The organism is Halalkalibacter hemicellulosilyticusJCM 9152, assembly GCF_000513115.1.
GTDB lineage: Bacteria > Bacillota > Bacilli > Bacillales > Bacillaceae_D > Halalkalibacter > Halalkalibacter hemicellulosilyticus.
This window is the reverse complement of sequence record NZ_BAUU01000003.1, coordinates 1-57,671: the sequence shown is the minus strand read 5'-3', so window position 1 is coordinate 57,671 and position 57,671 is coordinate 1. Positions and strand designations below refer to the sequence as shown.

The window sequence follows — 57,671 nt, the reverse complement described above, 5'->3', positions numbered from 1 at the left end:
TCAATAGGTATATTCTCAGCAACGACTTCTAATTCTTCAGGCTCAGGAATCGTTAATGTAATATGATCATTTGTTGATACTTTATAGTTTCTTTTTACTGGCTTCCCATTTACCTTAATATGTTCATGGTTAATCCATTGCTGAACTTGAGTTCGAGACCATTCTGTTTCATATACTGTTAACACCTTGTCAATTCGTTCTCCATGTTCTTCAGCTGTCACATTCCATTCATGCTGCTCCATTACGTTCTCTCCTTTTTCTGTTTCCATTCATCCGCAATCATTTTGACAAAGAGAATTCCAACACCTACACAGAGGGCAGAATCAGCAACATTAAAAATCGCAAAGTTATAACCAAATATGTATGTATCAATAAAGTCAACAACTTCTCCTCGAAATACACGATCGATAAAATTTCCAAGTGCCCCCCCAAGAATGAACCCGAGTGAAATGCCTATCATAACGCTTTTAGAACCTTCTTTTTTCATATAATAAACAATTCCAATGACAACCACAATTGTCACGATATAAAAGAACCACATTTGACCTTCTAAAATGCCAAATGCCGCCCCCTGGTTACGATGGGATGTGAAATAAAGGACATTTTCAATTAATCTGATCCGTTCACCGACTACCATTTCTTTCACAACGATCCATTTCGTTATCTGATCCAATAAAATGATCGCGAGTGTTAAAGCATAATATTTTAATACGTTCAAACCTACCCCTCCACTACAATAAAATGGTTAACTTTAGTTAATTATATCATACCGCCAAGCGACAAGCAGGAAGGGCACTGAAAAAGTTTGGTTTTTACCTTTTTGTGCCCTTTGTTGCCTGCTTTCTATCTAATTTTGTCCATTTAAATAATGGTCATAATGAACATTTCGTTGAAACTGGACATTTTCCGCTCCTGAATACCCCTCGATACCAGTCGAAAGAAACCCTTCAATTTCTTCAACATAGCCAATTAATTCATCTTGATCCATGAATGAAGAGTCTTCAAAGATCATCGAATTCTCATTAAATGATGCAACAGCTTGATAGGAATCTTCTGCATCAAATTCCGTTTCCTTCGACAAGTGGTCAAAATTAAAGGTATTGAATCCTTGAAGCACATCCTCTTCAGCTGGATGAGAAGAATCCATCATTCCCTTCTCTCCCTTTTCTATAACCGTTCTCGCAGTCGGTTGTGCTTCAAGACGTTCATAAGGGATTTCCTTTCCTGTCTCCTCACAAATCCCATACGTTCCTTTATCGAATTTAGCTAGGGCATGCTCAATTTCCTCATGCTCATGCTCGAGCTGCTCCATTAATGCTGCATCCTTTTCTCTTTCATACAAATCGGTAGCAGTGTCAGCAGGATGATTATCATATTGTGATAACTCACCAGTCGAATAAGAAAGAGACTCTTTCTCTTCATCAGAGAAGCTTTCTTTCATTCGTGCCTCAACCTTTTGCTTTCGCTGCAGCAATTGTTGCTTTAAAGAAGTATAGTCCATGATCGATTCCCCCAGTTGTTACATTGACATCAAACGTAATGACGTCATTGTATAGTTTCACCAATGACCGTAACGATAGCCAAGTAAGATTTAACATGTTATATTTACACACCAAAAAAACGACTAGCATGATGCTAGCCGTTCCTAAAATATTTATTCTTTTGTGTAGTACGTTTTCACCGTTTCAGCACAAGAAGAGCATAAGGTTGGATGCTCAGCAGAAGCACCTACTGTCGTCGATACAACCCAACAACGTTCACACGTTTCACCTTCAGCTTGCTCAACCGAAATCGCTAATTGCTCAAAAGTCGTCGCCGTGCTTGGTGCTTCATTTAGTTCTCCAGCAATCGTCACATTCGAAACAATAAAGAGCTTATCGAGGTTCTCAATTGAACGTAACAATTCACTGACAGAACCACTTACATATAACGTAATAGCAGCTGTTAATGATTTCCCTATTTTCTTTTCATTTCGAGCTTGCTCTAACGCTTTTAGAACTTCATCACGTATTGCCATAAATTGATTCCATTTTTTTTCGAGTTCCTCTACTTCATGAAATGCTTGTACTTGAGGCATATCTGTTAATTGAACACTTTCTTCTTCGACACTAGGTATGTGTTCCCATACTTCATCAGCTGTATGTGACAAAATTGGTGAAACAAGCTTTGTTAATGTGATCAGCACTTCATACATTACTGTTTGAATCGCTCTTCGTGATGGATGATTAGCATGTTCAATATATAACGTATCCTTTGCCATATCCATGTAAAATGAACTTAATTCAATGGTACAGAAATTATGAATAGTGTGGTAAACCGTCGAGAACTGATAATGTTCGTATGACTCTGTTACCTTTTTAATCACATTGTTCAGTTTAACGAGCATAAATAGATCAACTTCTTTAAGTTTCTCGGTTTCAACACGATGCTCATTTGGATTAAAATCATGTAAATTCCCTAGTAAAAACCGGAAAGTATTTCGAATTTTTCGATAGGACTCAGATACTTGCTTTAATATTTTATCTGAAACACGTACATCAGCTTGATAATCAACAGACGCTACCCATAAGCGTAAAATATCAGCCCCAAGCTGCTTCATGACATCATTCGGAATGACCACATTTCCAATTGATTTACTCATTTTACGACCTTCTCCATCAAGTGTAAAACCGTGACTTAAAACGCCTTTATAAGGTGCTTTCCCTGTCACTGCTACAGCCGTTGAAAGCGATGAGTTGAACCAGCCTCGGTATTGGTCAGAGCCTTCCAAGTACAAATCGGCAGGTCGATCAAGCTCTTTACGTTCCTCAAGCACAGCCTGATGAGAAGAACCAGAATCAAACCAAACATCCATAATATCCATTTCACGAGTGAATGTTCCATTTGGACTATGAGAAGACGTGAATCCATCCGGTAAAAGTTGTTCCGTATCCCATTCAAACCAAACATTTGAACCATGCTCTCTAAATAAATTGACGATATGATCAATTGTCTCATCCGTAATAATTGGCTCTCCATCTTCCCCGTAAAAAACAGGAATTGGTACACCCCAAGCACGTTGACGAGATATACACCAGTCACCACGATCACGTACCATATTAAATAAACGAGTTTCGCCCCACTTCGGGATCCACTCCACGTCTTCGATGGCTTTTAACAGTTGATCACGGAATTGTTCAATTGAAGCAAACCATTGAGCCGTTGCACGATAAATAACCGGCTTCTTCGTTCTCCAATCATGTGCATATGAATGTGTAATAAACGTTAATTTCATTAAAGCCCCAAGCTCATCTAATTTTTGCGTAATCGGTTTATTCGCTTCATCATAGAATAAGCCTTCAAAACCAGGAGCTTCGTCAGTCATATAACCTTTGTCATCTACTGGGCAAAGGATATCTAACCCATACTTTTGTCCCACAATGTAATCCTCTTCCCCGTGTCCTGGAGCTGTATGAACACAACCAGTACCAGCATCCAATGTGACATGCTCTCCACAGATGACGAGTGAGTCACGTTTATAAATCGGATGTTCGGCAACGACGTTTTCTAGCTGGGAGCCTTTCATTGTTTTGATTACCTCATATTGCTCCCATTCAAATTCATTTGCTAGCGTTTCAAGCAATCCTTCGGCAACAACATATTTTTGCTGATTTACTAATACAACGACATAAGTTAAATCAGGATGTACAGCGATCCCTAAGTTAGCAGGAATCGTCCAAGGTGTCGTTGTCCAAATAATGATTTTTTCATCACCAGCTAAGACGTCCTTTCCTTCTTTTACAGAAAAGGCAACATAAATTGAAGGTGAACGTTTATCGTGGTATTCAATTTCTGCTTCAGCTAGAGCTGATTCTGAAGAAGGTGACCAGTAAACAGGCTTCTTCCCTTTATAAATGTACCCTTTCTTCGCCATATCACCGAACACTTTTATTTGTTGAGCTTCATACCCTTTATCAAGCGTAATATAAGGGTTCCACCAATCTCCACGAACACCTAAACGCATAAATTGTTCACGCTGACGAGCAATTTGCTTAAGTGCGTACTCTTCACAAAGTTTTCTAAATTGAGCTACACTCATCTCCTTACGCTTCACTTTTCCATTTTTCGTTAGCGCCGTCTCAATTGGAAGTCCATGTGTATCCCAACCTGGTACGTACGGGGCATGAAAGCCACTCATTGATTTATAACGTACGATGAAATCTTTCAAGATTTTATTTAGTGCATGGCCCATATGAATATCACCATTTGCATATGGAGGACCATCATGTAAGACAAATAAAGGTCGATCTTTCGTACGCTCCTGCACCTTCTCATAAATGTTTTGTTCATTCCAAATACTTTGACGTTCTGGTTCACGATTCGGTAAATTCCCCCTCATTGGGAATGCCGTTTTTGGCATGAGCAATGTTTCTTTGTATTCCATTTTTTCAACTCCTTAATTTTGAAAATCAAAAAACTTCTCACCCCTAGAAAAGGGACGAGAAGTTAACCCGTGGTACCACCCTCATGAAAAGGTAAACCCTTTCCACTCAAGCATTCTTAACGTGAATGAGGCGTTGCAGCTTACTAAAACGTTCAGCGCAATACTAAAGGGTGATTTTCCAATATGCTATGTAATCAGGCTTTCACCATCCCTGAATCGCTACGTACATGAGACATACTGTACTCTTCCTTATCGTTGTGTTTACCTTTATTTTGTTTAAACGAATGAAATAATTATAAGACAGACATGACTGAAGATCAAGTTATTATTCAGTATAACTAGTCTCTTCTTCTTCATCATCAACGGTCGCAGTCATTTCTTTCCAATCCTCAGTTTGCAGCATTTCAAGCTGCGCTTCAATTAGCATTTTAAAACGCATCTTATATACAGACGCTTGCTTTTTTAGCTCTTCCATATCCATCATCACTTTGCGGGATTTAGACAATGCATCATTTATAATCCGATCAGCATTTTTTTCTGCTTCTTTCACAATTAATTGTGCTTCTTTTTGGGCATTTCTTCTTACTTCCTCAGCCGTTTCTTGAGCAATTAAGATCGATTTATTAAGTGTTTCTTCCATATCTTGAAAATGACCAAGCTTCTCTTCAAGAGTTGTCACTTGCTCAAATAAATCCTTCTTCTCCCGCAATACAGCCTCATAATCCTTAATAACTTGATCCAAAAATTCATTTACTTCATCTTCATCATATCCACGAAATCCTCTAGTGAATTCCTTATTATGAATATCTAAAGGCGTTAAAGGCATTACGCCACCTCCTAGTTAGTTGCTTACTTCGTCTATTTAACTTTATTCGACATTTATTTCGAAAATCCTTTTACCTCATTATATTATGAAAGTCGACCAAAACGAAGCCTATACTTATCCTTCTTCGTTCTTCCTTCAACTTTTATAAGCTTGGATCGACCAAATCCTCTTACTGACAATTGGTCACCTGCCTCTAACAGAAAAGACTGCTGATCAATTGTTTTAAAATTCACTTTAACAAGTCCTTTTTCAATAATTGGAAGTACTTTAGAACGAGATAGTTTATATAATTGAGCCAAAACGGCATCTAGTCGAAGGGAAGAAATCGTCGTTGTTTGTTCGTCCCAAACTTCCTCTTGTTTCTCATGTTCAGATATAGGTCTTCGTTCGAGTGAAACCGACGCCTTTCCAATCGTTTTGACATTGGCAATGACAAAATCTTCTATTTCCTTGGCAATAATCACTTGTACATAGCCGTCACCAACCACGATATCCCCGAACTTCTCACGCTTAAGACCGACATTCATTAATGCCCCTAATACATCACGATGCTCAAGAGAAACAAATTTAGACGGGTATCGAATGCTACATAATGAAAGCTTAAAATCCCCTTCACTAGTCTGGATATAAGAAGGTGCAACAATTGCACGTTTTCTCTCAGAATAAGGAGAACCTCCCAGAAAAGAGAGGTTTACCTCGTCGTCCTGACCGATGACACTTTGTAAAATCTCTTGTTGTCTCGGATCAAGAAAATCAGTTAGCCTTTCTCGATAACGTAATTTCACATCTTGTTGCCATTCTAATACTTGATCAACAAATGTCCATTCACTTTCTCTAAAATGTTGATAAATATTCATGAAGTCACCACTTCCATCAGCTCATTTAAAAAATAGCTGCAATCCCCATTCTCGCAAAGTGTAACGCAAGAATTGCGACAATCGGAGAAATATCAATCATTCCTAATGGCGGAATAATTTTACGAAAAGGCTCCAAGAAAGGTTCAACTAACTGACCTATCATTTGTCCTATTGATGACTCACGTGCATTTGGAAACCAAGACATTAAAATATATGCAATGACCATATAAGAATAAATCGTTAATAACAATATTAATAAACTGCCAATGCCACTCATCTAAAACTCACCACCTTTTCATCATTCAAATTGCTCTTGAATCATCTCCGTTATCGACCCAGTTACATCAACGTTATCTGGTGTACATAAGAAGATATGCGTTCCAACTTTTTGAATGTCTCCCCCAATCGCATAAACAGTTCCACTTAAAAAATCCACAATTCGTTTTGCTTGATCGTGAGAGATTCGTTGCAAATTAATAATGACAGCTTTACGATTCTTCAGATGATCAGCAATTTCTTGTGCCTCATCATACGTCCTCGGTTCTAATAAAATCATTTTTGCACCCTTTTGAACACTTTGTAAACTAACAACATTTTGTTGATTTTGTTGTGACTTCATCTGATTAGAACGCGACCTACGCTGTGGAGTTTCTATTTCCTCTTGCAGAGGCTCGGTCATTTCTTCTACTTCTTCATAATGATCATCAAGTTCAAAAAAGCGTTTGAATTTCGATTTCATTCCCACAGTAACCTCTCCTTTTTCATTCTTTTCCAACTAATGCAGTACCAATCCGAATAAATGTCGCTCCTTCCTCTAGAGCTACTTTATAATCATTCGACATTCCCATTGATAATTCATGGCATGGAGCATGAGACCACTTTCTTTGTCGTATTTGGTCACGAAGTTCTCTCAATTTTCGAAAAATAGGTCGAGTTTGTTCTGGGTCATCATAGAAAGGGGCCATCGTCATTAAGCCTATGACTTCTATCCCCTTATATTCAACTAACGTTTCAATAAACGCTTCCACTTCAGAAGGGTGTATACCTGATTTTGATTCTTCACCAGACACATTCACTTGTACGAAACATTTCATCTTCCTTCCACTTGGCATACGCTTGTCCAACTCTTTCGCAAGCGACACTCTTTCAAGAGAATGCAGATATTCGTATTTCCCGACAATATCTTTAGCCTTTCGAGATTGCAATGTTCCAATGAAATGCCATATCCCTTGAGGCTGAAGAGCTTCCCATTTAGTAAGTGCTCCGTCTACACGATTTTCACCTATATGTTGAAGTCCTGTGTGAAGAGCCGCTTGTGCTGTTTCAATTGAAACATACTTCGTAACAGCTATAATATGTATATCGGACACATCCCGTCCAACCTTTTGACAAATTTCCTTCACTTCAATATTTATGCTTTTAACATTTTCTTCAACTGTCATTCCATGTTCACCTTCCAAACTACCTCATTCCGATGAAACTCATTAACCTGCCAGTCTTCCCATCCTCAGCGCGATGTGAAAATAACCGCTCATCGGATACTGTACATAAAGATGATACCGTTATTTGTGAAGGCTGAATTCCTTCGTTAATAAAAAGATATTTGTTTACTGTTTGTAGATCTAAAAGATAATGATCATCTGAAATTTGTTCATATAGCAAAGATTTATCAAAAGACCGTTCAAAACAACCATCTATTGCTTTTATAACTATATCACTTACTTCATAATGTCTTCTACTAATCGAAGGTCCTATGACAATTAAAATATCTTCTTTTGGAATGGATTCATGTTCTGCCCATCGTCTAATCATCTTAGGACCAATCTGATCTACTGTTCCACGCCATCCGGCATGAGCTAAACCGATGCATGTAGCTTTTGGTGCATAAAAATAAATCGGAACACAATCGGCATATAAACTAGTTAATAACACATTTCGCTCTTTCGTATAGATTCCATCTGTTTCACGAATAGCTGATCGTAAATCTTGCGAACCCATTCCTTTATGCTCATGAGAGACTCGAATAATTTTTGAGCGATGAACTTGTTCAGTTCCAACCCACTGAGCAAGAGGAAAGGAAAGATCATTAGCAAGCAATTGACGATTTTTAGTAACGATCTCTGGATCATCCTGAACATGAAACCCCATATTTAAGCTACTAAATGGAGAGGCACTCATTCCACCGTTTCTTGTCGTAAAACCTGCAACTAAGGAAGGATATTGTTTTTCCCAATGTGATAACTTTAAATATCGTTCCGTTCCTTGTTCAAAAGGCTCCATATGACCCTCTCCTTACCTTTAACGAATAAGACGATTATTTATATTCTATCATAGGTAAGAAAAAACGCGAAACATCTTTCTCATGTTTTCCTACTTTACTTGTTGTTGCATATTAAATTTTGATTGCAATTCAACTAAAATCACATCTGAACCAATACGAATAATGTTTTTCCATGGAATAATGATTTCTTCAACTTCCTTTCCGAACATACTCATTACTCTACCTGTGCCACTAATGACGAGTGCTTTAATTTGACCTGATTGTAGATCAATTTCTATATCTGTCAATTGTCCTAACCGTTTCCCATTTTCCATGTTCACGATGTCCTTCGCTTGTAGTTCAGATATTTTCATGTTTTCACTGCTCCTCACTATGAAATTAATCTCCTAACACTATATATGCAATCAGGTTAATGAAATATGTTAGTTCTCGAACAAACCCTTATTTAAAATCATAAAAAACTATACATCAGTCTTTTCTTTATTGTAGCGTAATCGTTACAAAAGATTTAGTCGATCTGAATGTGGTTTCCCCTCAGTTCCAACGTATTAACGAACGAAGCCGATGTCCTTTTATGAATCGGCTTATAAATTTTGATTTTACAATAAAACCTCAAAAGGACTACTTTCAGTCCTTTTGAGGTTTCACAAACTCATACATATTCATTTTAAGTACTATACTTGAGCATGCTTATTCATATGTTGAATAGCTGCCTTTTCTAAACGCGAAACTTGCGCTTGAGAAATCCCAATTTCATCTGCAACTTCCATTTGGGTCTTTCCTTGAAAGAACCTCATGTTTAAAATCATCTTTTCACGTTCATTCAAACGTACCATTGCTTCCTTTAAAGCAATTTCCTCCACCCAATTAACATCTCGATTCCTCTCATCACTAATTTGATCCATTACAAAGATTGGGTCACCACCGTCATTATAAATTGGTTCAAACAAAGAGACCGGATCTTGTATCGCATCAAGTGCAAAGACGACATCTTCTTTTGGTACATCTAGAACTTTTGCAATCTCTTGTACAGTTGGTTCCTTTTCCCTTTTCTTCTCCGCCATTAATTGATCACGTACTTGCAAAGCTTTATACGCTATGTCTCGTAATGAACGAGAGACGCGTATTGGATTATTGTCGCGTAAATAGCGTCTAATTTCACCAATAATCATTGGCACTGCATATGTAGAGAATTTAACATTTTGACTTAAATCGAAATTATCAATCGACTTCATTAAACCAATACAACCGACTTGAAAGAGATCATCCACATACTCTCCGCGATTATTAAAGCGTTGGATCACACTCAATACAAGCCTTAAGTTGCCATTCACTAACGTTTCCCTAGCACTTGTTTCTCCATTTTGCAAACGCTGAAACAATTCACGCATTTCTGCATTTTTCAGAACAGGTAACTTTGACGTATCTACACCACATATTTCAACTTTATTTCGTGTCAATTCTTTCCCTCCTATCGCGGGAGATGATGTCTAAGAAAAGTATCTCCTGCGTAGGAAAAAATATGCACGAGCCTTTTGTGGATAACCTCACAAAAATCAGACTCGTGCACGTCATAACACGACTTATTCAAAAGAAAAAAATTTTTAAGAAACGTTTGAAAAAGGCGGAGGTCCTATTAAAAGAATTTTAGTCGGTCGTTATCCCCGAACGCAAACGCACAAATTCCAGATTCTCTAAAAAATCCTTTACGGCTCTTTTAAACCATTTTATTGAACTCTTTTTGTAATCGTTTAATGATTCTTTTTTCAAGTCGGGATATATATGATTGAGATATTCCGAGCATATCAGCTACATCTTTTTGTGTTTTTTCTTCATCTCCAGCTAGTCCAAATCGTAACTCCATAATTTGTTTTTCTCTTTCATTTAAAGTGTGTAGTGCCTTCACTAACAATTTACGATCAACTTTTTCTTCAATTCCTCTTGTAATAATATCTTCTTCCGTTCCTAATACATCTGAAAGTAATAATTCATTGCCATCCCAGTCAATATTCAATGGTTCATCAAATGATACTTCCGAACGTGTTTTATTATTACGCCTTAAATACATTAATATTTCATTCTCGATACAACGAGAAGCATATGTCGCCAATTTGATCTTTTTTTCCGGATTAAACGTATTAACCGCTTTAATAAGCCCAATCGTTCCAATACTAATTAAATCCTCGATATTAATACCCGTATTCTCAAATTTCCTTGCAATATAAACAACTAATCTTAAGTTTCTTTCTATTAACATCGAGCGAACCGCTTTATCACCTGTTGGTAACTTTTTTAGAAGGACTGCCTCTTCTTCCTTCGTTAATGGCGGAGGTAATGCTTCACTACCACCTATGTAGTAAATTTCGTCTGGCTTCATACCCATTCGATACATTAATTTGTACCAAAGTAATTTCATTTTCAGTTTCAGCATATTATGCCCCCTACCTTAAATTACATGGATTATACAAATAAATCATTCGCTAAGGATGTTCACTCATGACGACATTGCTTCTGTGCTCATTCCCTTTTGTAACAGTGCTGGGTGAATAATACTTGTAAACGAATGATCTGATGAAAGTTCCTTATCTTGAATAGCAATCAATACCTTAGAAGTTTGAATCACTCCTCCTTCCTCATAGAGCTTTATGTAATCTGGTCGAATTCCCGTTAAGAAGGGGGATGATTGACCTACAACGCGATATGGAATGATCGTAAGGCGATCATCTAATAGCTTGATTGTTCATTAGATTTCATCGATAATTCATGAAATTGTAAAAGTTGATCAATGTATTCCTTTGAAAAAGACTCATAGAATAAACTTGCTTCCATTATAATAACTGGACGTTTAGAGAGGGGTTCCACCAATTGGTTTCCCGTATCAATTAACCCTTTTGAAGTAATACTCTTATTACCTATTACAACTTGAACATCTATTAATTGATTGGCTTGAATTTGCCTAAATTCGATCTCCTGGAAACGTTGTTTTGAAAAGTACCATATAAGTGGGAAGCCAATACAAACAAATAGCCAACTTATCCCACTCCCATATCCTTTGTTCACATTTAATAGGCCATCAACTAAATCTGACTCCGTTTGCCAGAAGAAATGCAATGCAAATAAACCACCTCCTGTCATGAACGTTACAAAGTAAAACATGCAAAGCACTTGGATAAAATAACGTAATCGTTTATAACCAAATGCTATTACCACAATCAATATAGAATAGATAGCCTTGAACCATGGTTCATATACAATATGTCCATATGGTGTAAATAAAAACAAGACAATGAGTGATGCAAAAAGAGCAGCACCAATCATTCGAACATGATGAAACGGTCGTTTCAACAGTAAATACGTTAAGGCAATAAGGAGGTAGTCGATACATAGGTTTAAAATCCAAATTAAGTCTAGATAGATGGTCATAAAAACCCTCACATCCAATAATTTAAGCCTAGTATACATCTAGTCTATTACGAAGTCTGTCAATTCATGACAGACTTCACGTACTATTTTTAAGAGATTTTCAATCAATTTGTCAGTTGTCACTTAGAGAAAATGATGTGGGAAATACAATCAACTAATCATTAAGAAAAACAAAAAAGCACATAACCAAACTGGCATGTGCTTCATATCTTTTAACTTATCGATTTCGATTTCGACGATTTCGTAAAAATGTAGGTATATCTAACGTATCAGTTGCTTCTGTTGGCTCACTTTTAGCTTGCTGAGTTCCTCTTGGTTCAGATACTCCCTCTTCCTTCGTCTGTTTAACCGTATTGTTTTTTAAAGGTTTTTGTGACAGTGTTCTTGTTGAAGCAGGTTGGTCATTTTCTTCAAATCCAGTAGCAATAACCGTTACAACAATCTCATCCTTTAAGTTCTCGTTTATAACAGACCCAAAGATCATATTTACTTCTGGATCAGATGCAGCTGATACGATCTCTGCCGCTTCATGCACTTCATACAGTGACAAATTAGAGCCCCCTGTAATATTCATCAACACCCCTTGAGCTCCATCAACAGACGTTTCAAGCAATGGACTTGATATAGCCTTTTTAGCAGCTTCACTAGCTCTACTTTCACCCGTTGCAATTCCAATCCCCATCAATGCCGATCCTTTATCACTCATAATGGTTTTCACATCAGCGAAATCTAAATTGATTAAACCTGGAACAGCAATTAAATCTGAAATACCTTGAACACCTTGACGAAGTACATTATCAGCTTCTCTAAATGCTTCCAACATAGGCGTATTTTTATCAACAATTTCAAGCAGTCGGTCGTTCGGTATGACAATTAATGTATCAACCTTTTCCTTCAATGCTTGAATCCCTGAAGCTGCATGCGTTGAACGCTTACGGCCTTCAAATGTAAAAGGACGAGTCACAACACCAACTGTTAAAGCTCCTAATTCCTTCGCAACTTCGGCAATAACTGGAGCGGCTCCCGTTCCTGTTCCACCGCCCATTCCAGCAGTAATGAAGACCATATCAGCCCCTGCTAATACTTCTTCTAACTGCTCTTTACTTTCCTCTGCGGCCTTTTTACCAATCTCAGGGTTTGCCCCTGCACCAAGCCCTCTAGTTAGCTTACCACCTAACTGAAGTTTTGTTTCTGCTTGCGATAAGTGTAATGCCTGCGCATCAGTATTTACAGCAATAAATTCTACACCTTTTAAACCATTTTCAATCATACGATTGACCGCATTACTTCCGCCACCGCCAACTCCAATGACTTTTATTTGTGCTAATTGATCCATATCCATCTCAAACTCTAACATGTAAGATCCTCCTATTTGTACAATATGCCCGCTCTTCTCTTATTCAAAGAACACTTTAAAAAGGTTTTTCACTTTCCCTTTTGATTTCGGCTTATTATTCTCCTCACGCTTTACTTCGTGTTTGACTTGTTTCTTTACAGGTTGCTCATAATTCGTATGTGTATTGCTTGAAACAGCTGATGCTATTTCTTTACCTTGTAGTTTAACATTTTTGTAGGCAAATTGAATGAGACCCACACCTGTCGTATATTGAGGCTCTCTCACCCCAAGATAATCAGGCATTGCCATTCTAACACTACCAGGTAAAAGCTCACTTGCTAGTTCCAACACACCAGGTATCATAACGGTTCCACCTGTTAAGACGAAGCCACCTGGAAAATCACGGTATCCCATTCGATGAATTTCTCGATAAGCTAGTTCGAACATTTCTTCGACTCTTGGTTCGATAATATGCGCTAAATCTTCTTGGGTATACTCCACACTGTCTGCTTGTCCTATCGTTGAGACAGTAAAACGCTCTTCTACTTCTGCATCATCAATATACGAGTGGCCATATTTAACTTTAATACGTTCCGCTTCTTCTGTCGATGTTCGTAGTCCAACTGCAATGTCATTTGTAATATGGTCTCCACCAATAGGAACGACAGCCGTATCTTGCAATATCCCTTGGTCAAAAATCGATACCGTAATCGATCCGCCTCCCATATCTATTAAGCACACACCTAAATTCTTTTCATCTTTTGATATAGCAACTGAACCGGAAGCAAGAGATTGTAAGCAGAAGCCAGCCACCTGTAATCCTGCTCGTTCTACACAACGATATAAATTATGTAAAGCCGTTTTAGAACCAGTAATGATCGTTCCTTCCATTTCAAGGCGAACACCTATCATTCCGCGTGGATCATTTATTTCGTCTAAACCATCAACAATAAATTGCTTTGGAATAACGTCTATGACTTCACGTTCTGGTGGGATCGATACAACTTGTGCAGCATCAATAACCCTTGTAATATCTTCATCACTAATTTCTCGGTCTGGACTTGAAACAGCCACAACACCATGACACGGTTGTAATTGAATGTGATTCCCATTCACTCCGACTATGACATGATTGATTGTTAATCCAACCATGTGCTCAGCTTGTTCAATGGCTCTTCTTATTGATTTCACCGTTTCATCAATATCAACGATGGAGCTTTTCTTTATTCCTTCAGAAGCAACTTTCCCCATACCAATTATATTCATTGCACCATTTGACATTTCCCCAATTATCACTCTGACATTGGATGTACCGATGTCTAAACTAACGTAGATTTCACTGTTGTCCAATCTATGGCACCTCCTTATATAATCTATTGAACTTTTCAATGCATTTTCTACTTTTAAACTAGTTACTAAACATATTCAACAAGAATTTATATTCTCCTTTTTGAACTGTTAGATATTTATGAATAATTTAACTACCTTCATTTTAGGCATCTGTTTCCTGCTTTGTTTTCCATTTCGTTAATATCATTCGACGAATAACGGCAATATTATTAAACAATCGAACACCAAATGCAAATATAGCAGCTAAGTATAAGTCTACACCAAGATGAACACCTAGAAAAGCTAAACCTGCTGCTAATAAAATATTAAAGAAGAAACCTGATACAAATACGTTCGTATCAAAGGTATTTTGAAGATACGCTCGAATCCCACCAAATAAAGTATCTAATGCAGCTAACACAGCAATCGACAAATAGTTTGAGTATTCGTCAGGCACGCGAAAATCTGTCATAAGTCCTATAACAATCCCTATAATTAAAGCAACAATCGGTAACCACATTTCCAACTACTCCTCCTTCACTTCTTCCATAAAACGCACCCGAGGTGTTTGGTCAAACGCAGGAATTTGTATTTCTTCGACCATTTCTAATGATAATTCATAGCCTTCAATTTCAAAAAAATCTACTGAAGCCGAAACGAGCATATGATTATGTAAACGTTCGGGGTCGTTTGAAAGCACCTTCACTTCTATAGGAAGAGGAGGCAATCGCCGATTGTTCAAATAGGTCATTTGATTGACATCTCGAAATGCAGAAGTAGTTATAATCCGTTCATTTCCAACAGCAATTTCATCAGCACCATAAATATTTAATTCATTTATCAAAAAACGGAATACATCAGGAGAAGGAATGAAGCGATCTTGTCCAAAATATTGGTCATTATATAAAGAAGTAATCGTGATAACAACACCAGAGCCTTCTTGTTCGGTTAAACCTGCTCCCGCTCTCATTTCCTCAATTTGATTTTCTATTACCGTCGTAACTTCTCCACCTAAATTATCGACAGACTGTTCATATTGCTCAATTAACGATTGAATTTGCTCCATTTCCTGTACTAATTCTTGCCTTTTCTCTTGTTCTAATAATACTTCTGCCCTTAATTCTCTAATATCCTTGTGTCCCTAATAACCGGCTCTTTAGTCGTTTGAAATTGAATGGCAATCATAAATCCAATGACGAGAGTAATAAATGCAAATACCCATTTTTCTTTCAATTGATCACCCACTCTCCGTAAAATGAGGATCAAGTTCAATTTTATTTTTCTTTTGAATCCGAACGGTTATCTCGTCACTTACTAATTGGCTATGCACACCACCAGGTAATGTCAGAGCTGATTCCAAAATATCAGAGTCACCTATCGCTGTCACAACAAAAGGAGCAGAAGATACATGACCATCAACTCGAATAACAGGCCCTGTACATTGAATGTAAGATTGTCTTGTTAAGCGATACCCATTAATAGCAATTGCCTCAGCTCCAGCGACAAATAACTCATGAACAACACGCTGAATATGAAATTCGTGGACAATATAATTATTTGGATCCTCACCATCAGGGACATAATCTGAATCTTCCAATGAAACTTCGATACCAGGACCTTCCACTTTTACATCCCCTACTATTTTTCGAAGCCGATCTAAATCCTCCAATAAATTTTTTGCACGAACTTCTTCTTCTTCATCAAGTGTCATGACGTGTTCTTCTAGTTCACGTAGCTGAGCTTGATAAAAACGCATATCCTCTTGTAGCTTTTGATTAGACGATTGCTCAAGAATTAATTGATTTCGCAGTTCATCTTCACGCTCCCACTGACGATCATATCCCGGACTCAAGCTGACACTTTCATTCGTCATCTCATAATTCAACGCTAAAATAAAGCCTGTAACAATTAACACAAAGGATAGGATGAGATGCTTACGTTTCACTTTCATCTTCTTCATCCTCCTCTGACACCCACTCTTCAAAATACGGGCTCATTTGTAAGTGCAAAATTCCTTTTTTACTCGTATCTAAATCATTAATTATCGCTAAATATGGAATCACCTTTTCATGAAAATCATTGATCGTTGTATGTACCTCAATCCCATCTGTCATATACATAATGAGAGCTTGTGCATCCTGTTCCGTTGGCGAATAAATGATTTCTGAGATGCGCTCCAATAAAGCGTTCGGTACTTGTCTAAGCTCAGCAGACAATTCCGATAAATCAGCCCCTTCAGTAAACCCTACTAATATGGGGGCATCAGCTGGTATTTGTGACCGATCCAACTCAGGTAAATTCATCCCATTGTCTAATATCGGATAATATCGATCATCGTGAACTAAATAACCAACTCGTTCATGCTCTGAGATTGTCACTTCGATTGTAGTGGGCCAACGACGTTCAACATAAGCAGAAGATATCTCAATATGTTCATTCAACCTATCAACTATTTCATCTTCATCTACGTTCCAAATGCTTGTCCCAATTTGAATCGTACTTTGATTCAATACTTCCTCATGAGTAAGGTGGATGTTACCTTCTACAGTCACCTCTCTAACATGGCTTGCTGGTGATTGAAAGTAAACAATTAGTAAAAGCAACATAAAAAAGAATGATAAAAAAAACAGCAAGCGCCGATTCGCACGCTGTTTTCGTTGTTCTCTCAATGTCGGAATTTTTTCGTTTATTGTCACTACTTTCTCATCACTCATTATCAACACTCCTACTAATCCCTGAACGAAATCGTCCATTCCGTATCTTTTTTATTATAGCATAAAAATATAGCTAACATCGTTAGGCTATTAGTATTAAGAATGTTTTCCAATCATTTCTACTTCCGTCTTTAGTTCTATTTGCTTCGTTTCTTGAATCACTTTCTTCGCATGATTAATTAAATCAATAACATCCTTTGCTGTTGCTTGATTGACATTCTCAATAAAATTAGCGTGCATAAGCGAAATTTGAGCTCCACCAATTTGATAACCCTTTAATCCAGCTTCTTCAATCAACTGACCAGCATAGAACGGAAGCGGATTTCGAAAAACACTTCCACACGTCGGATGATTCCATGGTTGAGAATCTCGACGATAATCTTTATTGGCTTGCATTTCCTTCACAATGATCGAGCGATCTCCTTTTTTTAATTGCAGTACTGCTTCAACGCAAATTCCTTTTTCCTTTTGGAGTCTAGACGTTCGATAAGCGAAATCCATTTCGTCTTTCGTCCATACTTCAAGTGATCCATCCGCCTTCAAAATCGTTGCTTCTAACAAGATATCAGCTATCTCCTTTCCATGAGCACCGGCATTCATAAAGACAGCTCCACCTACTGAACCAGGAATACCACCAGCAAACTCTAAACCAGACAACCCCTGTCGACTAAGAAGCGTTGCTAACTTAATGGTTGAGTATCCACCACCAACCGTTACCGTTTCACCTTCGACTTTCATATTGTCCATTCCACGATCCAACTTAATGACGACCCCTTCAATACCACCATCGCCAACAAGTAAATTCGAGCCTCTACCGATGACTAGCCACGGAATTTCATTTTGAGTAATAATAGACATCGCTTTTTCTAAATTCTTCATACTATCTGGAATAACAAGCACGTCAGCGGGACCACCTATTTTCCACGTAGTATGATTAGCAAGTGGTTCTTGAACCTTTACCTTTCCAATATTCGCTCGTTTAAGATCCTCAATCCAATCCATACTATCTTCCACCTTTACGATCCATTTTTCGTTAATTCGTCTAACACATCATATAAATGTTTAGCTGCATTAGGTAGCCCTAGCTCCTTTGATGACGTGGACATTTGCATCCACTTCTCTTCACTTGTTAGAACTTGATCGATCTCTTCTAACAAACGGTCGCCTGACATTTCTGTCTCCTTCAACACGATTGCAGCATTATTCTTTGCTAGTGATTGTGCATTTTTCTCCTGATGATTATTGGTCACATATGGACTTGGAATTAGAATACTAGGAAGTCCAAGGGCGGTAATTTCAGCCAATGTTGTAGCTCCAGCACGAGCGACAATTAAATCCACTGCCCCTAATACTTCTGGCATATTATGAATAAATGGCTTGATTGTTACATTTCGAGGATGATCATGCTTATTCATTTGCTCCATAATTCGGTCATAATGTACAGCCCCTGTCACGTATACGATTTGATATGATTTATGTTTCAATTTCCCAATGATCGTCAAAAATGCTTCATTAATTGGTCTAGCTCCTCGACTTCCGCCAACGATGAGTACCGTTTTTTGATTCTCATTCAAGGATAATGAGCGCCTACCTGCAGAAGCATCCACATTCATCACTTCAGATGCTCTCGGATTACCGGTCAAAACAACCTTTTGACTTGGAAAGAAATGCTTCGCTTCCTCAAAGCAGATTGCAACTTTATCAACATACTTACTCAAAAATTTATTCGTCAAGCCCGGTACACTATTTTGTTCATGAACAACTGTTGGAATTTTTAATTTTGCGGCAGCATAGACAACCGGTCCACAAACGTATCCTCCTGTCCCAATCACAACATCTGGTTTAAATTCTCGAAGTAAAGATTTCATCTTCCGAGTTCCAGAAAGAAACCTGTACACGGTCTTTAAATTTTCTAAAGAAATCGAGCGCTTAAATCCGGTAATCGGAATCGATTTAAATGGGATCTGTTCGCGTGTGACAATCTCAGATTCAAGTCCTTTTTCAGTCCCAACATACAAAATCTCCACATCGTTATTTATTCGTTTCATTTCTTTAATGAGCGCTAACGCCGGATAAATATGTCCGCCCGTTCCACCACCACTAACAACTACTTTCATGACCTTCCTCCAAATTATCCATTTATCTTCATTTTATCATGAACTGAACAACGAATATACATAATAAAATCCAACATCTTCATTAAATACATATTAACGATCATTACAATTTCATTTCAATCATAATACGTTATCAAATGAACCCACTTGCTAAAAATTTCTTCTCCTAAATGACATTTACCGTGAATGACGACTAATATTCAGCAGTACACCGATCGATAATAGCATTAATGTAAGAGAGGAACCGCCATAGCTCAATAATGGAAGAGTAATCCCAGTAACCGGCATTAGTCCAGTAACAACGCCAATATTAATCATGACTTGAATCGCAACCATTGAAATAATTCCAATTGCTAAAAAGCTACCAAATAAATCAGGTGCTGCTAACGCAACCTTAATGCCTCTCCACAAAAGGATTCCAAATAAACAAATAACAATTGTTCCACCAATAAAGCCAAGCTCTTCGGCCAAAATAGCGAAAATAAAATCTGTTTGTGGCTCAGGTAAATAAAAGTATTTCTGTCTACTTTCCCCTAACCCTTGCCCCATTAATCCACCAGGACCAACCGCATAAAGTGATTGTATGATCTGAAAACCACTTCCTAATGGATCTGACCAAGGATCGAGAAATGATGTTATACGCTTAATACGATATGGTGCTGATGCAATTAGAGCGATAAAACCTGCAATTCCTACCATCCCAAGCCACATAAAATGACTAATTCTCGCTCCAGCAATGAATATCATCACAACACACGTTCCAACCATAACAGCCCCTGTCCCTAAATCCGGTTGAAGCATAATCATTCCGAACGCTAACATTACAAGAGAAAGTGAAGGTAGCAGACCTTTTTTAAAAGAGGTAATTTTTTTTTGATTTCTTGATAAATAGCTAGCTAAAAAAGCAATCATGGCCATTTTCATAAATTCTGATGGTTGAATTGAAAATGCACCAATCCCTAACCAACTACGTGCACCACCACGAACTAAACCTACCCCTGGTATTAATACGATGACGAGTAGAATAAAACAAATGACGAGTAAAACTTTAGACCATGTTCGCCACGTCCAATAGTCAATTCTCATCATAAATAACATCGCAACAATCCCTAATCCAGCAAAAAACATTTGACGCTTCAAAAAGAAAAGCGAATCATCAAACCGATAGCTTGCCCACGCTTCACTCGCACTATAAACCATTAAAAGCCCTATCGCTAATAAAGAAAATGTCGTGAGCATTAATAAATAATCCGGTGCCCGTCTCCCCTTATCCATATAAACACCTCAACATTTCATTAAAGTACATCGTAACCCTGTACTATAACCTATGCACAGATGATAAAAACATGTCCAAATGACATGTGAATTCATGCACTTATAATTGTTGATTTTAAAAAACATGAAGAGACTTTCTTAAGGGAGCTTTCGTCAACACCTCTTCGAATCGTGGTATCAAAAAAAGATATCTAAAAGGAACACCTCTCAGATATCTCATACTTGTCTTTAGTCTACAGACAATGCCTTCACCGCCTGAATAAAACGATTTCCTCGCTCTTCAAACGTACGATACTGATCCCAGCTTGCACAAGCAGGTGACAATAAGATGACGTCCCCTTTAGTTGAATGCTTAAAAGCAACTGAAACAGCATCTTCCATCCATTGTGCCTCGACGATTGTTTTAATGCCAGCTCTTTTGGCAACATCTCTAATTTTGTCCTTTGTTTCACCAAAAACAATGACCGTATGAACTCGTTCAAAAGCTGGAATTAGCTCATCAAATGAATTACCTCGATCAAGCCCACCAGCTAACAAAACTACAGGATTTTGAAACGCTCCTAATGCTTTTTTCGTCGCCAAATTATTTGTAGCCTTAGAATCATTATAAAATCGTCTTCCATCTACTTCACCTACAAATTGAAGGCGATGAGCAACTCCACTGAATGTTCTTAATACATCTTGAATCTGATACTGAGTAGCACCCATTGTTAATGACGCAGCAACAGCCGCCAATATATTTTCTAGATTATGAATTCCAGGCAAAACGATATTGTTTAGTTCCATTATTGGCTCTTGTTTAAAATAAACCTGTCCATCTTTTATATAAGCTCCCTCTTTCAGCTCCTCTTTGGTAGAGAAAGGGATTTTTTTAGCGTTTGAATAGTGGACTGCTTCAACAAGATTTTGATCATCATAGTTATAAATGAGCCAATCTTGATCATTTTGATTTTCAAATATCTTTGACTTTGCTCGTATATATTCCTGTTTCGTTCCATGATAATCTAAGTGGGCATCAAAAATATTTAAAACAACACTTATGTTCGGTTTGAATTGAATTGTACCGAGTAATTGAAAGCTAGATGTCTCTAGAACGATACAATGGTCAGCCGTTACTTGCTGCACAACTTCACATGATACGGTCCCTATATTCCCTGCAATAGTAGGAATTTTCGAACTCCCTTGTAACATTTCGTAAATCAATGTTGTCGTTGTCGTTTTACCGTTAGAGCCTGTAATTGCAATAATATCTGCCTCGCTCATTCTCGACGTTAATTCAATCTCTGTAATAACAGGTATCCCTAGTTCTTCTGCTTTTTGTACCATCACGTTTGAATAAGGAATTCCAGGATTCTTGACAACGAGTTGAAATAAATCACTTAACAATTCGACTGGGTGATGGCCACAGATCACCTTCATTCCAAGAGCTTCTAATTGTTGGGCTTGAGAATTATCAGCATATGGCTTTGAATCATTTATCGTTACAATCGCTCCAAGTTTATGTAACAACTTAGCCGCAGCTTCCCCACTTTTGGCCAATCCTAATACTAAAACATGCATACCTCTAAACTGTTCCGTCGCTCTCATTACAACCACACCTCTAAATAGATTCCAAGCACGGCAAAGATCATTCCAACAAACCAAAAGGTCACAACGACTCGCCATTCACTCCAACCAGAAAGCTCATAATGATGATGAAGTGGACTCATTTTGAAAATTCTTTTCCCTCTTGTTTTAAAAGAAATAACTTGAATAATGACAGATAACGTTTCAATGACGAACACTCCACCAATAATGATTAATAAAATTTCCATTTTTGTTAAAATAGCAATCGCAGCAATCGCACCACCAAGAGCTAATGAGCCTGTGTCACCCATAAATACTTTTGCAGGATGAGCATTATAGACGAGAAAACCGAGTACAGCTCCAACAATTGCTGCACTAAAAATTGAAATATCAATCAAGTCAGCATACCATGCAAGAACAGCAAAAGCTCCAAATGCGACCGCACCCGTACCAGCTAATAAACCATCTAAACCATCCGTTAAATTAACGGCATTAGAAGCACCTACTAACATGATAATAACAAACGGTAAATAGAACCATCCTAAGTCAATTGAAAATGATGTGGCTGGAATGATGATCTCAGTAGATAAGTTCATTTGACGTAATCCGATATAAAATAAGATTGCAATGAACAGTTGACCTGCGAGTTTTTGTTTTGATGTTAACCCTAAATTTCTCTTCAATACTACTTTAATAAAATCGTCTAAAAAACCTACTAGTCCGAATCCAACGGTTACAAGTAGTAACAACAGTATTTCTTGACTTAAAGACAAATACGTAACGGAAATAAACAATGACGTTATGATAATCGATATAACGATGACGATTCCACCCATTGTCGGTGTACCGCTCTTTTTTTTATGTGATTCAGGCCCTTCCTCGCGTATGCTTTGGCCAAATTTTAACCTACGAAGAAATGGGATAAAAATGGGTGATAATAGGACTGCGATTAAGAATGATAAGACTAATGTTAACAATAATATTCGTTCTAACATCATTCATCACGCCCCCTTTCTTTTCTCTATTCTTATGTTGCTTGTATGATGATTCATTCGTTTTTATATGAGTATACTACTACTTTTTAGAATCATTTTTTTACAATCCATGCATTTTCTTTTTTTTGTAAAGCAGCTCTTGCTTCTTCACGATCATCAAAATGAATCGTTTGATCACCGATAATTTGGTATGTTTCATGTCCTTTTCCTGCGATCAGAACGACATCACCCGCTTGAGCACAATCAATAGCATACTCGATCGCTTCTCTACGGTCAATAATAACTTCATAGTCACCATCTTTCACTCCAGACACCATATCAGCAATGATAGATGCTGGATCCTCTGAACGCGGGTTATCAGAAGTGAAAATAGCTTTATCGGCCAACTTAGTAGCAATTTGAGCCATTGCAGGACGTTTCGTCTTATCTCGATCTCCACCACAACCAACAACAGCAATAATACGTTTCACTTGAAGACCCTTTATTGTACTTAGCACATTTTCCAAACTATCAGCCGTATGAGCATAATCGACAATGACAGAGAAATCTTCGCCAGATTCAATCGTTTCAAATCGACCGTCTACACCGGAAACAGACTCTAAACTACTCTTCATTTCTTGCAATGACAAATTAGAAGTGAGTCCGACCGCTACCGCAGCTAATACATTATAGACACTAAATTGCCCAATTAACTTTAAGTGAAATCGTTCTTCATGACCAAAAGCTCGTATCGTCAAATGTGTACCGTTCGGATACAACTCGATATTGGTTGCTCGCACATCAGCGTCTAACTTAATTCCATACGTTATAATGTCTTGCGCTGTCAGCCTTTTTAATTCCTCACTACAAGGATCATCTTGATTAATGATCGCGACCTTCGACGAAACGGTATTGCCTAATTGGGCGAATAACAACCCCTTAGCATATAAATACTTTTCCATCGTTCCGTGATAATCTAAATGGTCAGGTGTCAAATTCGTAAATACAGCAACATCAAAATCACAGCCATGCACACGACCTTGATGAAGAGCATGTGATGAGACTTCCATAATAGCTGTATCCACATGGCTTTCTACCATCTCATGAAATAGCTTTTGTAAAGGTAACGATTCAGGTGTCGTGTTCTTTGTTTCATAAAAAGAGTCTCCCACTTTCGTATACATCGTCCCTATTAGCCCTGTTTTCTTTCGATGGTCAATCATTATTCGTTCAATCAGATGGGTTACCGTTGTCTTTCCATTCGTTCCAGTTACTCCAATTAACTTCAGTTGTTCAGTCGGATAACGATAAAAGTGACAAGCTACTTTCGCCATCGATCTTCGTGGATCCTTCACAACAATAACAGGTACAGAAAGCGAGAGTGGACGTTCAGCTACAACTGCCACAGCTCCATTTTCAACTGCTTGTTTAGCGAAATCATGTCCGTCAACGGTATAACCTTTAATACAAAAAAATACGGAACCCGGCTGTACTTCTCGAGAATCCATCGTAATGGAAGTTACTTTCGGATTTTCTTTCATTTCTATATGTTGAAATCGAATAGGTTCTAATAATTCTTTTAAGTCCATGAATAAAAGGTCTCCTTTTTCAGCTGACATTTCTTCCTCATTTTAAAAGGAATCTTATCAATTGTCACCCATATAAAGTCTGATTGTTGAACCAGTTGATACTTTAATCCCAGGTGAAGGTGATTGAGCTAAGACATACTTCCCCTCACCTTCTCTTTCTATTTGTAAATCATAATACGATTCGTTCAATTCACGTTGCGTTCTTCCAACTAAATCTGGAACTTCAACAAGCGGTACATCTGACCATGTTAATTCTTTTTCAACTTGCTCCGAACGCTGCTCTACTCCCATTGCTAGTAAAGAATCTTCAATAATATTCCCAACAATCGGTGCCGCTACCACTCCTCCAAACTGGATCGTATCCTTCGGGTTATCGATGGCCACATAAACAACAATTTGTGGATCATCTGCTGGAGCAAAACCAATAAATGAGACAATATGATTATTTTCTAAGTAACGACCATCCATAGCTTTTTGCGCAGTTCCTGTTTTTCCACCTACTCGATATCCGTCAATATATGCACCTTTTCCTGAACCAAGTGCTACGACATGCTCTAATGCATAACGAACCTCTTTAGATGTCTCCTCTGAAATCACTTGCCTCTTCATCGTTGGTGTTTGTTGTTCAATAATTTCTCCTGTTAGAGAATCAACAAATTCTTTCGCAATGAACGGTTGATATAAATAACCACCATTAACGGCAGCAGACACAGCCGTTACTTGCTGCAGAGGGGTCACTGCTACTCCTTGCCCAAAAGATGTTGTTGCTAACTCAAGCGGGCCGACACGGTCGCGATCAAATAATATACCGGTTCCTTCACCTTGCAAATCAATTCCCGTTTTCTCACCAAAACCAAAATTTTCTATATAGTCAAACAGCCTATCTTTCCCTAACCGTTGACCTAATTCAACAAATCCTGGGTTACACGAGTTTTGAACAACCTCCAAAAAGGTTTGCTGTCCATGCCCACCCTTTTTCCAGCAACGAATATTTCGACCTGCCACCTCAATGTATCCAGGGTCATAAAAAGAATCGTCTTTAAGGTCAACTTCACCTTCTTCAATCGCAGCTGCTAAAGTAATAATCTTAAAGGTTGAACCAGGTTCATACTGCATCCATACTGGTTTATTTTGGTTATATACATCGGCAGGTACTTCTCGAAAATGTTCAGGATTGTAATCTGGTCGACTACTCATCCCCAAAATTTCACCTGTATTTGGATTCATCGCAATCGCAATTGCCCCATCTGGTCGATATGTAGCTTCAGCGATATCTAGCTCACGTTCCATGATCGTTTGAATTTGACTATCCACCGTCAAGCGCAAATCAAAACCATTTAATGGGGCAGTATACTCATCTGCTAGGTTAGGCATTTTACTCCCCTTCGCAGTTGCAAAAAAGGATACATGACCTTTATCACCTTTTAATGCATCGTCATAATAAAGCTCTAATCCAGTTAATCCTTGGTTATCAATCCCAGCGAAGCCGAGCACATGTGATAAATAAGAACCGAAAGGATAATGCCTTTTACTATCTTCGGCAATATATACACCAGGTAAACGTAAATCTCTTACTTCACTAGCTTTTTCCTTTGCAACCTTCCGCCCAACATGTACCATTGAAGCATTTTTGGTTATATCACTATATACATCTTTATGGTCAAGGTCTAATACATTAGCTAGTTTCTCAGCAGCTTCTACTGGATCCTTCACTTGTCTCGGCACAACAATGATCGAAGGAGCACTTACATTTGTTGCAAGGACAACATCATTTCGGTCAAGTATTTCACCACGTTTTGCTTCAAATGGTACATCTCGACTCCATGAATCTTCCGCTCTCTCAGTTAACCATTCACCCATAGCAAATTGAACGTAGCCGAGTCTTAAAATGATAATTAAGAACACTATTAATCCTAGGAACAAGATTAGAATAAGTCGTTTGCGTACGGTAACGTTTGATACTCTCACCGAATCACTCCTACATACATACTAGTTACATATTGTTACTAGCGTATGCTTGTACGAGGTCTGTTAGAACATGGCTATTTATTCAGTATCTACCGACGCTTCATCTTGTGATTCACCTTCCGTAGAAGCATCTTCATCAACGTCTTCAAATTCCTCTTTAGACATTGGGGCTAGATCGACCACCATATACTCGCCTCTCTGTAATTCTGTCCCTGCTTGAACGCTTTGTTCAACAACATAGCCATGCCCAAATACCGCCAAGTCCATTTCTAGTACATCTGCTAATTTTCGAACATCTCGACTGGACCAGCCCACTATATTCGGCATAGTAACCTTCTCTTCATCTGTCAATAGAATTAATTTCTCACCAGGTAATGCACTTTTTCCAGCAAACGGTTGCTGAGAGATAACTCGAGAGCCATTACCTAATTTGACTACCTTTAATTCCGTTTGGTCTATTGACTTCTCTAAGTCACTACCTTCTAATTCTGTATAATCAGTCACCATATATTCATCGTTTATTTGTTCGGATAATTCTGTTTCTGATGGCGTAATATTTAAATATTGTAAACTATGCTTCATAATTGTATTGAAAATAAGGGCGGTAGGCTCTGAACCTGATTGGAACAAATCAATCTTTGGGCGTTCCACCGCAACATAAACGAGCACCTTCGGATCATCCTTTGGAGCCATTCCAATAAATGAAAAGATATTTTCACCATGGCCACTTATGTAACCACCAGAAGGGGACGGAATTTGAGCTGTTCCCGTTTTGCCGATCACATCAAATCCTTCTAAATAATAAGGATTCCCTGTACCTACAGGAGAGTTTACTACTTGTTCAAGTAAATCCTTTACATGTTCAGCAGTATCCGCAGACACAGGCTCCCCTACAACCTCAGGTTTATTTTCAAACGTGACATCCCCACTTTGTGAATCAACAATCTGTTGAATGATGTAAGGTTTCATCATTTTTCCTTCATTAGCAATAGCAGTAGCTGCCTGCACTTGTTGGATGGGTGTTACAGCAGTGCCTTGGCCGAAGGAAGTAGAGGCTGCTTCCACAGCACCGTTCCGATCAATTGCACTACTTACTTCGTTTGGCAAATCAATTCCCGTAAGCTGGTCAAAGCCAAACTTATCCAAATAATCGTAGATTGTTTCTTGTCCAAGTTTCTCCAAAGTTAGTCGAGCCATTGCAACATTGGATGAACGAAGAAAGCCTTCATCAAAGCTAATCATCCCCCAGCCACTTCGATTATTATGATCACCGATCGTACTAGACCCTATTTGATATTGACCAGATTGATAGAGTTCAGCACCATTATAGACTCCTTCCTCAATCGCAGCAGCAAGTGTAAAGATCTTCATCGTTGATCCCGGTTCATAGCGATCAGCAACAGCATAGTTTAAGTAATTCGTAATATTTTCGTATTCATTTGGATTGAAGCTTGGGCGATTACTCATTGCTAAGATTTCACCTGTTTTTGGATTAGCGACGATCGCAATCATTCTTTCAGGTTCATAATTTTCATCTACTTGAGTCATAACTTGTTCCAACGCTGTTTGAATATTTGAATCTAACGTCGTATAAATATCCTGACCATTTTTTGGAGGGGTTACTCGTTCATTCGAATTAGGCAACCTGATCCAACTACCATCCGTTTGGAATTGGATCTTCCCATCCTCAGCTCGCAAATATTCATCTAAATTTCTCTCCAAGCCCATTCGTGCCTCTTCCATATCACGATCTGTATATCCAATCACATGTGATGCATATGTTTGTTTCGGATAATAGCGCCGTGGTTCTTCACGGAAATAAATACCTTCAAGCTCCAACTCTTCTATTTCCTTCATTCGCTCATATGTAAGATTTCTTGCTCCAGACCCTAGCTCAACTTGAAATCGATCACTCGTTAACAACCGAAGTAAATCGTCTTCACTCATGTTAATATAAGGAGATAGGGTTACAGCAGTCTCTTCTGGCTTTCGAACATAGAATCGTTGCCCCTCATCAAGGACAGCATATACTGTATATGATGGAACTTCTTGAGCTATAGCACTCCCTTCCCGATCAAAGATCGTTCCTCTCTTCCCTTCTATTACTTGTTCTTGTGTCCAACGCTGCTCCCCCATCTTCACTAAATCATTTCCATTAACCGTCTGCGCTGTCTGAATATAAACCATTCTACCGACTAGCGTAATAAAAACGATTATTGTCACCAGTAATAAAAAAACAGCTCTTTTATTTGTAACTGCTCTTTTGATTTCCATTACGCTTCACCTCTATCTTTACCCCTTCTACTTAACACCGTTCATTCATCATTTTCTTCCTACACACCTTTTTTATCCTACATAAAATGGTGAGAAAAAACTAGCTCCTAATAGAACTAGTTTTGTACAACTTTTACTTTATTATCATCTAAAACCATTCCTAATTCTTTCGCAATCGATAATATTCGATCCGGCTCACTTAATTCAAGCACTTGTAAATGAAGACCATCATTAACCTCTTGCTGCTGGGCAATAACTGTTTCTAATTGTTGAACTTCCTTATTGACTGAATAAAGGGTAGCAAAATTATGTACAATGACACTAAGAATAACAAACACCGTTATCGCCACTATACTCATGATTAATTTCTCCCCTAATGTTACCGATGAACGCATTCTTTTGATTCTTTTTGTTGTTTGAACTTGACTTTGATGTTGCTCTTGAATTTTGCGTGCAACCATGCTCATTTAACATTCCCCCTTATCGTTGTTTTTCGGCAATACGTAGCTTGGCAGAGCGCGCTCGATTATTGATTTCCAATTCCTCATTAGTAGGAATGACTGGTTTTCTCGTTACCATCAACAATTCAGGCTTATACTCATCTGGAATAATTGGGAGCCCAGGTGGTAAATCAGGACCTTTACTTTTTTCTTTCATTATTTCCTTACATAATCGATCTTCAAGGGAGTGAAACGTAATCACTGAAATACGTCCACCTACCGACAGAATCGCAATAGCATCTTCAAGAGCTTCCTCGAATGCACCGAGTTCATCGTTCACCGCTATGCGAATCGCTTGAAAAGTCCGCTTAGCTGGATGCCCTCCCTTACGCCTTGCAGGAGCAGGAATAGCTTCTTTAATAATGTCCACTAATTCTGTTGTTCTTTCAATTGGCTTATCTTCTCGTCTCGCTTCTATTTTTCGTGCAATTTGCTTAGCAAATTTCTCTTCACCATATCGTGAAATGATCGATACTAGCTTGGCAAACGACCAATGGTTCACTACTTCGTAAGCAGAAAGCTCTTGTGCTTGATCCATTCTCATATCGAGCAATGCATCCTGATGATAGCTAAATCCTCTTTCAGCCTCATCTAACTGTGGACTGGAAACACCCAGGTCAAACAGAACACCGTCAACCTTATCCACACCTCGCTTGTGTAGCTCCTCCTTCATATAACGGAAGTTGCTTTTAATTAACGTAACTTTATCCGTAAACTGCACCAATGTTTCTTTTGCATGTGCTAATGCCGCATCATCTTGATCAAAGGCATATAAATGTCCTTGGTCATTTAACCTAGCTGCAATCATAGCAGAATGTCCCGCTCCACCTAATGTACAATCCACATAAATTCCATCTGCTTTAATATGTAACCCCTCAATTGCTTCCTCTTTCAAAACAGTTATGTGATGAAACAAGCTTCCACCTCCGTTAACCTACAAATCAAAATCAAAGTCAACAATATTTTCTGCAATTTCACTAAATGATTCTTCAGATTCTGCAAAGTATTCTTCCCAAATTGCTTTACTCCATACTTCCACACGGTTTGAAACACCTATAACAACACATTCTTTTTCCAATTGTGCAAACTCACGTAAAGGTGATGCAATGTTGACGCGCCCCTGCTTATCTAATTCACATTCAGTAGCACCCGAAAAGAAAAAACGTGTAAATGCTCTTGCATCTTTCTTCGTAAAAGGAAGGGACTTTAACTTTTCTTCTAGTTTTAACCATTCTGCTTGGGGGTAAACGAACAAACAACGATCAAGACCTCTAGTTACTACAAAAGTAGATCCTAAAGCGTCTCGAAACTTAGCAGGAACAATCATCCTACCCTTATCATCAACATTATGATGATACTCCCCCATAAACATCGTTAGCCCATCTCCCTCCACTTACTAACATTAAAGTACCACATTCCCCCACTTTACACCACCTAAAATGAACATTTTCTCCACAAAAAAAAATCCTGCCCTTGTGGACAGGATTTCAAAACTTATTCCGACAGCAATTATTTACAAATACTCACAAATACAGAAGCTTATGTTTTCGACTAAATGACAACTCCATTGACAGCCATTTTTTAAATTCACGCTCACCAATGACATTCATCAACACAAACGGATGAATAATACGCTCTTGCGGTTTATTGATTGGGGATAACCAATGCTCTGTCTCAGCAAATTTCGCAAGTGCTCCATCATGCGTTTGTCGAACGAATTTTTTCATCTTCTTTTCCATAAATGCTAGCTGCTGTTCAATCATATTTATATTTTTTTCACTTAAATGATAAAGTGTTTGATCCATTTCTGCTGCTAAATTACGAATAGTCTCATGTTCTGAACGTACTTGTTCTCTCACATTTCCAACAACCTCTGTAATTGGATAAGGATTAACATTCTCTAACCATTGATCACGAAGCGTTTTCATCTCTCCTTTTAAAAAAGGTGTAACCTTATAATTGTGTTCATTCAGCCATTTGCTTACTTGAGTAGGAATAAAGGTTACTTGATAGCGTAACAGAACAGGAGGGATTTTCAACGCAAACAACTTAAATACAGGCTTTAATGTAGCCCAATATGCAATCTCTCCTGGCCCTCCAACAAATGCTAATACTGGCAATAACCACTCTTGCATTAAAGGTCGGGTCACAACATTATTACTAAATCGTTCAGGATGTTGATCGAGTAAATAAAGCAAACCTGCTTTCGTATATGTAACATCTGTACCTTGTACCGAAAAGAGCCCATCTTCAAAATCAAGACGTTTTCTCTCACCATGAACTTCAAGAAACAAATGAGCATTTGTCGGTTCGGTGACAATGGGGTCTCCATAACCTGATTGATTAAATTCACGATCTCCTTTTTGCTGAGCAACTTGCAGACAATCAACTTGATCAATTAATTGTTTGAAATAACCCGTTTCCATTTGGCGAATGAACGGATCATGTGCATCTAATAAAAGAAGCCCTTGTTCAGCAAAAAACCAATGCATGATATTCCGAAAGAAATCTAACATCGTATTCGACTGTTTTACATAATGAGATACTTTTTGAAATAAGTCACAAGTAAACGCGGTTTCTGGCAATGTTGCGAAAACATCTTCTACCCATTTCTCCATCTGTGCATGATCCACTATCACATTAGAAGCCGACGTATTCGAAGAACCCGTATCATAGAAGTGCTTCTTCCACTGCAAACCTTGTTGCTTATATACAAAACGGATTTCATCTAAATCATGATCTTCTCCAGCAATCCAAAAAATAGGGATAACACTTATACCCAATTCACGTTCTTGTTGTTTTGCAAGAGCAACAATCGTCATCGCTTTATAAATGGTATATAACGGACCTGTTAACAAGCCAGCTTGCTGTCCTCCTACAACAACTACTGATTTAGAATCTTTAAATTTCTCAATTTGCTTCATCGCTTCATCATGATTCTTGAGTACCTTATAGTTCTTTTGAAAATATGTAAAAAGCTCTTCTCGTTTAAATTCACGAGTATGAATATGATCAAGTCTCTTTTTAAAAACGTCCTTATCTTGTATCTGATAATCAAAAAAAGTAGTTGCTTGTTCTTTATATGCTAAATAATCATCGGTAAAACGATTAATGGTTAAATCAAGTTCCTCTACGTTCATTCTATTAGCGTCCCTTCATTTAGCGTTTCTTCATCACTATAACAAAGAACGATCCCCCAAGAAAGTAATATGAACTAACTATTTAACCGAATAATACTAACAAGTAATCCGACAAAAAATAATGAAACGTGTAGAAGAAAGAATACGATAAAATTGAAACGCCAAATCCCTCTAATTAACTTACGTATGTGAATGTCTTCCGATATATACCAATGTAACCATGTAAAGCCAATCGCAATAAGAACAACAACTCCTAATACAATGAATAGGAACGAGCGACCGAATATTTCTAATAAAATAAAGTGCACCGATGCAATAAATAAAACCGTTGACCAATCTGAAGCAAAACGAATCGCTTTTTTTTTATTTTTTTTCCGTTTTACATATATCCAATAACATACATACCAACTTAATAGCGGAAGTGTCACTAAAGTCGCTATTAACCACACGAAAATGTCCATTATCTAACCCCCTTCTGCCATTCCATTGCTTTAATAGCATCAAACATCATATTAAGATACGGTGTATTTATCCCTTTCTCTTTTCCCATTCTTTGCACACTACCAACAATCGCTTCAATTTCTGACTTTCTCCCTTGCTGTAAATCAACATACATAGAAGATTGATTGTACTTAGTTCGCTCACAAATATTCGTTACATAGCTCCACACCTTAAAATGATCTATCAATTCAAAGACTTCTACGACTTCATCAAATAAGTGCTTCATGATTGTAGTAAGATGCTCATTGGCTAACAATTCACCATTCTCTACTTGAAACAGTGCCGTTAGCGGATTAATACACACATTTACGACTGTTTTCCTCATCAAAGCCTCATACCAATTTGATACCTCTTCGAAATGAAGAGAAGCTATCTCTTCTAAGATCGTTCTCATGATCTTTTGTTCGCCATATTTAACGTACCCCCACTTAATTGCACTCGCACCTGTATGAACAACGGTAAAATCATTTAGTCGCTTCGCACCATGCTCTACGACTCCAACAGCTACTTCTGAACATGTATATTGAGACAAATAAGAAATGTGTTCCATTCCATTTTGTAAAAATAGTATAGACTTAATCGTTGACATTCGTTTCTGTAAGCTCTTATCAACGGTTGGCCAGTCATATGCTTTAACGGCAATAACGGCTAAATCAATTAAGGCGTTTGAACTCATAAAATGATCAAATGTCATTGTTTTCACTTTAACATTATGATGTGTTTGATCATAACGAGTTATTTGAAGTCCTTCATTTTGTAATTGCTTTAATTGTTCATCTCTTCTTACGACTAAAGTTATAGTTTGCCCTTTCTCAACAAAATAATAACTTAGTAGCATCCCTATTGCACCAGATCCAATGATTGTTACATTCATCGTCTAGCGTCTCCCTTCTTCTATCTATACTCCCACTACTATTCATTTACTCTCTTATCAATCACATTTTCTCATTCTTTCCAACTAGAACATATAGAACTTTAGACCTAATTAAATCGCTATATTTTGTTTCATGAACTTAAACTTTACGTTTACTCATAAAAAAACACCCTGGATTCTAAATAAGATCCAAAGTGTTAGCTAATGATTATGTTTCAGTGGTCGTCTCAAAGGTCGTTAGCTTTCTTGCTCGTTCCATAATAGAAAGTAATGTGCGATAGTCATCTTCCATTACTTTCTTTTCCTGTTCAATTTGTTCAAGCGTATTTTTTAATCTTTTATTTTCTTCTTGTAATTCCTTAAATTCTGCTAAAGAAACACGATCCTCACTTTTTTGAGCAAAATCATTCAAAAAAGAAACGACCTTTTTCATTGTAAGTAATTCTTCTTCTTCACTTTCGCCCTGAGCTTTCTCCTCCGATAATTGTGGTTGCAGTTCAATGGTTGGCTCCATGTCATATTCCGTTGTTTGAAATAGCCTCTTTCCTTTTGAGCGTTGTTTCTTCGCTAATAAGATAGCTGATTCATATTTTTTTCTAATCGTTGAATTCCACCGAAATCCACAAGCTGCACTCGTCCTCGAAAGTCGGTCACCAACTTCTTCAAATGCCGCTAATTGCGTACTCCCTTCACGTATATGACGTAATACAACTTCAGCTAATATTAAATCCTCATCTGTTGACCAAGCATCTTGCCTCACTGTACTCACATGTATTCCCTCCTTATTTTTCATAATTATTCTATACGTATGCATCTACTAGATTAGAAAGACGCACGATCATAAAAAAATAACGAATTCTATTAATAAATTATGACCTTCAATTCAAAGTTGTATTCATTCCCACAAATATTAACGATAGATATTAAGCTATAAAGCATTTCTAAGAGCAAAGTTCTTCTACAGAACAGTATGAAACGTGCGGAGCCGACACCACTTACGAAGGACTTTCACCTATCTTAATTAAACTTCTAAAAAAAAAAACGAAAAGGTATAAAACCTTTCCGTTTTTTTCTTTAAGCTTATTTACTGACAACATCTCGGCCATTATATGAGCCACACGCTTTACAAATACGGTGAGCTAGCTTTAATTCTCCACATTCAGAACATTTAACCATTCCTGGTACTGCTAACTTAATGTGAGTACGACGCTTATTTTTGCGAGTTTTAGATGTTCTTCTAAAAGGTACTGCCATCATTCCCACCTCCTTACAGAATTAAATAGTCATTGTAAAAATGAAGGTTCCATCTTTGCCGGGACTTCCATTTCCTACTCTTTGTCAAAAAATTTAGCTAAATCTGCTAGTCGAGGATCTATTCGATCTTCTTTCTTTTCATCTGTTACTAACTCCCAATGTTTCCCCTCTGGAGGAGCCAACGGATCTGATTTCTCATCAGCAAACAGTTGCATCGGTATTTCTAATAAGACAGCTTCTTCGATTGCAGGCTTCAGATCGACCATTTCACCTTCAAAGAACTGAATATCATCATGATCAACATCTGCCGTTACATAATCATTCTTTGGATGATATTGCCTAACGATTTCAATATCAATCGGAAACGTAACATCTGCCAATGTTCTTGAACAAGGCAAAATCAACGAACCAGAAATTTGCAACGTAAAGGTTAATAAAGAACCTCTATACAATAGTTCACCTTTCACGTTAAAAGGGGAAACGTTACGTATTTCTTTGTTAATATTCATAACACTTGACAAGTCGATTGTTTCTTCGAATGTAAATGGTTTATGTTTCGCAACGTTTAGCTGCTGAAGGGACCATTTCAACATGTTGATCACCTCTAAGACAACAAGATTAAGTATATATCTACCTTTTTTGAATGTCAATCTTTTTTCTTTACAGACAAATACTTGTTTTATACATGACGTTTATTGTAGCATGACAAAAAGGGATAGTAAAGAGACTCACGAATCTATACCTAATACTTATTTTACCCTTTTTTATCCATCATCTTTCATTCATAATAATTAGGAGGAGATTCGATGCAAGCAGTCGGAATCGTTGTTGAGTATAACCCCTTCCATAATGGTCACCTTTATCAATTAACACAAGCTAAGAAAGAGACAGAAGCTGATATCGTCATTGTCGTGATGAGCGGTACTTTTTTACAAAGAGGTGAACCTGCTCTTATTTCAAAATGGTCACGAACAGAAATGGCGTTAGCGAATGGGGCTGATTTAGTCATCGAGCTACCTTATCCATTTTCAACACAAAAGGCTGAGTACTTTGCAAATGGTGCTGTTCAACTTTTAACTGAGCTTGGAGTCGAATTCGTTCACTTTGGAAGTGAAGCTGGCAATATACTTCCTTTCTATGAATTGGTTGATGCGATTCAAAAAGACTTATCAACAATCAATTCATATGTGCAAGAACATATGAAACAAGGATTAAGCTACCCGCGAGCATTCTCTGATGCCCTCACACGCTTAAATAGCCGACAGCCATCTCTTTAACAGAGCCAAACAACATTTTAGGTTATCATTATGTTAAAGCTATTACAGACCAAAGAAGCCCAATTAAAGCTATAACTACAAAAAGAATTCAAGCACATTTCCATGAACAGTCCATTAGTTCCAATCATATTGCAAGTGCTACAAGTATACGAAAAGCGATTAATGAAGGAACACCTTTAGCAGATATTGCACATACTATGCCAACGGCTACTGTAAACCTTTTGACAAACTATCAAAAAGAAAATAAGCTGCTCCATACGTGGGACCTTTATTATCCATTCGTACAATATAAAATTCTATCCTCCTCTTGTGAGCAATTACGAGACATATATGAATGTGAAGAAGGACTCGAGTATCGTCTTAAGGAAACGATTAAATTTGCTCCTACTTACACCGATTGGATCGACCTCTTAAAAACGAAGCGATATACGAGAACTCGATTACAACGTCTAGCGACACATGTCTTAACCAATACAACTAAAGAAGAAATGCAATCAGCACATTCTGAAGGTCTACGTCATATACAACTACTCGGATTTACGACAAAAGGTCAACAATTTTTAAAACAAACAAGAAAACAGCGCAATCTCCCTATCCTTACGAAAAGAGCAAAAGCGACAGGGCGGATAGCCGAACTAGAAGAAAGAGCAGCTATCATTTATGCACAGCCCCTCTTAACTCACGCTAGAAATTCAGCCATCAAAGCCGAATTCACCCCTCCGATACAGTTAAACAAATATTAAATTAACTAGCGTCTGGTGTTTCATAACGCATATTGAAACACCTCTAAATCATTTATTTCGGCGGTATAGAGGCGAGAAACTCTAAAGCTTCCTCAAATGTATCAATCGGAATAATTTCCATTTCTGCTCCGATATCCTCTGCAGCAGCTAATGCTTCTTCATAGTTAGATTGCGAAGCACCAGCATCATTAGGAACTAAAAAGTAATCCGCCCCTGCACGATCAGCTGCTACAACCTTCTGTGGTGCTCCTCCAATTCGACCAACAACACCTTCTTCAGAGATCGTACCTGTACCAGCTATATGATAACCCTTAGTCACGTTTTCTTCAGTTAATTGATTATACATTTCTAAAGCAAACATAAGTCCAGCTGAAGGCCCTCCAATTTGACTTGTGTCTATCATTACTTCAGGATCTACGACAATATCTCGTTCAGTAATTGGAGAGGAAATACCAATACCTACTTGTCCTTTTTGCGCACCTAACTTTTCTGGAAAAGGAGCAAAGCCAACTTCAACAACGATCCTTTCATCTTCACGTTTTATAAGTAATTCCACTGTATCCTTTACACTTTTATCACTTAATGTATGTATTAATTGTTCGGCTGTTTCAATTTCTCTACCGTTCACTTCAAGAATTCGATCACCAATTTCAAGAACTTCTTCTGCAGGCATACCTTCGATTAGCTGTGTCACAATTACTCCATGATATTCATATTCAATTGTTTTTCCAGCAGCTTCATACGCTACAATCATGGCTGACTCTTGTGAGCTACTCATCGCCATTAATTGTCTATGATGATATTCCTCATCAGATTCACCTTCATGACGTATTTGATCTTCATGATACAATAAACGATATGAACTTAAATACGACCATCCATAGAACAACAAATTTGCTTTTCCCATTTGCACGGTTGTTAGCATAAATGTCCCATCTTCCTCATGGCCACCTTCAACATTGATTACTTCACTTAATATTTTCGCATCACCAGGCTGTGAATAATAATATGGAAGTGGGAAGAAATGGATAAACAATAAAAACAAAATTAGTATGATCCATCTCTTACTCAAAAAAGGCTTAGTTTGTTCGGACTTCATGTTTGATTCTCCTCCCAAGTTGCAATCGCCTCTTTAATCAAGGCGATATGGTTTCTAGTAGCTTCTTCACCACTACTTATTAAAGCATCAACCTCACTAAAAGCCAAAGGATTAGCATTTTTTACGATCGGTCGAATCATTACTGTACTTTCAATTTCTTGAGCACGAATTAATTCTCGTGTCATAATATCCATGCTTTGAACCATAATATCATAAATCGTCTTTACTTCTGCCTCTTGTTTGAAATAAGAAACATCCACAGCAATTGTAATATCAGCACCCATTTGTTTAACTGCCGTTACAGGGACACGATCGATCACACCTCCATCAACCAACGTTTTGCCATCAATCACCTCAGGTACAAATATCCCCGGAATGGCAATACTAGCTCGAACGACAGAAGCGACGTCTCCTTTATCAAATAATACTCGCTCTCCTTTATTAATGTCAGTTGTTACGACCATCATACGAGGGTTTAAATCCTCGATTCGTTTTCCTTTCGCAAGCAAACGAATTAAATTTTTCACTTTCTTTCCTGCAACAAATCCCTTCCTAGGTACGATAAAATCAACAAAATATTTCTTTTGAAACAATGAAGCAAAGCGATGCAATTGATCAGGCGAATGACCGACACCATACAGACAACCAACAAGAGCACCCATGCTACTACCCGTAATCATATCTATTGGAATATTTTCCTCTTCCAGCACCTTTAATACACCGATATGTGCATATCCCCTTGATCCTCCAGAACCTAGCGCCAATCCAATTTTGGGTCGACCTTTTCCCATATAAAACCTCTCCCAGCATTTGTTTTTTACAGAAATGATATGGTCTATTATTCATCTGTATACGTATAGTTAATGATAGGACAACTCTTAAAGAACGATACAAGAGATTAAAGTTTAGATAAAAATGGAGTTGTTTCGTCAACCGAGTAACGAAATAGACTCGACGCTCTTCTCTAAGCGCACTAATAACGCTTTTCAATCCTATAAAATTTTTTATTCGTACAAAGGGGGCTACTATGTGCCATTATCAAAAACAAAAACATTTGTACTTGCTTTAGTTAGCTTACTCCTTGCTGCTTCACTAATGATCTTTCCAAAAGAAGCATTAGAAGCTTCTATTAGAGGTATGCAAATGTGGTGGAATGTCGTCTTCCCATCCTTGTTACCTTTTTTTATTGTGTCAGAGCTATTAATTGGATTTGGCGTCGTAACGTTTATTGGTGCATTACTCGAGCCTTAATGAGACCGTTATTTCGCGTTCCTGGAGTCGGGGGCTTTGTGTGGGCTATGGGGTTAGCATCAGGCTATCCTGCTGGAGCAAAACTAACAGCTAGACTCAGGCAAGAACAAAAGCTCACACGAATTGAAGCTGAAAGACTTGTGTCATTTACCAATTCCTCTAACCCACTTTTTATATTTGGGGCCATTGCAGTCGGTTTTTTTCATGATGCAACATTAGGTCTTCTTTTAGCATTATCGCATTATTTAGGAAATATAATCGTTGGTTTATGTATGAGATTTCATGGCGTTAACGATGAGGAACGCCAGTCCCTAGACAGCTCCACTCGATCATGGAAAAGTGCATTAACCCTTTTACATGAAGAGCGTCTCCGTGATGGGAGGCCGATCGGAAAGCTATTAGGAGATGCCGTTCAATCCTCTATTCGAACATTATTAATGATTGGCGGGTTTATTATTTTATTTTCCGTGTTAAATTCAATTTTGAGCCTTATTGGCATAACAGCTATGATAGCTGCTATTTTCTCAATCATTTTGTCTATCTTTCAAATACCAAACACGTTAAGCTACCCGCTCATTTCAGGCTTATTCGAAATTACACTCGGTGCGAAATTGGCTAGCGAGACCGATGCTACACTTTTTCAACAAGTTATTGTCACTAGTTTCTTCCTTGCATTTAGCGGTTTCTCTGTACAAGCGCAAGTTGCTAGTATTTTAGCCGAAACGGATATTCGCTTTAAGCCTTTTTTCATCGCTCGTTTCTTTCATGGTGTATTTGCTGCTCTTTTTGCGTGCCTATTATGGACGCCTATTTACAGAAATCAGACCTCTTCAAACGAACAGTCAAGTGTACTCGCTGTCTTTATGAGTGAGCATTCAGCACCTTGGTTTTCTATTATGTGGAATTGGCTCGTTCAGTATGGTTTTATCATGACTTTTTTCATGTTAGTTCTATATTTAATTTTGTTATTAAAAAGAGTGGATCAGCACATATAAGTGCTGAATACCCACTCTTTTTATACATGATTAAATTTTCTGCGCAAAGCATTTTCGACAATATCTGGAACTAGTCCAGATACATCGCCATCATATTTGGCTACCTCTTTCACTATACTAGAACTTAAATAAGAATATTGATGATTGGTCATCATAAAGAATGTTTCGATTTCAGGACCTAACTTCTTATTGATTGAAGCAACTTGCATCTCATATTCAAAATCAGAAACCGCTCGAAGCCCACGAATGATCGTACGCGCTTTCTTTTCTTTCATATAATCGATTAACAGACCGTCAAACGTGTCCACTTTCACTTGCGGAATATGAGCCGTTACTTCCTTTATTAATTTCATTCGTTCTTCTATAGTGAAAGTAGGCTTCTTATTACGATTATGTAAAACAGCTATGATTACCTCATCAAATACGTGCGAACCACGAGTAATAATATCGATATGACCATAAGTAATCGGGTCAAAACTACCTGGACAAACGGCTATATTTGTCATAAAGTTACTCCTTTTTCATTACAAGTATCAATTGCGGTAAATGGTAATTAGCGTATCACCGTAAGCTTCTTGCCTAACACGTTCTAATGTTGATAGATGCTCAGGCATTGTCGTACCTAGACCGCTTTCACAAACGATCATACCATTTTCACGAATCAAATGAAAATCAACGATAATACTTAATTCATTTGCCAGCTGTTGTTGTGCATATGGCGGATCTAGAAAGATCAGATCAAACGATCGTTCACGCTTGATTAACGCTTTTAAAGCTCGGTTCGCATCATTTCGATATACTTCAGCATTCTCACTAAATGAACAATGCTGTAAATTATCTTTAATAATACTTATCGCTTTTTTATTCTGATCAACAAATATAACATTGTCCATTCCTCTACTTAACGCTTCAATTCCAAGTCCACCTGTACCAGCATATAGGTCAAGTCCGCTCCCACCATCAAAGTAAGGACCGACAATATTGAAGATCGCTTCCTTCACTTTATCTGTTGTTGGTCTTGTTGAAGAACCAGGAACAGCCTTTAACGATAAACCTTTCTTAAGACCAGAAATGACTCTCATCCTACTCACCTAAATTCTGTTTCGATATTTTATCATTTTATCCTATCATAAATTGAATGAAAAGCGAGAACTATAAGAAGCCGAAAAGATAAAAGAATTCCTTTAGAAAATCGACCGCTCCCGTGATAAAGGGATGAGACCACTGAAAAAGTTTAGTTTTAACTTTTTCAGTGGCTTTGAAGAGATGCTCCTACAGGCGGGCGTTGCTAAGCATTTCCTTCGTTTTACGAAGTAACTGAAATATGCTTGATTTGAATTCAGCTTTCCGAACTAAACATGTGTAAACGAAGTAAATGGTAGAAACATCCAACATCATAATATAAGAAAAATACATGTATGAAATGGTACAAAATCGGTCATACTTCAACTAGTAGCATTCACTTAGTGTTGCTACAACCGCGGAGAAGGCTTACGTTTCCCCATAAGTTCTTCCTCCGGTTTCTCCTCTCCCATAGCCTTAAGTACATACCAATGTATGTGTAAGGCACCTCGCAAGAATTTCTTGCGAGGATTTTTTTCTTTCGATAGTATAGAAACAAATAGATGCTTGAAAGAAAGAGGGTATCCTTTATGATTCAACGTTTCATTAAATTAGGGGAAGGTTATAATGATCTCTATGAGTTATTAGAGCTTGCTCGTACTAATACTGAGCGAATTCATATGCTACTCCAGCTTGACACGACGATTGCTGAACGTCCTATGTCATCAGTTGTCCTTATTTTACAGCCTGCAAGTCCTGGGAAAATGATGCCGCTTTACATTTGTTTAGAAGGAATATTAAATCCAAGTTATAAAGAAACAGAACGGTATCACCTTATAAAAAAGCTGTGTGAGGAACTCGAAATTAACATACATCGATTAGAAGTTAAGCCTTCTCATACCTTTTCCGAAGAAGTTTTATATTTTCAATATTTAATCGGAGTACTGCGGATGAACAAATACATCCCACCGTTACAATAAGACATTACTAACTACAAAAGGCCGATCATATACAAAGAAAGAGTCAGGAAATTGTCCCTGACTCTTTCATCTTATATTCCCATCTTATAATCATATTCTTTCGCTTTATCAGGTTTTGCATTTTGAAAATCAGTATCAACAAATGGACGCATGGAAGGTTGAACATCACGTACAAAATGAGTATTACTTAATTTTCGGACAACATCCTCTAATTTTCCTTGGTCACAATATATAATCGCATATTTCATTTTTTTTGAAACGTAATGAACGTGACCAAATCGTCGAAGTTGACGGACAAACTTCAATGACGTTAACCAAATCGCTACACCTTGTCGCTTGCTTTCTAGCATAAATCGGCTCTCCTTTAATGTAACGGGATTGTTATAGTTTAACATGCATAAAATCTTACGACAACACGCCGTATTTATAGATTCATGAACTACAACCACAACTCCCTGAGGCACATCCCCCACTACAAGACATTGAATCGAAAAAAGGATTTCCTGTCGGTACTTTAATCGTCTTTGAAACGGAATGAGCAATGATTCCACTAATTTCGTTTAGTAAACTTTCCAATTCTCGTTCAGCCTTCTTAAATTCAACGACTGTATCGGTTAAATCGACTGCTCTTTTGGCTTTCCTAATATTTGCGGAAATCTCATCATAATCGGGATGATATTTCCCAAAGCGCTGAACGTCCTCATATTGATCTTTCATATGATTAAATGCAGATATTCGCTTTTGCGCCTCAACATCTTTCTCTAATTTTTGTTTTGCTTCTATATATTCATGATATACGTCCGATTCAATTACGGCTTTTGCCAATTCGTCAGCACCATCCAATAATTCAATCGTTGACATCGTTGCTAGCATGTACAACACCTCCTACAATCATTAGTATATCATGAACAAACGGGATCACAATAGATGACAACTGTTCCGCTTATCTTATTGACATCAACGTTAGCTCCAGAATATAATCTTTTAGTCAAAGTATCTAAATAGAAAGGTGCCACACCATCATGAATATTGTTACGTTTAACCCTTTTCGAACAATTGGTATCCCTGGTATTAAATATGTAAAGCCTGAGCATATGTTTGACGAGCGAAACAAAATTGCCGCAGCAGACATCTGTCTTTTTCCAGAAAATTGGCAAGTTAATGCTCTTGTTTATGGTATGAAGAAAAAAATTTTTCCTAGTATTCAATCCATTCAATTAGGCTTTAACAAAATTGAAGTTACTCGTGGTCTGTGGAGCGTCGTACCAGATCATGTTCCTAAAACGCTTATTTTAGGAAATAACCATGACAATATTAATCGAGTATTAGCCGAATTCTCATTCCCATTTGTCGCTAAAGAAATTCGAAGTTCGATGGGGAAAGGCGTTTTCTTAATTGAATCACACAAACAATTTAATGAATACGCTGAAAATAACGATTATTTATACATCCAAGAATATCTACCGATCGATCGCGATCTACGTATTTGTGTAGTTGGTAATGAAGTTGTGACCGCTTATTGGCGAATTAATGAGCGAAATTCCTTTCGAAGTAATGTTGCTCAAGGTGCAAAAATCTCATTTGATCATATTCCCGAGAATGCGATCGAACTCGTACGCCATACAGCAAATATGCTAGGCGTTGATCATGCTGGCTTTGATTTAGTCAAAGTTGACGACCATTATTATTTTTTAGAATTTAATACATTGTTCGGTAACCAAGGCTTCCAACAACGTGGTATTTCAGTTGAAAGCTATATTTATCGATATATATCAGACATCCTTACTCACGAATCGAAATAGCGATAACTTCACCTACACCTTTATACGGCGTATGGTCATTTTGAACGACTTGCACGAGCACTTCATGCTCTCCAATAGGTAAGTTTTTCAAATAAAAGGCACGTTCAAATAACGTTGCAATATGTTCATCATTTAAATAAATCCGCAAATGCCCTTCATTTTCTTGATGAAGGGACCCTACTTCATTTTGTCCAAACGAAAATCCACTAAGCTGACATTCCACATATAATTGATTATCTTTTAAGTCATAGTTGACAACTAGATTCAATGGATTCCCTTTATTAATAGAAATATCTCCAACACGTAACACAGGTTCCACAAGCACATCTTCGTTTGCTGCAAGTACAGTTGGACTCATCATAATCAAAATAACGAATAGGCTAATAGTAACTCGTTGCAATGACAAACACCTCACTTAAACATACGTGTAGATTATGTTCATTTAACGGTTATTATGCATACAAATATGGCTTGCTAGAAGATTTAATTCCCTTAGCAAGCCATACTACAATTATTACGTTTGTGCCACTGTCGTTTGCCCAACCTTCAACATTTCCATCATCATCATGATCAATCCCAATGATTGCTGCATTTTTTCCACTCTTTGCGGAAACGTTCTACCATAAAATTGATTAGCTTCTTTCTCTAAGAGTGTCATTTGTGAAGGGTCACGACTAAGCTTTCGATACCAATTCGGGTGCTGTCGAATAAATGCTCGTAGCTCAGGTTGTTCATTAAGATACTGTTGAACCTCTAATCGCATATCTTTCACACCTCCTGCTAATCTCTTCTAAATGAAAAAGGATGATCTTTTGATCGTTGATTTTGCTGTTGGTTCGGTTGTTGAAATGATTGGATCACATTTTGAACATTGCCAAGCACAGAGCTGAATTGACTTAAATGCTGTTGGAGATCGTTTACGTTTAACCGACTAATCAATCCCATAATTTGTCCTAGAGAACTTGCTGTTTCTCCATTACCTGAATTCTCCTCTTGATCCTGACCTGGCTCTTGTTGCTCGATATTTTCAGCATATGTGTTCCAATGGTCATGATCCTCTCCAAAAACATTCCATTCCTCAAATACCTCTTGTAACGATTTATTGTTTTCTTTTACTTCTCTTATAAGATGAGGATTTCTTCCCATAAAATCTTTGAACTGTCGAACGGTTGGATGAAGTCCATGTTTACTCATCTTATCACCACCCTTATAAGCCTTTTCATACTAGTATACGCAGGAGCCTAGTCCTAGGTGCTCAATAAAGGTTAAAATGACCATGGTGTCATAAAATTTTGCGTGTAATAATCTTGGAAGACACCAACTCCTAAATGAGTAAACTCCTCATGCAACAAGTTGACTCGATGCCCTTCACTATTTAACCAGCCTTCCACAGCTGCTATACCGTCTGTATACATTGCAGCAATATTTTCACCAGCTAATCTAAAGCGAATATCATTTCTTTCAAATCGTTGATCTAACTCTCCATACTCAGGGGAAGTATGTGAAAAAAATTCTTTTTCCTTCATTTCACGACTATGTCCATACGCAACAACGGCAACGTCCTCTTCCCATTCATATGCCTCTAAACCATGCCTGGCACGTATGACATTTGTATAATCAAAAATTTGCCTTGCTTCAGCATGTTCAATTTCTTGCCAATCTTCGTATGAGACAGTTGGTCTTTCTGGGGGATCACCTATGTACGAAACAGAATAAGGTCGCATTTCTACCAGTGTATCAGCCGTTAGCATACGTAAACTCGAAAGTTCATTCGTATGAGTATCGAAATATAGCTGAACCCACTCCCCATCAACTTCAACAAGAGGACGTGCTTGCAAATCTGCTGCACTTAACTCAAATTGATACTGACCATTAGTAGCTTTTACATCAACTTGGTTAGAAAAAGTGAACAAGTCATCTAAATCCTCATACATTCCTCCAATAGAAAAGAACGTTTCACTAACATGTCCTGATACAAAAGCTGTTACAACTTCTCCATCATGCATACCTACTTGTAAATATGTCGTTGAATCATCTTCAAATAAATAAATCCACCAGTCATATGAATAAGCTGTCGGGTCTATGCGATCAGGTTCACCAAATCTTTCTTTTATTTCATCGCCAGTCAATCCAATAAAAACCTCTTCTTCTGTTAGTAGATTTTCTTCATAATCCGGTTCTTCTATCTCTAAATCTTCTGTTAATTCCTCCCCATATAACCATTCTATTACCTGAAACTCTTCTGTATCACCTGTCTCATTTTCCTCAGCATTTTGAAAATAATCTGATTCAATAATGAGAAAAAAAAGAAGAAGACAGGCACAACCCAAAATTATAATAATCTTCTTCATAAAAACACCTCTATTCTTTCAATCTTATATAGATGATTTATTCAATGTTCAGTCGTCTTATTCCTCTCTCTAACGTTGTAACCTTCTGTCCATTTCCAGTATAATCTTGTCGAATGGGAATCTACACAAAACATTCATGATTATACATTGCAACATAGCTCAATTCATACTATCATTAAAAAGAGTACATATAAGATCAATTGGAGGCGGATTGACAGTGAGATTTGATCACATTGAATTAGCAGATAAAGAATTACGTTTTGAGACACTTCGATATGCGTGTGAATCAATCGGACTTGTCCATGCAGGTCAATGGGACTATGAACGTGCCATGTTTGATTACAAAATTGTGAACCAAGGAAATATTTATTATTTACGCATTCCTGCATATGCAATTAAAGGCGAGATTCCAAAAGAAGATACAATCGTGAAATTGATGACTCCTTTACTCGGTAAGCATTATTATCCACATGGCGTTGAGTACGAAGGAGAAGAATTCCCGCAACAAATTATTGATAAGTGTAACAAGAAGCTTGAACTTTTAAAAGGGAATTTAGAAGCAGAAGAATAAGAAAAAGACGGCTAATGCCGTCTTTTTCTTATTCTTCGCGTTCACGAATCGTGACAATTCGTAACGAACCATTGTTAAGCCTATTAATTTCAAACCTTATATAACGCTCTATTTCTTCGAATTCATTAGAGTAATGGATCACAACTGATTCAAATGCATCAACATAATAATCACCTACATCATCTTCATAAACATGATTAACTTGAAATTCCTTCAGCTCTTTACTAGCTCCATCACTATGTAAATCATTTACGTACCTGCGTAATGAATGATAAAAACTAACGTTTGCCATTAAAAAAGGTTCAACATCATTAAAATGACCGCCATTCACCGACTCGATCATCGTTTTTTTGTAAGTTGTTACAAACTCCACTAGCTCTGTATCATCTTCTACTTCTATTAACTCAGAATTGTCAGGTGATTGACAAGCAACAAGTAACATGCAACAAAATAAAACAATCCAACTAGACTTTCTCACTACATACATACTCCTTTCAAAAAGTTCAAGCTATCTTCATTGATTAAACGCTTGAATGAGTATACCATAAGTATAGAAATATACCTATATAAACTGTTCATTCTATAATGTTCTATACTATAATATAAGTTAAGAAATGTGTAAGCTTTTTCAGATAGATACATTTCACATTCAAGAGAGGAGTCCTACATTGGCAGCACTCATATCTAAACGCACCTTCATTATTATCATTAGCATCATTGCCATCGCTATCGTAGCTTATTTCATTATACCTATTTCGATCCCATTACTGTTGGCTTTTTTCACTGCCTTATTGTTATCACCAGCAGTAGAATCTTTACATAAACGACTTAAATTAAAGCGAAATCTTGCCGTCATGATTGTCTTTACCTTGTTTATTTGTTTTATCGGTTTAACTGGCTATTATAGTGTCACAAAAGTCATTACACAAGGCTCACAAATTGTTGAAAATTTACCACAGCACATTAATGACATCAATCGTTCTTGGCTAAATTTCCAACGAAATCTTGAACACGAATATGATAATTTACCACCAGAATTAGTAGAAGAAATTAACATTCTTGTGACAAGAACATTGAATGATATTCGAAACACAATAAGCGAACGCAACATTATTAACGATGTGACCTCTTTTGTGTCGAGCATACCTGGATACTTAGTATCCATTATCGTCTATTTAATTGCTCTATTTTTATTTTTGTTAGAGCTACCCGTCTTAAAACGAAAATCCTTTTCATACTTATCTGATAAGACAAAAGAGAAAGTCAATTTTATGACTTCACGATTAAAGTACGTTCTTTGGGGATTTTTAAAAGCTCAATTTTTAGTTAGTATTATTATCTTTATCGTTTCATTAATTGGACTGTTGTTTATCGCTCCTGAAGTTGCCTTATTAATGGCCTTTATTATTTGGCTCATTGATTTTATACCATTGATTGGATCAATTGCAATATTAGCACCATGGGCCATTTTTCAATTATTCGCCGGAAATGTTAGCATGGGTACACAATTGCTTGTATTAGCCGCAATTCTACTCGTTATTCGAAGAACGGTCGAACCTAAAGTAATGGGGCAACAAATTGGATTATCCCCATTGGCTACTCTCATCGCTATGTATATTGGGCTTATGCTATTTGGTGTTCTTGGGTTTATTATCGGCCCACTCATTGTCATCGCATTTACTTCAGCAAAAGAAGCTGGCATTATTAAATTAAACTTTAAGATTTGATCAGAAAAACTGTAGTAGCGGTCTTTTCGTACAGAATCCACTGTAAACTCGTATTCAAACCACGTACATTTTTAACGAGCACCTCCTGGTACGATAGATGTATCCGATTAAGGAGGTGCTTATTTATACCTAGAATCCCATTAACGATTGTCCTTGTTGAAAGAGTTTATTTTTGATTTCGAGCTTATCATGGATGATTAAGAATTTCATAAATTTTAATCTTAAAAAAGTCCGTTTACTACATCATTCGTAGCAAACGGACTTTACTTGTCTTCACTCGGTTGTAGCCTTTGTTGCTTTTTCTCCACTCTATTAAACGCCAAAGTTGCACTCCACATGATAAATAAGGAAATAAGACTACCAAAGAAAAATAATGTTAATCCAGGTAAAAAGTTAAATAGTCGATACGCAATATATATTCCCGCTCCCATAAAGATCACAATGTGCGGATTTATAACCGAAAATAGAAACGCATGTTTGAAATATTGACTAAATGATAATTCAAAATGAACAAGAACAGGTATAATCATCAAACATACAGCACCATAAGCAATAGATAATACAATAAAAACGACAGATAGGATCGAATGGAGATAACCATCAGTCGTTCCTAAATAAAGAAAGTCGACATAAAGAATATACCCTATAACGACTAACATAAGTCCTATCGCATTCGCTCGTACAAATTCTTGCTTGATAACGGTTAAAAACGTTTTAAAAATGGGAACGCTACCTTCTTTTAAGAGCATCTGTCTTAAAATCGTAAACATTGCTACTGTCGCTGGAAAAAAACCTAAAATAATAACCCCTAAAAATGTAAAAAGAAACCATAATAGATTAATATATGCTAATTTCATTACCCAATCTGCTATCGTATAAAGTGGTGTATCTGTCCAATTTTTCTGCATTCTGTTCACCCTTTAAATTCAACCATTTCGTATAACGTAACAGTTACTCATACCATTGTTGCAACACATCTAATCCTATATCATTCACTTGACGATCTCTCATCATAACAGCAATAAGACTGTCTGAATATTCAATACCCAATTCCATGAAAAGCGGAGAGTCGTGGTCTAAACCAACGGCATACACATGTTCTTCTTCTGTTATTTCATTCTTTCCATAAAATCGTTCATCCACTTCCTCTATTTCAGCAATTTCATCAAGTGGATGTAAAATAACCGGATCAAAAATAATATTATACATCCAATCTTCCACAACATAAATATCACCTTCACCAGCAACCATCTCCACCGTTAATTTCTCAGGGGAAGGTAAAAACATATGTGTCGTTGTTGATATGTCGGAAGCTTCATATAAACTTTCTGTATACTCAGTAAATGCTTCTGACAAATCAATAGGTAACTCAGTAAAAAACATCACATCTAATGTAACGGCTTCTTCTTGATTAGAACAGCCAACCAAATGTAAGGAAGAAATAATGCATAATACGAACAACAAACCTTTCTTCAAGCGTAACACCCTCTAATATTTATATGATATAAGGACCTCAAAAAAAAGACTAGGACAAAAGTGTTTTCATAAATAGAAACTGAACAAATCTAGAATGGAATACATTCACTGCTCCTGAAAAATACTTCGCTACATTCTCTAAATGTTCTGATTCTCAGCTAAACACTTTTGTTATGTCCCAGCCTCCTTATTGACAATACTTAACGCAAAAGCTAATAGTCCATAATATACATATTAAGCTAGTTGGAACCAGCTTAATTGCACATCACCTTTTAATATAACATAAATATCATCTTTTTCCGTTAATTTATTATTATTGCTTATGGTCGTTCTTAGTTCTTGCCAATCCGTATTTTCTTCTACTTCTATCGTAGCCAATAGCTCACCATCAAAACAACCTACTCTTAATTGTAATTCAGCATGTGCTTGCGCATGAGCCTTTACTGTCCATTTTGATAGAGATCTGCTCAATTCGCAATGCTTAAATGAAACCCAGCCAAACTCATTATTCGTACGTACGCAATATTCACGGTTTTCACCTTCATCTAAATAAACACTTGCGTAATCATCGTAATTAAATGCCTTTACTCTATTTGTACACGTACGGTTATCTAATACATCACCTTGAACGTGAATCGCTGCTTGTAAAGGTAAGACCGCAGATGATGAACCTACCATAATTGTATATTCACCTGTTTCAACTTTATACGACTCACTCACAACATCCCAAATAGCTAATTCCTTAATAGGTAATTTGAAAGTGACAGTCCTCTTCTCACCTTGTTTCACATTCAATCTTTCGAATTCCTTTAACGTCTTAATTGGTCGTGTTATTCGCGATTGATTAGCTCTTACATATAGCTGCACAACTTCTTCACCATCAAGCTCACCCGTATTCTCCACTAAACACGTTACTTCTAACGTGCTATCTCTATTTATTTCTTTATTGGAAAGGTGTAAATCACTATAATTAAATGATGTATAGCTTAAACCATGTCCGAATGGATATAATACATCTCCATCAAAATATTGATACGTTCTCTTGCCTTTTATAATGTCATAATCCATTATGTTTGGAAGCTGCTCTGCTGATCGATACCATGTCATACTGAGACGTCCAGCTGGGTTATAATCACCAAATAGGACATCTGCAATTGCTGTACCTAGCTCGGGGCCTGCATGAGATGAATACAAAATAGCAGGAACATGTTCATCAGCCCAATTAACTGCATAAGGATAACTACTTACAATGACCACAATTGTATTCTCGTTCACTTCCCTTACTGATCGGATTAACTGTTCTTGTTCTGGTGGCAAAATAATATCATCTCGATCAATCGTCTCTTTCCCATTAATAAACGGACTATTACCTACGAAAACAATCGCTGTATCCGCTTCACTCGCTGCTTTCACAGCCTCTTTTAATCCATCCTCAACCACTTCAATTTCATAAAAATTGCCTTTCTCTACTTTCCCTTCTGTTGCAAATAACCGTCCATCCTCTCCCACACAAACGGGCTGACCATCCCACGATGTTAGACGAATTACTCCCTCCTCATCATGCAACGTATAAAGCTCCTTCACAAACCATCCTCGAGCTTCTTCAGAAGTAGCCGCTAAACACTCATCTCCAGTCGTAACAAATTTCCCTGTTGTCGTTGATTTTAACGTTTGACTTCCACAACCCCAATCAGTTAATTGAAAAATCTCTGCACCAACCGATTGCTTTGTTGAAATCAATGTGTTTCCATCCTTCTCATCGATTTCAATGTATGCACCTGTACGTTTAGAACGTATTTTGATTAGTTTGTAGCCTTCATGCAAGAATATATTTTGTTCTTTTAATTTATTTTGTATTCCATCAAATGGTGTTACTCGATAAGATGGTGTTCCGCTATACCAATCAACATAAACCTCATTACAAAGCGGACCAAGAACAGCTACATTATTTAATTTAGACGACTGTACAGGTAGCGTTTCGTTTTCATTTTTTAGTAAGACTACTTGCTCCTTTGCAGCCTGGTAAGAAAGCTCTTGATGTTCTTTTGCCAGCAACTTTGATTCAGGTATGTTCGCGTATGGATTTAATTCCGGGTCAAATTCTCCTAACCAAAAGCGAACACGAAATGCATTTCTTAATGCTGTATCAAGATCACCTTCCTCGAGTAGTCCTTGCTTAAGCGCCTCTCTTATTGCTTCAAGTGATTCTTCCTTATCATCCTCCGTTATACTATCAATCCCACTTTTAATCGTATCAGCTATACCTTCTGCATGATTATCATAATAGTGATGATCTCGAGCAATTCCTAATACATCGCCGGCATCACTAACAATAAAACCATCCATGTTCCACTTTTCTTTTACAAGCTTATTCACATACGGATGTAGCAGCGCTGGAGTGCCATTAATAGAATTGTACGCGGTCATCATTGACTTCGCTTTCCCTTCAACGAATATTGGCTCAAACGCTTTCAAATAATATTCATACATATTACGCGGATCAATACTTGCTGAACATTTACTACGATCTAACTCATTGTTATTTCCTAAGAAGTGTTTCAATGTAGCTACTGACTTTAAGTAGACTGGGTGATCACCTTGCATCCCTTTTACGAGCTCAGTTGCTAACTTACCTACGAGGGTGGGGTCTTCACCATACGCTTCTTCCGTTCGTCCCCATCGTGGATCACGCTCCAAATCAACTGTTGGCGCCCATAGAGTAAGTCCATTCACAACCGGATCTTTTTGATAAAATACTCGCGCCTCATCTCCAATCACACTCCCAATTTGTTTCATTAACTGCGGATTCCACGTATGAGATAACCCGATATTTTGTGGAAAGACGGTTGCTTCGCCTAACCATGCAATTCCATGTGCAGCCTCTGTTCCTTGTTTATGTGCTTTAATACCTAAACGTCTAATTTCTGGCTGATACTGGTGCATTAATGCAATTTTTTCATCTAACGTAAACCGGGAAACGAGGTCATGGACCCTTTCTTCTATCAATAATGCTGGATTTTGAAATGGATATTCAAATTGTCTTGCCATTGTACCCTCTCCTTTTTCAACTTTAACGCAAACATAAAACACTTTCACGTTCGTATTACTAGCTTAGTTCATAACCTTTCTGATCTCTACCAAACGATTTCAAACAAAATTCATATAGAAATTACAGAAAAACCATTACTCTTTCAATTGATATTTAATTTGAAAATAAATATCAATTGAATAGCTTGTAAAACCAAATGATTGCGTTTACAATTTATTTTGTACGTACAATGTTTATAACTTTAGGTAAACCTTGTTTAAAATATCGTACAACTATTCCTAATTATTTTCTAAGGAGGTCTTCAAATGAAAAACAAAATGGTCATTCAAGCGGATGTTCCTAAAGGAAAAATTAACAAAAATATTTACGGTCATTTTGCCGAGCACTTAGGAAGATGTATCTATGAGGGCTTTTGGGTCGGACAAGACTCCCATATCGAGCATACAAACGGGATACGAAATGACGTAGTAAAAGCGCTCAAAGAAATTCAAATTCCCGTCCTTCGTTGGCCAGGAGGCTGTTTTGCTGACGAGTACCACTGGAAAGACGGAATCGGCCCTAAAGAAAGTCGAAAAAGAATGGTAAATACACATTGGGGAGGGGTCGTTGAAAATAACCACTTTGGTACGCATGAATTTCTAATGCTTTGTGAAATGTTAGATACTGAACCATACATCTGTGGTAATGTAGGTAGCGGAACCGTACAAGAAATGTCAGAATGGGTCGAATACATGACGTTCAATGGAGAATCTCCGATGGCGAATTGGCGAAAAGAAAATGGTCGCAACGAGCCATGGTCACTAACCTACTTTGGAGTTGGGAATGAAAACTGGGGATGCGGTGGACATATGCGCGCCGAATATTACGCAGACCTCTATCGTCAGTTCCAGACATATGTTCGGAATTATGGTGATAATAAGATATATAAAATTGCTGGTGGGGCTAATGTGGATGATTATCACTGGACAGAAGTGCTCATGCGTGAAGCCTCGCATTTAATGGATGGATTAAGTCTTCATTATTATACGGTACCAAGTGACGATTGGGCTAATAAAGGCTCTGCATTAGATCCAAGTGAAAATGAATGGTTTCTTACGATGAAAAAAGCACTTCGTATGAATGAGCTTATTTCAAAGCACTCAACCATTATGGATAAATATGACCCAGACAAACGAGTAGGAATGATCATTGATGAATGGGGAACTTGGTTCGATGTAGAACCTGGAACGAATCCAGGATTCCTTTATCAACAAAATACGATTCGAGATGCTCTTGTAGCAGGACTACACTTTAACATTTTCCATGAGCATAATGACCGGGTACAAATGGCGAACATTGCCCAAACCGTCAATGTCCTTCAAGCAATGATTTTAACTGAAGGAGAAAAAATGATCTTAACACCTACCTACCATGTCTTTGAGATGTATAAGGTTCATCAAGATGCAACAAAGCTTGATATTGATATTACTTCAGGCACGTACCAGATTAATAATGAAGAGTTACCAGCTGTCAGTGCTACTGCATCAAAGGATAAGCAAGAAAAAGTCCACATTAGCATTTGTCATCTAAATCCTAATGACCAAACTGCTGTTGCGATTGACTTGCGTGGTATAGAATCATTGAGTACGATTCAAGGACGTGTACTAACAGCAAATGAACGTAACGCTCACAACACATTTGAAAATCCCGATCATGTCAAGCCTATTTCGTTCGAGGACTTTACTGTTGAAGGGGAAACGTTACATGTGAACTTGCCAAGTATGTCCATCATTTCACTAACAATAGGGTAGCCAACACTATGAAAACAAGTCAACAAAGAGAGTGCAAAAGTTGTCGAATGGTGGACATTCAAGCTGATTGGTCTTACCATGATAACTACGATTTTGAAACAGTTACGAAAGAAGAATTTGAGGAAAGGGTCTCCATTTGTTTAAGTTGTCCTTCACTCTTATATAAATCGACTTGTGCATATTCTGGAGAATGGGTCGCTTACCGCGCCCATTTCAAATCAAAATCTTGCCCTCATCCTGCAAAGTCGAAATGGTTATGATGTCAAAAAGCGAGAAGATAAACCGGTTGCAAATGAGATAAGCTAGATTAGCTAACTGACACTGGACAATTTCCATCCTTCAGTGCAGCAACAGTCAATAGACATGCTAAATAACCTAAAAATGCCTTTGAGAGTCAACTCTCAAAGGCATTTTGTCTACGGTCTGAGGAGAATGACTAATGATGTCACTCGCCTTGTTTATTATTCACTCCAAAGCTCTACTCGCTTTTGAACTAATTCTGTGAATTGTTCTTCCATTTCATAGACGCCATATCCTTCAACTTCATCCATAAATCGATCATATACTGCATCAAAATCTTCAGGATCTGCTAAAATCGCTTCTGGAATACGAGTAAACATTGTATCTCGAATACGTTGGTAAGGAACAGCGATAGGTGAATCTGAATCCCAATTGATTTCCCATCCTGCACCCCACGGTTTAACTGGGAATTGGTCTCCATCTGGGAATAAATCTCCCCAAATCTCAGCTCCATACGCTTCTAACACTTCTTTTTCAACTTCTGTGTAATCTTCTCTTAACTCTTCAGGTCGATTAATTGTAAAAGGTTGACCTGTTGAATCAAGTACACCATCACCATAGTGGGGACCATATGCTTTATACATATCGATTCCCGTACGTTTTCTAAAGTTACTATCACTTAAGCGTTCTTCACGCTGTTCAGGAGTTAAATAGCGATTTCCATCTTCATCAACCTGATAATGAACATCTTCGATACCCCAGTTATTTAAAATCTGAGCTTCTTCAGACGCCATCCAATCTAAAAATTTAATCGCACGAACTGGGTCTGGATTATCCACTGTAATACCAATCCCCCAAGTAGGAAGGTAACCAGAGCTTTGGAAGTTACGAGGCTCAAAGCTATCATCTAATGTTACAGGATACACGCCGTACATTCTCTCATACTTTCCCTCTTCACGAAGAGCTGTTTGTGGCTCGTTAATGGACCAGTTTGCATCAATAAGCCCTAATACTCGGCCTGATGCAATTTTCAATTTATATTGGTCTTCCTGTTGCACAAATGTCTCTGGATCTAATAGGCCTTCCGCATTCATATGATTTAACCAGCGGAAATACTCTCGCTCCTCTGGACGGCGATAACGAATCATTGCTTCGTATGTGTCTTCATCAATTGCCCATTCTCCATCGTTTGCCAAACCTGTAGTATAACCTGCAGGGTTTGTAACCGAAATTAATAAACGCCAATCATCTGCTAATAATGTTAATGGAATCGTTGGCTGACCATCAATTTCGGGATACATTTCATAGTACTCTCTGATAGCGCTTTCAAAATCTTCAACTGTGTTAATTTCAGGATAGCCTAACTCTCTTACAACATCATGCTGTAACCAAAAGTATTCTCCCGGATCCCAGTACTCTTGATCGACTGGATTCGTTCCTATGAAATAAATGGAATCATCCTCTTCACTCCATTGCATACGATTCAAATAATCACCATAAACTTCTTGGATATTAGGTGCATGTTCTTCAATGAGTGGACGAAGATCAACCATCGCACCTGCATCAACTAGTAGGTTTCCATCTCCTTTTGGAAGAATAAAATCTGGATAGTCACCACTTGCTGCAATCAAAGAAATGCGTTCTGCCGAATCACCTATAGCAAAATCACCCTTTAGCGTTACACCCGTTTCTTGTAAAATAACTTCACCTACCTCTGTGTTCATATCATCCCAATCTGGATTGTTATCCGACGCAAAGAAAGTAAATGAAATCGGTTCTAAATCACCATCAATCTCCACATTTGGCGCATCATTATCTGCTTGATCATCTGCTGAACCTTCCTCACTGCTGTTGCACGCTGCAATCACTAATAATAGCGCAACAGCCATTAACCCCCCTAGTAACTTCTTTTTCACATGAGTCATGAATAATACCTCCCTTTTTTATGTTTCTATATTTTTATTATCGAGGATAGAACAAAAGTATTTTAACTACGTCCTCTAAATACTTGGATTCTTATCTAAACACTTTTGCTAT

At 37.6% G+C, this 57,671-nt stretch carries 63 protein-coding genes and 1 other annotated feature (1 of these 64 running past the window's edge); of the genes, 9 read left to right on the top strand and 54 right to left on the bottom strand.

The window, feature by feature from the left end; all coding sequences use genetic code 11:
* The 39 genes from JCM9152_RS02365 to JCM9152_RS02185 all read right to left on the bottom strand — a co-directional run.
* A protein-coding gene (locus JCM9152_RS02365; RefSeq protein ID WP_035340467.1) for an RluA family pseudouridine synthase crosses the window boundary here: on the bottom strand, positions 1-242 show its beginning. 673 nt of this gene lie to the left of the window's left edge; 242 of the gene's 915 nt are visible here — the first part of the coding sequence; its start codon is at positions 240-242; its stop codon lies off the left edge, out of view.
* Positions 242-718, bottom strand: coding sequence for a signal peptidase II (lspA, locus tag JCM9152_RS02360; RefSeq protein ID WP_035340465.1), 477 nt, complete (start codon positions 716-718; stop codon positions 242-244). Before lspA ends, JCM9152_RS02365 begins: the two co-directional genes overlap by 1 nt.
* A 129-nt stretch (positions 719-847) precedes the next feature.
* Positions 848-1,501: a TraR/DksA C4-type zinc finger protein gene (locus JCM9152_RS02355; protein ID WP_035340463.1), complete on the bottom strand. Its 654-nt coding sequence runs from the start codon at positions 1,499-1,501 to the stop codon at positions 848-850.
* Positions 1,449-1,598, bottom strand: coding sequence for a hypothetical protein (locus tag JCM9152_RS22535; RefSeq protein ID WP_156314973.1), 150 nt, complete (start codon positions 1,596-1,598; stop codon positions 1,449-1,451). Before JCM9152_RS22535 ends, JCM9152_RS02355 begins: the two co-directional genes overlap by 53 nt.
* Before the next feature lie 56 nt (positions 1,599-1,654).
* Positions 1,655-4,423 carry an isoleucine--tRNA ligase gene (gene ileS / locus JCM9152_RS02350; protein ID WP_035340460.1) on the bottom strand — a complete coding sequence of 923 codons (2,769 nt, stop codon included), beginning with the start codon at positions 4,421-4,423 and terminating at the stop codon, positions 1,655-1,657.
* 47 nt (positions 4,424-4,470) lie between these two features.
* Positions 4,471-4,688, bottom strand: a binding site (T-box leader).
* 60 nt (positions 4,689-4,748) lie between these two features.
* Complete coding sequence (locus JCM9152_RS02345; protein WP_035340458.1) at positions 4,749-5,249, bottom strand: DivIVA domain-containing protein; 501 nt, start codon at positions 5,247-5,249, stop codon at positions 4,749-4,751.
* An 83-nt stretch (positions 5,250-5,332) separates the two neighbouring features.
* Complete coding sequence (locus tag JCM9152_RS02340) at positions 5,333-6,106, bottom strand: YlmH family RNA-binding protein (protein WP_035340456.1); 774 nt, start codon at positions 6,104-6,106, stop codon at positions 5,333-5,335.
* 25 nt (positions 6,107-6,131) lie between these two features.
* Positions 6,132-6,383, bottom strand: coding sequence for a YggT family protein (locus tag JCM9152_RS02335; RefSeq protein ID WP_035340455.1), 252 nt, complete (start codon positions 6,381-6,383; stop codon positions 6,132-6,134).
* A gap of 21 nt (positions 6,384-6,404) precedes the next feature.
* Positions 6,405-6,851 (bottom strand): cell division protein SepF, encoded by a 447-nt coding sequence (locus JCM9152_RS02330; protein ID WP_035340719.1) that lies wholly within the window; start codon positions 6,849-6,851, stop codon positions 6,405-6,407.
* Positions 6,852-6,867: 16 nt separating this feature from the next.
* Entirely contained in the window at positions 6,868-7,548 is a 681-nt protein-coding gene (locus JCM9152_RS02325) for a YggS family pyridoxal phosphate-dependent enzyme (RefSeq protein WP_035340717.1), read from the bottom strand.
* A 19-nt stretch (positions 7,549-7,567) separates the two neighbouring features.
* Positions 7,568-8,386 carry a peptidoglycan editing factor PgeF gene (pgeF, locus tag JCM9152_RS02320; protein ID WP_035340453.1) on the bottom strand — a complete coding sequence of 273 codons (819 nt, stop codon included), beginning with the start codon at positions 8,384-8,386 and terminating at the stop codon, positions 7,568-7,570.
* A gap of 90 nt (positions 8,387-8,476) precedes the next feature.
* The gene (locus JCM9152_RS02315; RefSeq protein WP_035340451.1) at positions 8,477-8,740 is read right to left on the bottom strand and encodes a YlmC/YmxH family sporulation protein; all 264 of its coding nucleotides are present in this window, start codon (positions 8,738-8,740) and stop codon (positions 8,477-8,479) included.
* Positions 8,741-9,061: 321 nt separating this feature from the next.
* Positions 9,062-9,847: an RNA polymerase sporulation sigma factor SigG gene (gene sigG / locus JCM9152_RS02310; RefSeq protein ID WP_035340449.1), complete on the bottom strand. Its 786-nt coding sequence runs from the start codon at positions 9,845-9,847 to the stop codon at positions 9,062-9,064.
* Between the two features lie 257 nt (positions 9,848-10,104).
* Positions 10,105-10,818, bottom strand: coding sequence for an RNA polymerase sporulation sigma factor SigE (gene sigE, locus JCM9152_RS02305; protein ID WP_035340447.1), 714 nt, complete (start codon positions 10,816-10,818; stop codon positions 10,105-10,107).
* A 63-nt stretch (positions 10,819-10,881) separates the two neighbouring features.
* Positions 10,882-11,094 (bottom strand): sigma-E processing peptidase SpoIIGA, encoded by a 213-nt coding sequence (locus JCM9152_RS23630; protein WP_439644186.1) that lies wholly within the window; start codon positions 11,092-11,094, stop codon positions 10,882-10,884.
* Positions 11,095-11,111: 17 nt separating this feature from the next.
* The gene (spoIIGA, locus tag JCM9152_RS02300; RefSeq protein ID WP_268870708.1) at positions 11,112-11,810 is read right to left on the bottom strand and encodes a sigma-E processing peptidase SpoIIGA; all 699 of its coding nucleotides are present in this window, start codon (positions 11,808-11,810) and stop codon (positions 11,112-11,114) included.
* Between the two features lie 217 nt (positions 11,811-12,027).
* The gene (ftsZ, locus tag JCM9152_RS02295) at positions 12,028-13,167 is read right to left on the bottom strand and encodes a cell division protein FtsZ (protein ID WP_035340445.1); all 1,140 of its coding nucleotides are present in this window, start codon (positions 13,165-13,167) and stop codon (positions 12,028-12,030) included.
* A 39-nt stretch (positions 13,168-13,206) separates the two neighbouring features.
* Entirely contained in the window at positions 13,207-14,496 is a 1,290-nt protein-coding gene (gene ftsA / locus JCM9152_RS02290) for a cell division protein FtsA (protein ID WP_035340444.1), read from the bottom strand.
* A gap of 142 nt (positions 14,497-14,638) precedes the next feature.
* Positions 14,639-14,995: a small basic family protein gene (locus JCM9152_RS02285; RefSeq protein WP_035340714.1), complete on the bottom strand. Its 357-nt coding sequence runs from the start codon at positions 14,993-14,995 to the stop codon at positions 14,639-14,641.
* A gap of 6 nt (positions 14,996-15,001) precedes the next feature.
* The gene (locus JCM9152_RS02280; RefSeq protein ID WP_235715599.1) at positions 15,002-15,541 is read right to left on the bottom strand and encodes a DUF881 domain-containing protein; all 540 of its coding nucleotides are present in this window, start codon (positions 15,539-15,541) and stop codon (positions 15,002-15,004) included.
* 171 nt (positions 15,542-15,712) lie between these two features.
* Positions 15,713-16,426, bottom strand: a complete 714-nt coding sequence (locus tag JCM9152_RS02275) for a DUF881 domain-containing protein (protein WP_035340441.1) — start codon at positions 16,424-16,426, stop codon at positions 15,713-15,715.
* The gene (locus JCM9152_RS02270; RefSeq protein ID WP_035340439.1) at positions 16,410-17,189 is read right to left on the bottom strand and encodes a cell division protein FtsQ/DivIB; all 780 of its coding nucleotides are present in this window, start codon (positions 17,187-17,189) and stop codon (positions 16,410-16,412) included. Before JCM9152_RS02270 ends, JCM9152_RS02275 begins: the two co-directional genes overlap by 17 nt.
* A gap of 96 nt (positions 17,190-17,285) precedes the next feature.
* Positions 17,286-18,191, bottom strand: coding sequence for a UDP-N-acetylmuramate dehydrogenase (gene murB, locus JCM9152_RS02265; protein ID WP_035340436.1), 906 nt, complete (start codon positions 18,189-18,191; stop codon positions 17,286-17,288).
* 14 nt (positions 18,192-18,205) lie between these two features.
* Positions 18,206-19,306, bottom strand: a complete 1,101-nt coding sequence (gene murG / locus JCM9152_RS02260; protein WP_035340434.1) for an undecaprenyldiphospho-muramoylpentapeptide beta-N-acetylglucosaminyltransferase — start codon at positions 19,304-19,306, stop codon at positions 18,206-18,208.
* A 177-nt stretch (positions 19,307-19,483) separates the two neighbouring features.
* Positions 19,484-20,581 carry a stage V sporulation protein E gene (gene spoVE / locus JCM9152_RS02255; protein ID WP_035340427.1) on the bottom strand — a complete coding sequence of 366 codons (1,098 nt, stop codon included), beginning with the start codon at positions 20,579-20,581 and terminating at the stop codon, positions 19,484-19,486.
* Positions 20,582-20,809: 228 nt separating this feature from the next.
* Positions 20,810-22,168, bottom strand: a complete 1,359-nt coding sequence (gene murD, locus JCM9152_RS02250) for a UDP-N-acetylmuramoyl-L-alanine--D-glutamate ligase (protein ID WP_035340425.1) — start codon at positions 22,166-22,168, stop codon at positions 20,810-20,812.
* Positions 22,168-23,142 carry a phospho-N-acetylmuramoyl-pentapeptide-transferase gene (gene mraY, locus JCM9152_RS02245; protein WP_035340710.1) on the bottom strand — a complete coding sequence of 325 codons (975 nt, stop codon included), beginning with the start codon at positions 23,140-23,142 and terminating at the stop codon, positions 22,168-22,170. The genes murD and mraY overlap by 1 nt, the downstream gene beginning before the upstream one ends.
* Before the next feature lie 92 nt (positions 23,143-23,234).
* Positions 23,235-24,710, bottom strand: coding sequence for a UDP-N-acetylmuramoyl-L-alanyl-D-glutamate--2,6-diaminopimelate ligase (locus JCM9152_RS02240; RefSeq protein ID WP_035340709.1), 1,476 nt, complete (start codon positions 24,708-24,710; stop codon positions 23,235-23,237).
* Positions 24,711-24,767: 57 nt separating this feature from the next.
* Positions 24,768-26,678: a stage V sporulation protein D gene (locus tag JCM9152_RS02235; RefSeq protein ID WP_035340424.1), complete on the bottom strand. Its 1,911-nt coding sequence runs from the start codon at positions 26,676-26,678 to the stop codon at positions 24,768-24,770.
* A 78-nt stretch (positions 26,679-26,756) separates the two neighbouring features.
* Positions 26,757-28,952 carry a penicillin-binding transpeptidase domain-containing protein gene (locus JCM9152_RS02230; protein ID WP_035340422.1) on the bottom strand — a complete coding sequence of 732 codons (2,196 nt, stop codon included), beginning with the start codon at positions 28,950-28,952 and terminating at the stop codon, positions 26,757-26,759.
* A 116-nt stretch (positions 28,953-29,068) separates the two neighbouring features.
* The gene (gene ftsL / locus JCM9152_RS02225; protein WP_035340420.1) at positions 29,069-29,419 is read right to left on the bottom strand and encodes a cell division protein FtsL; all 351 of its coding nucleotides are present in this window, start codon (positions 29,417-29,419) and stop codon (positions 29,069-29,071) included.
* Between the two features lie 13 nt (positions 29,420-29,432).
* A complete protein-coding gene (gene rsmH, locus JCM9152_RS02220; protein WP_035340418.1) occupies positions 29,433-30,368 on the bottom strand; it encodes a 16S rRNA (cytosine(1402)-N(4))-methyltransferase RsmH in 936 nt (311 codons plus the stop codon).
* 18 nt (positions 30,369-30,386) lie between these two features.
* On the bottom strand, positions 30,387-30,824 hold the full coding sequence (gene mraZ, locus JCM9152_RS02215) for a division/cell wall cluster transcriptional repressor MraZ (RefSeq protein ID WP_035340708.1): 438 nt from the start codon (positions 30,822-30,824) through the stop codon (positions 30,387-30,389).
* Between the two features lie 151 nt (positions 30,825-30,975).
* Positions 30,976-32,592 (bottom strand): bacillithiol biosynthesis cysteine-adding enzyme BshC, encoded by a 1,617-nt coding sequence (gene bshC, locus JCM9152_RS02210; protein ID WP_035340416.1) that lies wholly within the window; start codon positions 32,590-32,592, stop codon positions 30,976-30,978.
* 74 nt (positions 32,593-32,666) lie between these two features.
* Entirely contained in the window at positions 32,667-33,053 is a 387-nt protein-coding gene (locus JCM9152_RS02205) for a DUF3397 domain-containing protein (RefSeq protein WP_035340414.1), read from the bottom strand.
* Positions 33,053-33,967 (bottom strand): 2-dehydropantoate 2-reductase, encoded by a 915-nt coding sequence (locus JCM9152_RS02200; RefSeq protein ID WP_035340412.1) that lies wholly within the window; start codon positions 33,965-33,967, stop codon positions 33,053-33,055. Before JCM9152_RS02200 ends, JCM9152_RS02205 begins: the two co-directional genes overlap by 1 nt.
* Before the next feature lie 208 nt (positions 33,968-34,175).
* Positions 34,176-34,736 (bottom strand): RsfA family transcriptional regulator, encoded by a 561-nt coding sequence (locus JCM9152_RS02195; RefSeq protein WP_035340410.1) that lies wholly within the window; start codon positions 34,734-34,736, stop codon positions 34,176-34,178.
* Between the two features lie 311 nt (positions 34,737-35,047).
* Positions 35,048-35,224, bottom strand: coding sequence for a 50S ribosomal protein L32 (gene rpmF / locus JCM9152_RS02190; RefSeq protein WP_235715598.1), 177 nt, complete (start codon positions 35,222-35,224; stop codon positions 35,048-35,050).
* Between the two features lie 71 nt (positions 35,225-35,295).
* On the bottom strand, positions 35,296-35,814 hold the full coding sequence (locus JCM9152_RS02185) for a YceD family protein (protein WP_235715597.1): 519 nt from the start codon (positions 35,812-35,814) through the stop codon (positions 35,296-35,298).
* Between the two features lie 213 nt (positions 35,815-36,027).
* Here JCM9152_RS02185 and JCM9152_RS23625 point away from each other — a divergent pair, with 213 nt between their 5' ends.
* Complete coding sequence (locus tag JCM9152_RS23625) at positions 36,028-36,498, top strand: nucleotidyltransferase family protein (RefSeq protein WP_268870707.1); 471 nt, start codon at positions 36,028-36,030, stop codon at positions 36,496-36,498.
* On the top strand, positions 36,489-37,241 hold the full coding sequence (locus tag JCM9152_RS23620; protein ID WP_369384510.1) for a nucleotidyltransferase family protein: 753 nt from the start codon (positions 36,489-36,491) through the stop codon (positions 37,239-37,241). The genes JCM9152_RS23625 and JCM9152_RS23620 overlap by 10 nt, the downstream gene beginning before the upstream one ends.
* Positions 37,242-37,293: 52 nt before the next feature.
* Here JCM9152_RS23620 and JCM9152_RS02175 read toward each other — a convergent pair whose 3' ends face one another.
* Both JCM9152_RS02175 and JCM9152_RS02170 read right to left on the bottom strand, forming a co-directional pair.
* The gene (locus JCM9152_RS02175; protein ID WP_052015497.1) at positions 37,294-38,340 is read right to left on the bottom strand and encodes a SepM family pheromone-processing serine protease; all 1,047 of its coding nucleotides are present in this window, start codon (positions 38,338-38,340) and stop codon (positions 37,294-37,296) included.
* The gene (locus JCM9152_RS02170) at positions 38,337-39,131 is read right to left on the bottom strand and encodes a patatin-like phospholipase family protein (protein WP_035340407.1); all 795 of its coding nucleotides are present in this window, start codon (positions 39,129-39,131) and stop codon (positions 38,337-38,339) included. Before JCM9152_RS02170 ends, JCM9152_RS02175 begins: the two co-directional genes overlap by 4 nt.
* Positions 39,132-39,369: 238 nt before the next feature.
* On the opposite strand from JCM9152_RS02170, the gene JCM9152_RS22530 reads away from it, so the two are divergent.
* Together JCM9152_RS22530 and spoVV are read left to right on the top strand one after the other, a co-directional pair.
* Positions 39,370-39,591: a hypothetical protein gene (locus tag JCM9152_RS22530; protein WP_158318422.1), complete on the top strand. Its 222-nt coding sequence runs from the start codon at positions 39,370-39,372 to the stop codon at positions 39,589-39,591.
* Positions 39,486-40,586: a dipicolinic acid transporter SpoVV gene (gene spoVV / locus JCM9152_RS02165; RefSeq protein WP_081727862.1), complete on the top strand. Its 1,101-nt coding sequence runs from the start codon at positions 39,486-39,488 to the stop codon at positions 40,584-40,586. Before JCM9152_RS22530 ends, spoVV begins: the two co-directional genes overlap by 106 nt.
* A gap of 20 nt (positions 40,587-40,606) precedes the next feature.
* Here spoVV and coaD read toward each other — a convergent pair whose 3' ends face one another.
* Together coaD and rsmD are read right to left on the bottom strand one after the other, a co-directional pair.
* On the bottom strand, positions 40,607-41,092 hold the full coding sequence (gene coaD / locus JCM9152_RS02160) for a pantetheine-phosphate adenylyltransferase (protein ID WP_035340405.1): 486 nt from the start codon (positions 41,090-41,092) through the stop codon (positions 40,607-40,609).
* A gap of 27 nt (positions 41,093-41,119) precedes the next feature.
* Complete coding sequence (gene rsmD, locus JCM9152_RS02155; protein ID WP_035340403.1) at positions 41,120-41,668, bottom strand: 16S rRNA (guanine(966)-N(2))-methyltransferase RsmD; 549 nt, start codon at positions 41,666-41,668, stop codon at positions 41,120-41,122.
* Between the two features lie 570 nt (positions 41,669-42,238).
* On the opposite strand from rsmD, the gene JCM9152_RS02150 reads away from it, so the two are divergent.
* Positions 42,239-42,628: a DUF7147 family protein gene (locus JCM9152_RS02150; protein ID WP_035340402.1), complete on the top strand. Its 390-nt coding sequence runs from the start codon at positions 42,239-42,241 to the stop codon at positions 42,626-42,628.
* Between the two features lie 71 nt (positions 42,629-42,699).
* Here the strand turns inward: JCM9152_RS02150 and JCM9152_RS02145 are convergent, their stop codons facing one another.
* Positions 42,700-42,978 (bottom strand): YlbG family protein, encoded by a 279-nt coding sequence (locus tag JCM9152_RS02145; protein WP_035340400.1) that lies wholly within the window; start codon positions 42,976-42,978, stop codon positions 42,700-42,702.
* An 82-nt stretch (positions 42,979-43,060) separates the two neighbouring features.
* Positions 43,061-43,501, bottom strand: a complete 441-nt coding sequence (locus JCM9152_RS02140) for a YlbF/YmcA family competence regulator (protein ID WP_035340399.1) — start codon at positions 43,499-43,501, stop codon at positions 43,061-43,063.
* A gap of 149 nt (positions 43,502-43,650) precedes the next feature.
* Here JCM9152_RS02140 and JCM9152_RS02135 point away from each other — a divergent pair, with 149 nt between their 5' ends.
* Positions 43,651-44,430, top strand: a complete 780-nt coding sequence (locus JCM9152_RS02135) for an ATP-grasp domain-containing protein (protein ID WP_035340397.1) — start codon at positions 43,651-43,653, stop codon at positions 44,428-44,430.
* Here the strand turns inward: JCM9152_RS02135 and JCM9152_RS02130 are convergent.
* From JCM9152_RS02130 to JCM9152_RS02115, 4 genes are all read right to left on the bottom strand, one after another.
* Entirely contained in the window at positions 44,411-44,830 is a 420-nt protein-coding gene (locus JCM9152_RS02130; RefSeq protein WP_035340395.1) for a hypothetical protein, read from the bottom strand. The genes JCM9152_RS02135 and JCM9152_RS02130 overlap by 20 nt on opposite strands.
* A 114-nt stretch (positions 44,831-44,944) precedes the next feature.
* On the bottom strand, positions 44,945-45,193 hold the full coding sequence (locus JCM9152_RS02125) for a YlbE-like family protein (RefSeq protein WP_035340393.1): 249 nt from the start codon (positions 45,191-45,193) through the stop codon (positions 44,945-44,947).
* A 17-nt stretch (positions 45,194-45,210) separates the two neighbouring features.
* The gene (locus tag JCM9152_RS02120) at positions 45,211-45,624 is read right to left on the bottom strand and encodes a YlbD family protein (RefSeq protein WP_035340391.1); all 414 of its coding nucleotides are present in this window, start codon (positions 45,622-45,624) and stop codon (positions 45,211-45,213) included.
* A gap of 71 nt (positions 45,625-45,695) precedes the next feature.
* Entirely contained in the window at positions 45,696-46,781 is a 1,086-nt protein-coding gene (locus JCM9152_RS02115; RefSeq protein WP_035340390.1) for a CAP domain-containing protein, read from the bottom strand.
* A gap of 217 nt (positions 46,782-46,998) precedes the next feature.
* On the opposite strand from JCM9152_RS02115, the gene JCM9152_RS02110 reads away from it, so the two are divergent.
* Positions 46,999-47,352, top strand: coding sequence for a YugN family protein (locus JCM9152_RS02110; RefSeq protein ID WP_035340388.1), 354 nt, complete (start codon positions 46,999-47,001; stop codon positions 47,350-47,352).
* Between the two features lie 28 nt (positions 47,353-47,380).
* Here the strand turns inward: JCM9152_RS02110 and JCM9152_RS02105 are convergent, their stop codons facing one another.
* Positions 47,381-47,830 (bottom strand): TcaA NTF2-like domain-containing protein, encoded by a 450-nt coding sequence (locus JCM9152_RS02105; protein WP_035340382.1) that lies wholly within the window; start codon positions 47,828-47,830, stop codon positions 47,381-47,383.
* A gap of 190 nt (positions 47,831-48,020) precedes the next feature.
* Here JCM9152_RS02105 and ytvI point away from each other — a divergent pair, with 190 nt between their 5' ends.
* A complete protein-coding gene (gene ytvI, locus JCM9152_RS02100) occupies positions 48,021-49,079 on the top strand; it encodes a sporulation integral membrane protein YtvI (protein WP_035340380.1) in 1,059 nt (352 codons plus the stop codon).
* A gap of 263 nt (positions 49,080-49,342) precedes the next feature.
* Here ytvI and JCM9152_RS02095 read toward each other — a convergent pair whose 3' ends face one another.
* From JCM9152_RS02095 to JCM9152_RS02085, 3 genes are all read right to left on the bottom strand, one after another.
* Entirely contained in the window at positions 49,343-49,987 is a 645-nt protein-coding gene (locus JCM9152_RS02095; protein ID WP_035340378.1) for a YesL family protein, read from the bottom strand.
* 43 nt (positions 49,988-50,030) lie between these two features.
* Positions 50,031-50,555, bottom strand: coding sequence for a hypothetical protein (locus JCM9152_RS02090; RefSeq protein ID WP_052015495.1), 525 nt, complete (start codon positions 50,553-50,555; stop codon positions 50,031-50,033).
* 234 nt (positions 50,556-50,789) lie between these two features.
* On the bottom strand, positions 50,790-53,603 hold the full coding sequence (locus JCM9152_RS02085; RefSeq protein ID WP_035340376.1) for a glycoside hydrolase family 3 protein: 2,814 nt from the start codon (positions 53,601-53,603) through the stop codon (positions 50,790-50,792).
* 306 nt (positions 53,604-53,909) lie between these two features.
* Between JCM9152_RS02085 and JCM9152_RS02080 the strand changes: the two genes are divergently transcribed.
* A complete protein-coding gene (locus tag JCM9152_RS02080; RefSeq protein WP_035340374.1) occupies positions 53,910-55,394 on the top strand; it encodes an alpha-N-arabinofuranosidase in 1,485 nt (494 codons plus the stop codon).
* A gap of 461 nt (positions 55,395-55,855) precedes the next feature.
* Here JCM9152_RS02080 and JCM9152_RS02075 read toward each other — a convergent pair whose 3' ends face one another.
* On the bottom strand, positions 55,856-57,559 hold the full coding sequence (locus JCM9152_RS02075) for an ABC transporter substrate-binding protein (protein WP_035340372.1): 1,704 nt from the start codon (positions 57,557-57,559) through the stop codon (positions 55,856-55,858).
* Positions 57,560-57,671 lie beyond the last annotated feature (112 nt).

Bases quoted from the DNA above. Each gene is read 5' to 3' on its own strand.
- JCM9152_RS02355 (WP_035340463.1), bottom strand. From the start codon at position 1,501: ATGGACTATACTTCTTTAAAGCAACAATTGCTGCAGCGAAAGCAAAAG.
- JCM9152_RS22535 (WP_156314973.1), bottom strand. From the start codon at position 1,598: ATGTTAAATCTTACTTGGCTATCGTTACGGTCATTGGTGAAACTATAC.
- ileS (WP_035340460.1), bottom strand. From the start codon at position 4,423: ATGGAATACAAAGAAACATTGCTCATGCCAAAAACGGCATTCCCAATG.
- JCM9152_RS02345 (WP_035340458.1), bottom strand. From the start codon at position 5,249: ATGCCTTTAACGCCTTTAGATATTCATAATAAGGAATTCACTAGAGGA.
- JCM9152_RS02340 (WP_035340456.1), bottom strand. From the start codon at position 6,106: ATGAATATTTATCAACATTTTAGAGAAAGTGAATGGACATTTGTTGAT.
- JCM9152_RS02335 (WP_035340455.1), bottom strand. From the start codon at position 6,383: ATGAGTGGCATTGGCAGTTTATTAATATTGTTATTAACGATTTATTCT.
- JCM9152_RS02325 (WP_035340717.1), bottom strand. From the start codon at position 7,548: ATGACAGTTGAAGAAAATGTTAAAAGCATAAATATTGAAGTGAAGGAA.
- pgeF (WP_035340453.1), bottom strand. From the start codon at position 8,386: ATGGAGCCTTTTGAACAAGGAACGGAACGATATTTAAAGTTATCACAT.
- JCM9152_RS02315 (WP_035340451.1), bottom strand. From the start codon at position 8,740: ATGAAAATATCTGAACTACAAGCGAAGGACATCGTGAACATGGAAAAT.
- sigE (WP_035340447.1), bottom strand. From the start codon at position 10,818: ATGCTGAAACTGAAAATGAAATTACTTTGGTACAAATTAATGTATCGA.
- spoIIGA (WP_268870708.1), bottom strand. From the start codon at position 11,810: ATGACCATCTATCTAGACTTAATTTGGATTTTAAACCTATGTATCGAC.
- ftsZ (WP_035340445.1), bottom strand. From the start codon at position 13,167: ATGTTAGAGTTTGAGATGGATATGGATCAATTAGCACAAATAAAAGTC.
- JCM9152_RS02285 (WP_035340714.1), bottom strand. From the start codon at position 14,995: ATGTGGTTACCGATTGTTGCTTTAATTATAGGGATTGTTATAGGACTT.
- JCM9152_RS02280 (WP_235715599.1), bottom strand. From the start codon at position 15,541: ATGGAGCAAATTCAATCGTTAATTGAGCAATATGAACAGTCTGTCGAT.
- JCM9152_RS02275 (WP_035340441.1), bottom strand. From the start codon at position 16,426: ATGAAAGTGAAACGTAAGCATCTCATCCTATCCTTTGTGTTAATTGTT.
- JCM9152_RS02270 (WP_035340439.1), bottom strand. From the start codon at position 17,189: ATGAGTGATGAGAAAGTAGTGACAATAAACGAAAAAATTCCGACATTG.
- murB (WP_035340436.1), bottom strand. From the start codon at position 18,191: ATGGATTGGATTGAGGATCTTAAACGAGCGAATATTGGAAAGGTAAAG.
- murG (WP_035340434.1), bottom strand. From the start codon at position 19,306: ATGAAAGTAGTTGTTAGTGGTGGTGGAACGGGCGGACATATTTATCCG.
- spoVE (WP_035340427.1), bottom strand. From the start codon at position 20,581: ATGGATAAGGGGAGACGGGCACCGGATTATTTATTAATGCTCACGACA.
- murD (WP_035340425.1), bottom strand. From the start codon at position 22,168: ATGAGAGCGACGGAACAGTTTAGAGGTATGCATGTTTTAGTATTAGGA.
- mraY (WP_035340710.1), bottom strand. From the start codon at position 23,142: ATGTTAGAACGAATATTATTGTTAACATTAGTCTTATCATTCTTAATC.
- JCM9152_RS02240 (WP_035340709.1), bottom strand. From the start codon at position 24,710: ATGGACTTAAAAGAATTATTAGAACCTATTCGATTTCAACATATAGAA.
- JCM9152_RS02230 (WP_035340422.1), bottom strand. From the start codon at position 28,952: ATGGAAATCAAAAGAGCAGTTACAAATAAAAGAGCTGTTTTTTTATTA.
- ftsL (WP_035340420.1), bottom strand. From the start codon at position 29,419: ATGAGCATGGTTGCACGCAAAATTCAAGAGCAACATCAAAGTCAAGTT.
- mraZ (WP_035340708.1), bottom strand. From the start codon at position 30,824: ATGTTTATGGGGGAGTATCATCATAATGTTGATGATAAGGGTAGGATG.
- bshC (WP_035340416.1), bottom strand. From the start codon at position 32,592: ATGAACGTAGAGGAACTTGATTTAACCATTAATCGTTTTACCGATGAT.
- JCM9152_RS02205 (WP_035340414.1), bottom strand. From the start codon at position 33,053: ATGGACATTTTCGTGTGGTTAATAGCGACTTTAGTGACACTTCCGCTA.
- JCM9152_RS02200 (WP_035340412.1), bottom strand. From the start codon at position 33,967: ATGAATGTAACAATCATTGGATCTGGTGCAATAGGGATGCTACTAAGT.
- rpmF (WP_235715598.1), bottom strand. From the start codon at position 35,224: ATGATGGCAGTACCTTTTAGAAGAACATCTAAAACTCGCAAAAATAAG.
- JCM9152_RS02185 (WP_235715597.1), bottom strand. From the start codon at position 35,814: ATGTTGAAATGGTCCCTTCAGCAGCTAAACGTTGCGAAACATAAACCA.
- JCM9152_RS23625 (WP_268870707.1), top strand. From the start codon at position 36,028: ATGCAAGCAGTCGGAATCGTTGTTGAGTATAACCCCTTCCATAATGGT.
- JCM9152_RS02175 (WP_052015497.1), bottom strand. From the start codon at position 38,340: ATGAAGTCCGAACAAACTAAGCCTTTTTTGAGTAAGAGATGGATCATA.
- JCM9152_RS02170 (WP_035340407.1), bottom strand. From the start codon at position 39,131: ATGGGAAAAGGTCGACCCAAAATTGGATTGGCGCTAGGTTCTGGAGGA.
- coaD (WP_035340405.1), bottom strand. From the start codon at position 41,092: ATGACAAATATAGCCGTTTGTCCAGGTAGTTTTGACCCGATTACTTAT.
- rsmD (WP_035340403.1), bottom strand. From the start codon at position 41,668: ATGAGAGTCATTTCTGGTCTTAAGAAAGGTTTATCGTTAAAGGCTGTT.
- JCM9152_RS02150 (WP_035340402.1), top strand. From the start codon at position 42,239: ATGATTCAACGTTTCATTAAATTAGGGGAAGGTTATAATGATCTCTAT.
- JCM9152_RS02145 (WP_035340400.1), bottom strand. From the start codon at position 42,978: ATGCTAGAAAGCAAGCGACAAGGTGTAGCGATTTGGTTAACGTCATTG.
- JCM9152_RS02140 (WP_035340399.1), bottom strand. From the start codon at position 43,501: ATGCTAGCAACGATGTCAACGATTGAATTATTGGATGGTGCTGACGAA.
- JCM9152_RS02135 (WP_035340397.1), top strand. From the start codon at position 43,651: ATGAATATTGTTACGTTTAACCCTTTTCGAACAATTGGTATCCCTGGT.
- JCM9152_RS02125 (WP_035340393.1), bottom strand. From the start codon at position 45,193: ATGCGATTAGAGGTTCAACAGTATCTTAATGAACAACCTGAGCTACGA.
- JCM9152_RS02120 (WP_035340391.1), bottom strand. From the start codon at position 45,624: ATGAGTAAACATGGACTTCATCCAACCGTTCGACAGTTCAAAGATTTT.
- JCM9152_RS02115 (WP_035340390.1), bottom strand. From the start codon at position 46,781: ATGAAGAAGATTATTATAATTTTGGGTTGTGCCTGTCTTCTTCTTTTT.
- JCM9152_RS02095 (WP_035340378.1), bottom strand. From the start codon at position 49,987: ATGCAGAAAAATTGGACAGATACACCACTTTATACGATAGCAGATTGG.
- JCM9152_RS02085 (WP_035340376.1), bottom strand. From the start codon at position 53,603: ATGGCAAGACAATTTGAATATCCATTTCAAAATCCAGCATTATTGATA.
- JCM9152_RS02080 (WP_035340374.1), top strand. From the start codon at position 53,910: ATGAAAAACAAAATGGTCATTCAAGCGGATGTTCCTAAAGGAAAAATT.
- JCM9152_RS02075 (WP_035340372.1), bottom strand. From the start codon at position 57,559: ATGACTCATGTGAAAAAGAAGTTACTAGGGGGGTTAATGGCTGTTGCG.